General features: G+C 70.1%; 53 protein-coding genes and 1 pseudogene (1 of these 54 running past the window's edge). 23 read left to right on the top strand and 31 right to left on the bottom strand.

The window, feature by feature from the left end; translation table 11 throughout:
- Positions 1-332: 332 nt before the first annotated feature.
- Complete coding sequence (locus BM362_RS20465; protein WP_167545378.1) at positions 333-3050, top strand: P-loop NTPase fold protein; 2718 nt, start codon at positions 333-335, stop codon at positions 3048-3050.
- 427 nt (positions 3051-3477) lie between these two features.
- On the opposite strand, the gene BM362_RS20470 is transcribed toward BM362_RS20465, so the two are convergent.
- The 3 genes from BM362_RS20470 to BM362_RS20480 are packed head-to-tail and all read right to left on the bottom strand — an operon-like array spanning position 3478 to position 5897.
- Positions 3478-4323: an ABC transporter permease gene (locus tag BM362_RS20470; RefSeq protein WP_067578851.1), complete on the bottom strand. Its 846-nt coding sequence runs from the start codon at positions 4321-4323 to the stop codon at positions 3478-3480.
- Positions 4320-5303 carry an ATP-binding cassette domain-containing protein gene (locus BM362_RS20475; protein ID WP_067578853.1) on the bottom strand — a complete coding sequence of 328 codons (984 nt, stop codon included), beginning with the start codon at positions 5301-5303 and terminating at the stop codon, positions 4320-4322. The genes BM362_RS20470 and BM362_RS20475 overlap by 4 nt, the downstream gene beginning before the upstream one ends.
- Before the next feature lie 24 nt (positions 5304-5327).
- Entirely contained in the window at positions 5328-5897 is a 570-nt protein-coding gene (locus tag BM362_RS20480) for an NADPH-dependent FMN reductase (RefSeq protein ID WP_067578855.1), read from the bottom strand.
- A 218-nt stretch (positions 5898-6115) separates the two neighbouring features.
- On the opposite strand from BM362_RS20480, the gene BM362_RS20485 reads away from it, so the two are divergent.
- Complete coding sequence (locus BM362_RS20485; protein WP_067578857.1) at positions 6116-6355, top strand: hypothetical protein; 240 nt, start codon at positions 6116-6118, stop codon at positions 6353-6355.
- A gap of 62 nt (positions 6356-6417) precedes the next feature.
- Here the strand turns inward: BM362_RS20485 and BM362_RS20490 are convergent, their stop codons facing one another.
- Genes BM362_RS20490 through BM362_RS20500 form a run of 3 tightly spaced genes read right to left on the bottom strand, consistent with a single transcriptional unit; the run spans position 6418 to position 11599 of the window.
- Positions 6418-7305, bottom strand: coding sequence for an ROK family protein (locus BM362_RS20490; RefSeq protein WP_093574238.1), 888 nt, complete (start codon positions 7303-7305; stop codon positions 6418-6420).
- A complete protein-coding gene (locus BM362_RS20495; RefSeq protein ID WP_093574239.1) occupies positions 7302-10169 on the bottom strand; it encodes a glycoside hydrolase family 2 protein in 2868 nt (955 codons plus the stop codon). Before BM362_RS20495 ends, BM362_RS20490 begins: the two co-directional genes overlap by 4 nt.
- A complete protein-coding gene (locus BM362_RS20500; RefSeq protein WP_093574240.1) occupies positions 10166-11599 on the bottom strand; it encodes an APC family permease in 1434 nt (477 codons plus the stop codon). Before BM362_RS20500 ends, BM362_RS20495 begins: the two co-directional genes overlap by 4 nt.
- A gap of 1074 nt (positions 11600-12673) precedes the next feature.
- Here BM362_RS20500 and BM362_RS20510 point away from each other — a divergent pair.
- Both BM362_RS20510 and BM362_RS20515 read left to right on the top strand, forming a co-directional pair.
- Entirely contained in the window at positions 12674-13753 is a 1080-nt protein-coding gene (locus BM362_RS20510) for a J domain-containing protein (RefSeq protein WP_067578867.1), read from the top strand.
- Positions 13754-13792: 39 nt separating this feature from the next.
- On the top strand, positions 13793-14452 hold the full coding sequence (locus BM362_RS20515; RefSeq protein WP_093574241.1) for a DUF998 domain-containing protein: 660 nt from the start codon (positions 13793-13795) through the stop codon (positions 14450-14452).
- Here BM362_RS20515 and BM362_RS20520 read toward each other — a convergent pair.
- The 4 genes and pseudogenes from BM362_RS20520 to BM362_RS20530 form a co-directional block, all read right to left on the bottom strand.
- Positions 14385-15521: a glycosyltransferase 87 family protein gene (locus BM362_RS20520; RefSeq protein ID WP_093574242.1), complete on the bottom strand. Its 1137-nt coding sequence runs from the start codon at positions 15519-15521 to the stop codon at positions 14385-14387. The two genes, BM362_RS20515 and BM362_RS20520, sit on opposite strands and share 68 nt — an antisense overlap.
- 102 nt (positions 15522-15623) lie before the next feature.
- Complete coding sequence (locus BM362_RS20525) at positions 15624-16286, bottom strand: response regulator (RefSeq protein WP_093574243.1); 663 nt, start codon at positions 16284-16286, stop codon at positions 15624-15626.
- Positions 16277-16654 carry a sensor histidine kinase gene (locus BM362_RS50620; protein ID WP_425285724.1) on the bottom strand — a complete coding sequence of 126 codons (378 nt, stop codon included), beginning with the start codon at positions 16652-16654 and terminating at the stop codon, positions 16277-16279. The genes BM362_RS20525 and BM362_RS50620 overlap by 10 nt, the downstream gene beginning before the upstream one ends.
- A gap of 62 nt (positions 16655-16716) precedes the next feature.
- A pseudogene (locus BM362_RS20530) lies at positions 16717-17469 on the bottom strand (sensor histidine kinase); the annotation flags it as partial.
- A 108-nt stretch (positions 17470-17577) separates the two neighbouring features.
- Between BM362_RS20530 and fabG the strand changes: the two are divergent.
- The 7 genes from fabG (at position 17578) to BM362_RS20565 (ending at position 23962) form a co-directional block, all read left to right on the top strand.
- Entirely contained in the window at positions 17578-18333 is a 756-nt protein-coding gene (gene fabG, locus BM362_RS20535) for a 3-oxoacyl-ACP reductase FabG (RefSeq protein ID WP_067578875.1), read from the top strand.
- Between the two features lie 5 nt (positions 18334-18338).
- Positions 18339-18791: a MaoC family dehydratase gene (locus tag BM362_RS20540; protein ID WP_067578877.1), complete on the top strand. Its 453-nt coding sequence runs from the start codon at positions 18339-18341 to the stop codon at positions 18789-18791.
- A gap of 34 nt (positions 18792-18825) precedes the next feature.
- On the top strand, positions 18826-19851 hold the full coding sequence (locus BM362_RS20545) for a phosphotransferase family protein (RefSeq protein ID WP_067578879.1): 1026 nt from the start codon (positions 18826-18828) through the stop codon (positions 19849-19851).
- Positions 19851-21074, top strand: a complete 1224-nt coding sequence (locus tag BM362_RS20550) for an acyl-CoA dehydrogenase family protein (RefSeq protein WP_067578881.1) — start codon at positions 19851-19853, stop codon at positions 21072-21074. The genes BM362_RS20545 and BM362_RS20550 overlap by 1 nt, the downstream gene beginning before the upstream one ends.
- A complete protein-coding gene (locus BM362_RS20555) occupies positions 21071-22249 on the top strand; it encodes an acyl-CoA dehydrogenase family protein (RefSeq protein ID WP_067578883.1) in 1179 nt (392 codons plus the stop codon). The genes BM362_RS20550 and BM362_RS20555 overlap by 4 nt, the downstream gene beginning before the upstream one ends.
- Positions 22246-23340 carry an acyl-CoA dehydrogenase family protein gene (locus BM362_RS20560; RefSeq protein WP_093574244.1) on the top strand — a complete coding sequence of 365 codons (1095 nt, stop codon included), beginning with the start codon at positions 22246-22248 and terminating at the stop codon, positions 23338-23340. Before BM362_RS20555 ends, BM362_RS20560 begins: the two co-directional genes overlap by 4 nt.
- A gap of 70 nt (positions 23341-23410) precedes the next feature.
- Positions 23411-23962, top strand: coding sequence for a GrpB family protein (locus BM362_RS20565; protein ID WP_067578887.1), 552 nt, complete (start codon positions 23411-23413; stop codon positions 23960-23962).
- A 790-nt stretch (positions 23963-24752) separates the two neighbouring features.
- Here the strand turns inward: BM362_RS20565 and BM362_RS20570 are convergent.
- The 6 genes from BM362_RS20570 to BM362_RS20585 form a co-directional block, all read right to left on the bottom strand.
- Positions 24753-25733, bottom strand: a complete 981-nt coding sequence (locus BM362_RS20570; protein WP_208865276.1) for a chitinase — start codon at positions 25731-25733, stop codon at positions 24753-24755.
- A 51-nt stretch (positions 25734-25784) separates the two neighbouring features.
- Positions 25785-26111, bottom strand: coding sequence for a hypothetical protein (locus tag BM362_RS49120; RefSeq protein WP_232791563.1), 327 nt, complete (start codon positions 26109-26111; stop codon positions 25785-25787).
- Positions 26112-26231: 120 nt separating this feature from the next.
- On the bottom strand, positions 26232-26657 hold the full coding sequence (locus tag BM362_RS49125) for an MFS transporter (RefSeq protein WP_244287224.1): 426 nt from the start codon (positions 26655-26657) through the stop codon (positions 26232-26234).
- Positions 26658-26690: 33 nt separating this feature from the next.
- Positions 26691-27026, bottom strand: coding sequence for an MFS transporter (locus BM362_RS49130; RefSeq protein ID WP_244287225.1), 336 nt, complete (start codon positions 27024-27026; stop codon positions 26691-26693).
- A gap of 219 nt (positions 27027-27245) precedes the next feature.
- Positions 27246-28019, bottom strand: coding sequence for an SDR family oxidoreductase (locus tag BM362_RS20580; RefSeq protein ID WP_093574245.1), 774 nt, complete (start codon positions 28017-28019; stop codon positions 27246-27248).
- Positions 28016-28768, bottom strand: coding sequence for an SDR family oxidoreductase (locus BM362_RS20585; protein WP_093574477.1), 753 nt, complete (start codon positions 28766-28768; stop codon positions 28016-28018). Before BM362_RS20585 ends, BM362_RS20580 begins: the two co-directional genes overlap by 4 nt.
- A gap of 354 nt (positions 28769-29122) precedes the next feature.
- Here BM362_RS20585 and BM362_RS20590 point away from each other — a divergent pair, with 354 nt between their 5' ends.
- The 3 genes from BM362_RS20590 to BM362_RS47540 all read left to right on the top strand — a co-directional run bounded on the left by BM362_RS20590 (position 29123) and on the right by BM362_RS47540 (position 33126).
- Complete coding sequence (locus BM362_RS20590; protein ID WP_067578893.1) at positions 29123-30130, top strand: pentapeptide repeat-containing protein; 1008 nt, start codon at positions 29123-29125, stop codon at positions 30128-30130.
- Positions 30127-31434 (top strand): glycosyltransferase family 4 protein, encoded by a 1308-nt coding sequence (locus BM362_RS20595; RefSeq protein WP_093574246.1) that lies wholly within the window; start codon positions 30127-30129, stop codon positions 31432-31434. Before BM362_RS20590 ends, BM362_RS20595 begins: the two co-directional genes overlap by 4 nt.
- Before the next feature lie 432 nt (positions 31435-31866).
- A complete protein-coding gene (locus BM362_RS47540) occupies positions 31867-33126 on the top strand; it encodes a hypothetical protein (protein WP_093574247.1) in 1260 nt (419 codons plus the stop codon).
- Here the strand turns inward: BM362_RS47540 and BM362_RS20605 are convergent.
- The 4 genes from BM362_RS20605 to BM362_RS20620 all read right to left on the bottom strand — a co-directional run bounded on the left by BM362_RS20605 (position 33079) and on the right by BM362_RS20620 (position 37680).
- Complete coding sequence (locus tag BM362_RS20605; protein ID WP_093574248.1) at positions 33079-35097, bottom strand: NB-ARC domain-containing protein; 2019 nt, start codon at positions 35095-35097, stop codon at positions 33079-33081. The two genes, BM362_RS47540 and BM362_RS20605, sit on opposite strands and share 48 nt — an antisense overlap.
- Positions 35098-35352: 255 nt before the next feature.
- Positions 35353-36027 (bottom strand): FadR/GntR family transcriptional regulator, encoded by a 675-nt coding sequence (locus tag BM362_RS20610; RefSeq protein ID WP_067578900.1) that lies wholly within the window; start codon positions 36025-36027, stop codon positions 35353-35355.
- Between the two features lie 43 nt (positions 36028-36070).
- The gene (locus tag BM362_RS20615) at positions 36071-37255 is read right to left on the bottom strand and encodes an MFS transporter (RefSeq protein WP_093574249.1); all 1185 of its coding nucleotides are present in this window, start codon (positions 37253-37255) and stop codon (positions 36071-36073) included.
- Positions 37252-37680 (bottom strand): hypothetical protein, encoded by a 429-nt coding sequence (locus BM362_RS20620; RefSeq protein ID WP_093574250.1) that lies wholly within the window; start codon positions 37678-37680, stop codon positions 37252-37254. Before BM362_RS20620 ends, BM362_RS20615 begins: the two co-directional genes overlap by 4 nt.
- Before the next feature lie 327 nt (positions 37681-38007).
- Between BM362_RS20620 and BM362_RS20625 the strand changes: the two genes are divergently transcribed.
- Positions 38008-40977 carry a PDZ domain-containing protein gene (locus tag BM362_RS20625; protein ID WP_093574251.1) on the top strand — a complete coding sequence of 990 codons (2970 nt, stop codon included), beginning with the start codon at positions 38008-38010 and terminating at the stop codon, positions 40975-40977.
- Between the two features lie 20 nt (positions 40978-40997).
- On the opposite strand, the gene BM362_RS20630 is transcribed toward BM362_RS20625, so the two are convergent.
- The 5 genes from BM362_RS20630 to BM362_RS20650 all read right to left on the bottom strand — a co-directional run bounded on the left by BM362_RS20630 (position 40998) and on the right by BM362_RS20650 (position 45197).
- On the bottom strand, positions 40998-41369 hold the full coding sequence (locus BM362_RS20630; protein WP_093574252.1) for a VOC family protein: 372 nt from the start codon (positions 41367-41369) through the stop codon (positions 40998-41000).
- A gap of 48 nt (positions 41370-41417) precedes the next feature.
- Positions 41418-42014: a GNAT family N-acetyltransferase gene (locus BM362_RS20635; protein ID WP_093574478.1), complete on the bottom strand. Its 597-nt coding sequence runs from the start codon at positions 42012-42014 to the stop codon at positions 41418-41420.
- Between the two features lie 927 nt (positions 42015-42941).
- The gene (locus BM362_RS20640; RefSeq protein ID WP_093574253.1) at positions 42942-43319 is read right to left on the bottom strand and encodes a hypothetical protein; all 378 of its coding nucleotides are present in this window, start codon (positions 43317-43319) and stop codon (positions 42942-42944) included.
- An 88-nt stretch (positions 43320-43407) separates the two neighbouring features.
- The gene (locus BM362_RS20645) at positions 43408-44025 is read right to left on the bottom strand and encodes a response regulator (RefSeq protein WP_093574254.1); all 618 of its coding nucleotides are present in this window, start codon (positions 44023-44025) and stop codon (positions 43408-43410) included.
- Entirely contained in the window at positions 44022-45197 is a 1176-nt protein-coding gene (locus tag BM362_RS20650; protein WP_093574255.1) for a sensor histidine kinase, read from the bottom strand. Before BM362_RS20650 ends, BM362_RS20645 begins: the two co-directional genes overlap by 4 nt.
- Before the next feature lie 171 nt (positions 45198-45368).
- On the opposite strand from BM362_RS20650, the gene BM362_RS20655 reads away from it, so the two are divergent.
- The 7 genes from BM362_RS20655 (at position 45369) to BM362_RS20685 (ending at position 53720) form a co-directional block, all read left to right on the top strand.
- Positions 45369-46385, top strand: coding sequence for an ABC transporter permease (locus BM362_RS20655; RefSeq protein ID WP_093574256.1), 1017 nt, complete (start codon positions 45369-45371; stop codon positions 46383-46385).
- On the top strand, positions 46385-47083 hold the full coding sequence (locus BM362_RS20660; protein WP_067578918.1) for an ABC transporter ATP-binding protein: 699 nt from the start codon (positions 46385-46387) through the stop codon (positions 47081-47083). The genes BM362_RS20655 and BM362_RS20660 overlap by 1 nt, the downstream gene beginning before the upstream one ends.
- Positions 47080-47412, top strand: coding sequence for a DUF2871 family protein (locus BM362_RS20665; protein WP_093574257.1), 333 nt, complete (start codon positions 47080-47082; stop codon positions 47410-47412). Before BM362_RS20660 ends, BM362_RS20665 begins: the two co-directional genes overlap by 4 nt.
- A 345-nt stretch (positions 47413-47757) precedes the next feature.
- Positions 47758-49182, top strand: coding sequence for a xanthine dehydrogenase small subunit (locus BM362_RS20670; RefSeq protein ID WP_093574258.1), 1425 nt, complete (start codon positions 47758-47760; stop codon positions 49180-49182).
- Positions 49183-49264: 82 nt separating this feature from the next.
- Positions 49265-51634, top strand: coding sequence for a xanthine dehydrogenase molybdopterin binding subunit (gene xdhB / locus BM362_RS20675; protein ID WP_093574259.1), 2370 nt, complete (start codon positions 49265-49267; stop codon positions 51632-51634).
- Complete coding sequence (xdhC, locus tag BM362_RS20680) at positions 51631-52455, top strand: xanthine dehydrogenase accessory protein XdhC (RefSeq protein ID WP_093574260.1); 825 nt, start codon at positions 51631-51633, stop codon at positions 52453-52455. Before xdhB ends, xdhC begins: the two co-directional genes overlap by 4 nt.
- A gap of 71 nt (positions 52456-52526) precedes the next feature.
- Positions 52527-53720, top strand: coding sequence for a GNAT family N-acetyltransferase (locus BM362_RS20685; protein WP_093574261.1), 1194 nt, complete (start codon positions 52527-52529; stop codon positions 53718-53720).
- Here BM362_RS20685 and BM362_RS20690 read toward each other — a convergent pair.
- The 3 genes from BM362_RS20690 to BM362_RS20700 are packed head-to-tail and all read right to left on the bottom strand — an operon-like array spanning position 53717 to position 55774.
- Positions 53717-54271, bottom strand: coding sequence for a TetR/AcrR family transcriptional regulator (locus BM362_RS20690; protein ID WP_093574262.1), 555 nt, complete (start codon positions 54269-54271; stop codon positions 53717-53719). The two genes, BM362_RS20685 and BM362_RS20690, sit on opposite strands and share 4 nt — an antisense overlap.
- Positions 54268-55584, bottom strand: a complete 1317-nt coding sequence (locus tag BM362_RS20695) for an amidase (protein ID WP_093574263.1) — start codon at positions 55582-55584, stop codon at positions 54268-54270. The genes BM362_RS20690 and BM362_RS20695 overlap by 4 nt, the downstream gene beginning before the upstream one ends.
- Positions 55571-55774: a hypothetical protein gene (locus BM362_RS20700; RefSeq protein WP_067578931.1), complete on the bottom strand. Its 204-nt coding sequence runs from the start codon at positions 55772-55774 to the stop codon at positions 55571-55573. Before BM362_RS20700 ends, BM362_RS20695 begins: the two co-directional genes overlap by 14 nt.
- Before the next feature lie 87 nt (positions 55775-55861).
- Here BM362_RS20700 and BM362_RS20705 point away from each other — a divergent pair, with 87 nt between their 5' ends.
- Positions 55862-56674: an MBL fold metallo-hydrolase gene (locus BM362_RS20705; RefSeq protein ID WP_093574264.1), complete on the top strand. Its 813-nt coding sequence runs from the start codon at positions 55862-55864 to the stop codon at positions 56672-56674.
- 44 nt (positions 56675-56718) lie between these two features.
- On the opposite strand, the gene BM362_RS20710 is transcribed toward BM362_RS20705, so the two are convergent.
- The 3 genes in view from BM362_RS20710 to BM362_RS20720 are tightly spaced (at most 12 nt apart) and all read right to left on the bottom strand, a layout consistent with a single transcriptional unit that may run on beyond the window.
- Complete coding sequence (locus tag BM362_RS20710) at positions 56719-57108, bottom strand: SRPBCC family protein (RefSeq protein ID WP_208865277.1); 390 nt, start codon at positions 57106-57108, stop codon at positions 56719-56721.
- The gene (locus BM362_RS20715; protein ID WP_067578937.1) at positions 57108-57293 is read right to left on the bottom strand and encodes a tautomerase family protein; all 186 of its coding nucleotides are present in this window, start codon (positions 57291-57293) and stop codon (positions 57108-57110) included. Before BM362_RS20715 ends, BM362_RS20710 begins: the two co-directional genes overlap by 1 nt.
- Positions 57294-57305: 12 nt before the next feature.
- Positions 57306-57671 carry the end of a 5-oxoprolinase subunit C family protein gene (locus tag BM362_RS20720; RefSeq protein ID WP_093574266.1) on the bottom strand. Its footprint extends 600 nt past the window's final position, so the window shows 366 of its 966 coding nt (coding positions 601-966); its start codon lies off the right edge, out of view; it ends in the stop codon at positions 57306-57308.

Below are 57671 nucleotides of genomic sequence, written 5' to 3' on the forward strand. Positions count from 1 at the left end.
CCACCGCACCACCGCACCACCGCACCACCGCACCACCGCACCACCGCACCACCGCACCACCGCACCACCGCACCGAGTGAGGGCGGCCAGGCGGGTCAGGTCGCGCAAGCGGGCTCGTGCAGCCAGGCCGCCCGGGGAAGGGGCTGCCGATGCCGCGGCTCGCGCAAGGCCGAGCCCGGCAGGTCGGCGAGGCTCACGGGCGCGGCAGTGCTTCACCCGGTGCACCGGAACCACACGCCGGCCGAAAGGGCGGAGTCCGAGCGCGGCAGCGGTGCTGGTGGCTAGGCTGGCCGTCCGCGTCGACGTCGAGGTCGTGGAGGCCGCAGGCAGATATGGCAGGCACACCCGCACACAACGACTCCGGTTATCTCGGTTCAGCAGGCGGGACCTCGTGCCATGTGGTGCGCACGAACCGTCCGTGGGAATCCGGGATCGATGCCATCGGAGTCTCCGTCGGTGACATCCTCGGCAGCCTCGGCCGCGCCGTCCGCGAACAGTCGCTGGACTCGGGCTGGGATTCGATCGACTACGAGGCGATTGTCCCCGAAAGGCCGTACGTGCTGAGCATCCGCGGCACCGACCGGGGCTCGCTGCGGTTCGCGGTGCTCATGACTCCGCACGAAGGCGGCGGCTCCAGCCCGCCGACGTTGCCGGCGATCGCCACGGCCGCTGAAGCCGGCATTCGTTTCGCAGCGAGGGCGAACTCGAGCGCGTTCGGGTTGCCGCTGCTGGGCACCGGCGATCTCGGATTCAACGAGGAGGAAGTCGCCGCGGTAGTGATTCCAGCGGCGGTCCGGGCGCTTCAGGACACTAGCGGCCTGCGCAGTCTTGTCTTCGTCTGCAACTCCGAGCCTGCGGAAGACGCCATCCGCGCGGCCTGGCACCAGGCGGGCGTCATGCGATTCTCCGCGGTCGAACTGGCCGGCGGCGTCTCGAACGACCTGGTCGATCCGACGCGCGGCATCCCTCTCGAACGCGACCGGCTCGGCGTCGCACCCTACGTGTCGATGCTGGCGACGGTGATCGCCGACCGGAGCACTCTGCCGCCGCTGTCGGTCGGGGTGTTCGGCGAGTGGGGGTCCGGCAAGAGCTACTTCATGGGGCTGATGCGGGCCGAGGTGGGCAGGCTCGCGGGGTCGGGCAATCCGGCTTACTGCCGCGAGATCGTCCAGATCGGGTTCAACGCCTGGCATTACGCGGACCGCAATCTGTGGGCCAGCCTCGGCGACGAGATCTTCCGGCAGCTCGCCGGTCCGGGCCCGAATGCGCAGCAGCGGCGTGACCAGCTGCGCGAGGAGCTGGCCACACGGCTCGATCAGGTCACCGAACTCGAGGACGCGAAGCGGCAGGCGCAGGCGACTGCGGCGAAACTCCAAGCGGATGTCGACAAAGCCGCGCTGAATCGGAAGGACGCCGCGAGAGTCCTGATCCGGGCGTTGGGCGGCAGCCGGGAAGTGTGGCAGCGCCTCGGGATTCAGGACGAGGCCGAGCAAGGGGCGCTGCTCGTCGAGCAACTGCGCGGCACGTTGTCCGAAGCCGAGGCATTGCGCAGGTCGCCGAAGGGGCGTTGGGGCAAGGCGGCGCTGGTCGCGTCCGCGGTCATCCTGCTCGCCGGGTTCTTCGTCGCCGCGATCGTGCCGGTGGCGCGGGAATGGCTGGCCGGGGTCGGCGTCGGGTTCGCCGCGGTGGCGGGCACGGGGGTCGCGTTGCTGAGCCGGGCCCGGTCGGGATTTCGGGAGTTGCGCGAACTCAGCGAGGATCTCCGCCGCGGCATCGACCGGCGCGCGAGCCGGATGGTCTCGCCCGAGGTCGCCCGGATGCTCGAGGAGATTCGGCGGGCGGAGACCGATCAGCGGGTCGCCGAGGCGCAACTGGAAGAAGTGGTGGCGAGGGTCGGCGAACTCGGCCGGGAGCTGACCGAGCTGACGCCGGGCCGCAATCTTTACGCTTTTCTGGCCGACCGCGCGCACGGCGATTCCTATCGGCGCGACCTCGGGCTGATCTCGACCATCCGGAAGGATTTCGAGCAACTGGTCGAGCTCATGGACGATTGGCGCGCGCACCCCGATTCGGCCGGCACCCCGATCGACCGGATCGTGCTGTACATCGACGATCTCGACCGGTGCGGCGCGCGCCAGGTGGTCGAGGTGCTGGAGGCGGTGCATCTGCTGCTCGCCCTGGAGTTGTTCGTGGTGGTGGTCGGCGTCGATCCGCGGTGGCTGACCCGGTCGTTGCACAGCCGCTACGACGGGATGCTCGACGATTCCCCGGACGCAGGCAGGCTCGCTTCGCCGGAGGACTACCTCGGGAAGATCATCAATCTGCCGTTCGTGCTGCCGACGATGTCCGAGGGGAGCCTGCGCCGCCTGCTGCGGTCGCTGACCGACGACCGCCTGCTGGAGCCGGCGGGCGAGGAACGGACGCAGCGGAATCCGCCCCCGGCAACGACACTCCCGGACCTGGTTCCCGAGATCGAGGAAGGGTCCGAAGTAGACAGTCAGAGCCGTCCGGAGCGGGCCGCGGATCCGCCGCGTCCGCTCACGCCCGCGGAGATCGACCTGCTGTCCGAGCTGGACGCGCTGATCAGCACGCCGCGCGAGGCGAAACGGCTCTTCAACCTGTACCGGATGCTCCGCGCGACCCGGGACCTGTCCGCGGCGTCGCATTTCCTCGGCGACGACACCGAACCTGGTGACTACCAAGCAGTCGTGGCGCTGCTCGGTCTGCTCACCGCGCCGGGACTCGTGCTCGAAAAGGCACTGGACACGCTGCCGGACCCGGAACGATCGATCACCGGCGGCCTCGTCCACCGTCCGCCGGATGCCGCCTGGGCCGCGTTCGTGGCCGATTGCGCACCGCGGCGCCACGGCGAGGTCTGGCGGAACCCGGTCGCCGGGACGCTCTGCGACAGCGAACTGCGGGACTGGCGTCAGCTGCATCGCGGCCTTGCCCACGTTTCGGCCACGCTCCGCATCGACGCGCTTTCCCGGTTCCAGCACTGGATTCCGGCCGTCCGCCGATTCTCCTACGTGCTCTTCCCCACGACCTGACTTCCCGGGAGACCATCCGGTCCGCGACCCGGACGGTCTCCGCGGAGCAGGGGTTGTACAGCGGCGCGACCGGCACCAGCCACACCGCGACCTCGCCCACGTATCGACCACACCGCATCAACACGCTCTCCCAGCCCCAGCACTGGATCCCAGCCGTCCACCACGCACCACCCCACGACCTGACTACCCAGAAGACCAACCAGCCCGCGCCCCAGACGCACCCGCCGGAGCAGAGTCACTTTCGGCTGCACAGCGGCGCGACCGGCACCAGCCACACCGCGACCTCGCCCACGTATCGACCACACCGCATCAACACGCTCTCCCAGCCCCAGCACTGGATCCCAGCCGTCCGCCACGCACCACCCCACGACCTGACTACCCAGATGACCATCCGGTCCGCAACCCAGACGGGACCCGCAGAGCAGGGTCACTTTCGGTTGTACAGCCGCATCGTCAGCGTCCCGAACACTGCGGTCAGCGCGACCGACGCGATCAGCGTCCAGGTGATGGCGCCGCCGTCCCAGGCTCCGGACATCATCGAGCGCACCGCGGTCACCAGGTGGCTGATCGGGTTGGCCGAGACGCCGGCCTGGAGCCAGCCGGGCATGGTGGACGGGTCGACGTAGATGTTGCTGAGGAACGTCAGCGGCATGATCACCATCATGCTGACGCCCATCACCGACTTCTCGGACCTCAGCAGCAGCCCGAACATCGTCCACACCCAGGACAGCCCGAACGAGAACACCAGCAGCAGCAGGACTCCCGCGGCCACGCCGCCGACGCCGCCGTCCGGGCGGAAGCCCAGGATCAGGCCTACCACCATGATCACCACGGACGCGATCAGGTACCGCAGCACGTCGCCGAGGAGGTAGCCGACCATCGGGGCGGGACGCCAGATCGGGAGCGTGCGGAAGCGGTCGAACACGCCCTTCTCGATGTCGGTGTTCACCGCGACGCCGGTGTACATCGTGATCATCACGACGCTCGACGCGAGGATGCCCGGCAGGAAGAACTGCAGGTACTGCGTCGGCGAACCGGCCAGCGCGCCGCCGAACAAGTACGTGAACATCAACGTCATCATGATCGGGAACGCGGTGACGTCGAACAGTTGCTCCGGCACGTGCTTGATCTTCAGCACCGCCCGCCAGCCGAAGGAGAACGACGCGGACAGCGCGCTCGGCCGCGGCGGCCGTTCGGTGGCGAGCAGGACCGCGGCCAGCTCGTCCGGTTTCGGGGTCGCGAGGTCGAGATCGGGTTCCTTGACGGTGGTCACGCCGCCTCCTCGGTGGCTGTGCGGTCGGTCAGAGCCAGGAAAACCTCGTCGAGGCTGGGCTGGCCGAGCGAGAACGTGTCGACGATGACGCCGGCCTTCGCAAGTTCCGCGAGAGCCCGCGACGCGCGGTCGGCGGCGGCTTCGTGCGCGTCCGACGACAGCCGTGCGGTGATCGCGACCGGGTCGGGATCCAGTTGCACGGTGGCGGACAGCGCGCGTTCCAGCATTTCGGCGGCGGTCGCGCGCTGGTCGGCGTCCCGCAGTCGCACGTGGACGGCTCCGACTCCGACCGAGGCCTTCAGCTCGCCCTTCGTGCCCTCGGCGATGACCCGGCCGTGGTCGATGACCGCGATCCGCGACGCCAGCTGGTCGGCCTCGTCGAGGTACTGCGTGGTGAGCAGGACGGTGGTGCCCTGCGCGACGATCGCGCGGACGATGTCCCACACCTGGTTGCGGCTGCGCGGGTCGAGGCCGGTGGTCGGTTCGTCGAGGAACAGCACATCCGGCGTGTTGAGGATGCTCGCGGCGATGTCGAGCCGGCGGCGCATGCCGCCGGAGTAGTTCTTCACCTGCCGGCGCGCGGCGTCGGTGAGCCCGAACGCGGCGAGCAGCTGGGCCGCCCGATCGCGCGCGGCGGCGGTGCGGTGCCCCAGCAGTTTGCCGAGCAGCACCAGATTCTCTTGCCCGGTCAGGTCTTCGTCGACCGAGGCGTACTGGCCGGTGAGGCTCACCCGGCTGCGCACGGCGTCCGCCTCGCGCACCACGTCGTGGCCGAACACCCGTGCTTCGCCGCCGTCCGGGCGGGACAGCGTGGCGAGCATCCGGACGGTGGTGGTTTTGCCCGCGCCGTTGGGCCCGAGGACGCCGTACACGGTTCCGGCGGGCACCACGAGGTCGACCCCGTCGACCGCACGGGTCTCGCCGAACACTTTGACGAGCCCGGAAGTCTCGATCGCCGGTTCCCCGGCAGCGTTGCTCATGTCTTTTTCCTTCCCCTCAGTTCTTCATCCGCGATACGGCCGCGCGCGCCGGCCGTCGCGCAGCGCGAGTCCCCACCAGATCAGTTCGTCCAGTAGAGCAGAGGCCGCGTGGCCTGCGGATTCGCCGTGCGGACCCGCGCCGGGGTCGTCGCATTCGTGCTCAAGCAGGTCGAGACACACCGAATCCCGCACCGTCGCCGTGTGCAGTTCGGTGAAGACATCCCGAAGATGCTCCACCGCGTAGCGGCCTCCCGCGCGGTAGCCGTAGGAGACGAAGCCGACCGGTTTGGCCCGCCATTCCTCGTACGCGCAGTCGATCGCCTGCTTCAGCGACGCCGGGAAGCTGCGGTTGTACTCGGGCGTGACCACCACATACGCCTCGGCCGCCGCGATCCGCTTCGCGAACCCGGCCATGACGGCCGTCGGCTCGGCAGGCAGCCGGGCCGGGATCGCGAACGTCGCGAGGTCGAGCACGTCGAGCACCGCCCCGCCGTGCCCGGCGGCCCGCTCGACGAACCATCGTCCGATCTCACCGCCGGCCCGGCCTTCCCGGGTGCTGGCGACGAGCACGGCTACCCGCAGCTCCTCGTCCACATTTCTTGGGCGCCAGATTGGTGCGCGATGCTGCCAGATTGGATCTAGCAGGGCGTTTGTGCTGCTCAGCGAGCCAGGGAAGAGTGCCCGCGAGTCCGCTGGACGGCAGCGGGGAGAGACGCAAGAACGGATCTGGCGCGTTCTCTTCGCGGCGGCAGTCAGCGGCTCACCGCCGCGGCGCCAGCCCCGAAACCGCCATCGCGGGCAGGATGACCCGCATGGACACGGATCTGCCCACAGTCAGTGTGCGTTTGCGGCGCGCCGATGCCGTGGTGCTGTTCGACTGGTTGATGACCGTCGACCTGGACACGGTGCCCATCACACATCCAGCGCAGAAGCAGGCGCTAGCCGATCTGCTCTCCGGCTTGGAATACCTGACCGACAGCGACGTCGCTCAATCCACGGCTGAGGAAATCGAGGCCGCGCAGGCGGAGGTCGCCAAGGACATGGGCTGGTAGCCGCTAAGACTTGGTACCCGTGACCGGCGAGGCGCGGAAACAACCCCGCCGGTCACGGAGACTCACTCCCGCAACGCCAACGCCACCGCGCCCAGCAGCGAAGCGTCCTGGTCGAACCGCGCGGGCACCAGTTCCGGCGGGAATGGCACCGCCGCGGTCAACCGCTCCCGCAAAGCGGGCAGCAGCACGTCAGCCGACCGGACCAGCCCGCCGCCGACCGCGATCCGGGCGGGGTCGAAGGCGATCGCCAGGTTGGCCACGTGCATGGAAAGCTCGTCCAACGCCGAAGCGACCAGCTCCTTGGCCTCCGTGTTTTCCCGTGCCAAGGCAAACAACTCCCCCGCCGTGACCGGGCGGCCGAGCAGCGCGGTTGCCCGCGTGCCCAGCCACCGGCCTCCGACGGCTTCTTCCAGCGGCGCCGCTCCGCTGGCGAAACCGTCGGCGTCGTGCGGGGTGCGCAGGTTGTACCCGATCTCCCCGGCCGCCCCGTTCGCGCCGGTCAGCAGGCGGCCGCCGACCAGGACCGCGGCGGCGATTCCGGTGCCGAGGGACAGGAAGACCGCGGGGTCGGCTCCCTTCAGCGTGCCCCAGGTCCATTCCGCCAGTGCCGCGGCTTTGGCGTCGGTGCCCACCGCGACCGGAACGGCGGGGAAGGCTGCCGACACCAGTTCGGCCAGGCGGAGTTCTTCCCAGCCGGGCACGTTCGGGGCCAGCAGGATCCGGTCCGGCAGCACGATTCCCGGGCTGACCACGCCGATCGCGGCCAGCGGGGTACCGGAAACCAGCTCGGCGGCGGCGGCCAAAGCCCGCGTGACCACCTGTTCGGCGCCCGCTTCGGCGTCGGTTTCCAGGCGGCGGGCCGCCAGCAGGACGCCGGTCCGGTCGGACAGACCCAGCGCCACTTTCGTGCCGCCGAAGTCGATGCCCAGGATCAGGTCTTCCGATGTCACTCGCGGGTCCCCTCGATGACCGGCGGGACAGCGCCCTGGCTGTCCCGGTGCGGACCGGCGGGCACCACGACCCGGCCGGTGTTGAACCCGTCGACGCTGACGGTCGGGGCCGCGCCGCGGAGGTCGGCGGCCCGGTAGCGGACGGTCAGCGTTTGCGACTGGCCCGGCCACAACGTGATGTCGTTGTCGTCCCAGGTCGCGGCTGGCAGCTGCGACCCGTCGGCAGAGCGGCGCAAGTCCGCGCGCAGGAAGAAACTGACCGCGGAGGTCTTCGACGTGTTGGTGACCGTGACCGCGGTCGCGGTGTCCGTGCCGTCGGGGCCACGCGACGGGCGGGTCGACGCGGCCACGTCGACCCGCGACTTCGGCAGATCGCGCAGGGCAGTCAGATCGCTGTACTGGCTCATCGTCGCCTGCGGGTTCTGCAGCGTCTTCGCCCAGTCGACGACGTCCTTCCGCGTCGACATCCAGTAGACGTTCCGGTCCACGACCTTCCCGCCCTGGCGCACCTGCAGCTCGACGAAGTACACCTGCGCCTTCGCGGGGGCCTTCGTCTCCGCCGGGACCTTCGGCTTCAGCAACTCGGTCGCGACGCCCTGGCTGTCCAGCGAAACCGCCGGAGCGGTCTGGTCGTCGAGGACCTTGCCCGCGGTGTCGTACACCTTGGCACGCACCGAAATCCCGTTCTGCCGCGCGGCGCCCAGATTGGACAGCGCGACCGTGCCGGTGTCATAGGCGTAGAGCGCGTGCAGCGGCTTGTTCGCCTTCTGCGCACCGAAATACGCGCCTGGCTGGTCGCCGTCGTTGTTGTACAGCGACCACAGCAGCGTCGGCCAGCCCTTGTTCAACTGCCAGTACACCACGCCGGTCGACGGGTTCTTCTTGTCGTTGGCGTGCGCGAGGAACGCCTCGAACTGGGAACGGGTGTTCTCGTAGTTCGCGATCTGCGCGGACTCCACATAGGACTTCAGTGAATCCCATTTCCCGTACCGACGGGCGATCGACTCGTCCAGAGTGTACAGCGTGCCGAACTTGTAGCCGCCGTGCCCGGATTCGTCATTCGCGTGGTACTGGTTGTAGGCCGGGTCCTGCCACAGCTTCGCCTGCTCCTGCGGAGACAGGAACCGCCGGAGCGAATCCAGTGTCGGCACGGTGTGCCCGGCACTCTGTTCGCTCGCGAAACCCCAGGCGCCGCCCGCGTTCGTGCGGCTCGGGTCGGTCTTGTCGAAGGTCGACGAGTCGTACCAATAGGCTGGCGGGACCCAGTCGTAGGGGCCTTCCTTCTCCCCCGACGGGCCGAGCGTCTTCGTGCTCTTGTACTCCGCCGACGCGATGACCGGCACGTCCCAATCGGCGGCCTTGAACGCGCTCAGCGTCTCGGTTTCCTGTCGCGGGATCGGCTCGTTGTCGCTCCAGCCGTAGGTGATCACGCTGGGGTGGCCGCGTTCGCGCTGCGCGATCGAGTACGCGGAATCGTGCATGATCCGGTAGTCGCGATCGGTCAGTTTCTCCGGATGCTCCGGCTGCCAGGCGTCGCAGCAGAGGAATCCGCCGAGCACCAGCAGTCCGGCGCGGTCGGCCTGGTCGTAGAAGTCCGCGGGCATGTCGTGGCCTTCGAGCCGGACTCCGGACAGGCCCATGTTCTTGATCAGCGCGATCTGGTGCGCGATGTCGGACTTGTCGTAGCGCAGGAACAGGTCCGGTGCGAAACCGCCGCCGCGGAACACGAAATCGCGGCCGTTGACCGCGAACTTCCGCGCGCCGTCCGGCAGCGCCGGGGACTTGCCGATCAGCTTCGACGTCACCGTCCGGATCCCGAACGTCTCCGACGACGAGGTCGACACCACGCCGCCCTGCGAAACTGTCGTGCCCAAGGTGTACAACGGCTGTGCACCCATCGAGTACGGCCACCACACCTGAGGCTTGACGATCTTCAACTGCGGGAACTTCGCCGGCGTGAACGTCACGGTTTGCTTGGCGTGCGCGGGAACCGTGACATTCTGCCGCACCACGACCGGCCAGCCGCCGCCCGGCGGTGTGACGGTCGCGGCGACCTCGCCGGTCTGCGGCGCGGGCGCGTCGTTGGTGACGTCGACCTTCGCGGTCAGCGAAGACGTCGACAGATCCGCCGCGTTGTCCTGCACGACGTGCGCGTTGGCGCCGCTCAGCGCGTCCGACAGCTGCAGCGTCGGCGGGAACTGCAGGCCGGTGTTGTTGTCCGGCACGATCTGCGCCCAGTCGGCCTGGTCGAGCGTGTACATCGAATTCGGGTCGTTCGGGTACATCTTGACCGCGAGCGTGTTCCGGCCCGGCCGCAGGAGTTTCGTGACGTCGAAGGTGTGCCCCGCGTACGCGCCGCTCACCACGTCCTTGCCGGCGACGAGCGTGCCGTTCAGCCACACGTCGCCCTCGCCGACGACGCCCGGGATGGTCAGCTTCGCGTTCTTGCCGGGCCGGAAGCCGGGGTTGAAATCGGTGCGGAACCACCACGGATCCTTGAACTGCTTCGTGGTGACCGGCCCGCGCTTCGTCTGGTAGCCGAAGCACTTGCGCATGTTGTCCGAGTAATACACGTTCGCGCACTTGCCGTTTTGCACCAGCGCGGTGATCTCGGTGCCCGGCGCGCCCGCGTCGTCCGGCTTCACCTTCAGCCAGCCGCGCGTCGGGTAGCCGGGCTTCGACACCGCCGTGCCGCCGTCCTTGACCTGCGCGGTCGTCAGCACCTGCCAGCCGCCGAGGCCGATTGCCGGCGGACCCTGCGGACGGGACGCCACCGGTTCCGGTTGCTGCGCGGAAGCGGTGGCCGTGACTACGCCGGGGAGGAGGACCAGCGCGGCGATCCCGGCGATCAGCGGTTTCCTCACGACTCCGCCCCCGCGGGCTGGGACGCGAACGCCTCGCGGATTTCCTTGGGACCGAACGGCCACACCTTTTCCTTCGAGGCATAGACCAGGAAGGCGACGAGCCCGAGGGCGATCCAGGCGATCGAGAGCCAGATCGAAAGCCAGCTGGCCGACACGTACACGTAAACCCACCCGATGAGCGCGATGATCGTCGGCACCGGATACAGCACCTGCCGGTAAGGCCGCTTGAGGTGCGGCTGACGGCGGCGCAGCACGATGATCGCCGCGACCTGCGCCAGAGACTGGATGATCACCAGCACGGTGACCGCCGCGTTGATCACGTCAGTCAAGGTGAACAGCGAACCGACCGCGGTGATCGCGCCCATCGCGAGCACGCCCGCGGTCGGGAGGTTCAGCCTCGGGTGCAGTTTGCCGAACACCGGCAGGAACACCTTGTCGCGCGCGGCTTCGAAGGGCACCCGCGACCCGCCGAGCAGGCCGGCGAACACCGAACCGACCGCGGCGATCACGATGAAGACGGTGACGATCTTCGCGGTCGCCGAACCCCACGCCTGCTCCAGCACCGACGATGCCACGGATGTCGCGTTCTTGAGTTCCTCCAGCGGGGTCGAGCCGAGAACGCCGACCTGCAGCAGGAAGTAGAGCGTCATGATGCCGAGGATGGAGAAGAGGATCGAACGCGGGAGCGTGCGGCCCGGATCGCGGACCTCGCCGCCGAGGTAGGCGCTCGTGTTGTAGCCGAGGTAGTCGTAGACGGCGATGACCAGTCCCGCGCCGAGACCGGACCAGAACGCGCCGCCCGAGCCGAAGGCTCCCGGGGTGAAGTCGAACGCCTGGTGCGCGTCGAAGTGCGAGAAGGCCGCGATGATCACCGCGAAGACGGCGAAGAGCATGATCAGGAACAGCGCGGTGGTGAGCTTGCCGATCTGGCCGATCCGGCGGAACAGCGCGAGCACGATCAGCACGACGAGGCCGATGCCGACGACCTTGCCCAGCGGGGTGACGCCGCCCGCGCCGGTCACGCCCGGCACCAGGTAGCCCAGGTACTGGACCAGCCCGATGATGCCGGTGGACATGATGAGCGGGATGAACAGCACCGCGCTCCAGGCGAAGAGGAACGGCATCAGCCGCCCGGAGCGGTACTGGAACGCTTCGCGCAGGTAGATGTAGGTGCCGCCGGCCCCGGGCAGCGCCGCGCCCAGTTCGGCCCACACCAGCCCGTCGGCGAGCGCGATGATCGCGCCGATGATCCAGCCGAACATCGCCTGCGGGCCGCCCATGGTCGCGACCATCGCGGGGATGGTGACGAACGGGCCGATCCCGCACATCTGCGTCATGTTGATCGCGGTCGCCTGCAGCGGCCCGATCCGGCGTTCGAGACCGTCCCCCGGAAGGGTCGCGGAGTCCCCCGGGCGGGTGGGTGAGCTCACGTCGTGCCTCCATCCAATAGTTAGTAAAGCTTCTTAACATACACTGAACGGGGTGCGGAAGAGCTGCGTCCGGAAAGTTGCCGAAACCGGTGCGGGAGCGGAAGAAGGGAACGGCGGGGCGCGGGTCCGGCGGACGGGGGCGTCTCCCCGTGCGAGGGCGGGTCCGGTTGAGGGGGCGTCTTCCCGTGCGGGGCGCGGGTCCGGCGGACGGGGCCGCCTCCCCGTGCGGGGCGGGTCCGGCGGACGGGGCGCCTTCCCGTGCGGGGCGGGTCCGGTTGACGGGGCGCCTTCCCGTGCGGGGCGGGTCCGGCGGAGGGGGCCATCTCCCCGTGCGGGCGTGCCATCCGGCCGGATGGCACCGCTGACCGGCAGCTTCGGCAGCGAGCCTCGCGCGAACCGGCTGCCGGGCGGAGCGCGCGGCTGCCAGGCCGCTTCCCGCCGTCCGCCGATCCGGGAGCGTTCGCCTGATGTCCCAACCCGTTGTGCGCCCCGGACGCCTCCGGCTGGTCCCGTTGTCCACCGGACATCTCAAGCACCTGGCCGAACTCTCCGCCGCCCCGGAAGCGATGCGCTATCTGGCCGGTGTGCAGACCAAGGAGGGGGCGCGGGAGCTGCTCCGGCACAGGTTCCGCGACATCGGGCTCGACCGCAGCTACGCCAGGACGGCAGCGGACGGCCAAGCCTCCCCGGCGACGATGGCGTCGATCGGGCTCCGGCGCGTCCGGGACTTCGTCGCCGACCCCGAGTACTTCGCCCCGGGTGACGACCGGCACGCGGTCGAGTACCCCGTCGGCCGCGAAGAGCGGCTGGCGTGTTCGCCTGATGTTCCGACCGGTCTCGCGCACCGAGCGCATCCGGCTGGTCCCGTTCGCCGGTTACTGGGCCTTGCGGCCCGGCGAGACTCCGCGAGAGGCGCGACTTCGTCTCCGCCGGCCCCGGCTGCTTCGCGACGAGTGGCTGGCCCGGAACTAGCGGAAACACGTTCACCCCGGCGTGCCGCGGAGGCGGATGGCACGCCGGCCCGGCGACCCCATATCGTTGCGCGGGCAGCCGTCCGGAGGTGGAACCCGAACCGTGCCCGACTACTACGCGGTACTCGGCGTGGGGAAATCCGCGTCCCCCACGGAGATCAAGGCGGCCTACCGTCGGCTGGCCAAGACGTTGCACCCGGACGCGGGCGGCACGGTCGGCACCTTCCAGCTGTTGCGCGAGGCCTACGACACCCTCGCCGACCCCGATGAACGCGCGCGCTACGACGCCGGCGTTCCGGCCGCCTCGGTGCCCAGACCGCGGCCGCGGCGGCGGTTCGGCGAACAGCCCGGCTACCGGCTGGAAGCGCCGGACATCGATCCGGAAACCCTGGAGTGGTGGTCGTTCGCCGCGGCCGATCCGCGGATGCGGCACGGGCGGCGGCGCGGGCCGGGGCACACGCCGGTCGTCGCGGCGGTCGCCGGCACGGTGCTGGTGCTGGCGCCGCTGCTCGCCGGGATCGACTTCACGCCGCCGGTGCTGATCGTCTGGCTCGCGCTCACCGCGGGCACCGCGCTGCTCGTGCACCGGCTCGCCCGCGGTTTCCTGTCCGCGCGCCGCGCCCGGCACGAGTTCGCGGAGGAGTTCGGCGGCAACGCGGTGTTCGGCTCCCCCGGCGCCGAGGCCGACGAGCTGGCCGAACGGCTCACCGCCGACCTGCTGGAGCGCTATCTGACCCGGTTGCCCGGCGCGCGCATCTTCCACGGTCTCGCGTGGCCCGGTTCGGTGTTCGCCGACGTCGACCACGCGGTGCTGTGCGGGAAACGCCTGGTGCTGGTCGAATCGAAGCTCTGGCTGCCCGGACACTACGAAACCGCGGAGGACGGACGGCTGCTGCGCAACGGGCGGCTGTTCCGCGGCGGCGGCAGCCAGCTGGAAGAAAGCCTGGAGCGCTACCGCGAACTGCTGCCCGGCGTCGCGCTGCGCGGCGCGATGATCGTGTACCCGAGCCGCGACGGGGAGGTCACCACCGCCGAACCGGACGGCGAACCCGGTCCGCCGATGACGCCGGAGCAGTTCCTGCACGAGATCGGCGGCTGGCTGTCCGCCGAACCGTCCACTGTGGACCACAACGCGCTGCGCACGGTGCGCGCGCAGGTCACCGGGTCCGGCCGGGCGGCCTGACTCACCGGGGACATATCCGGCACGTGTCACGCTGAGTGCATGACCACCGTGTCCGCCGGCCGCCGTCCCGTCCTGCTCGCGCTGGCCGGGATCGCCGCGCTGGCTCTCGGCGCCGTGCTGGTGCTGCTGTTGCAGGTGGTGCCGCCCACCGACGAGATCAGCGCGACCCGGCGGACCATCAGCGAATACGGGCTGTCGGACCGCAAGTGGGTGTTCGACCTGGCGGTCGTGCTGGTCGCGGCCGGTTCGGCGGTCGCGTTCGCCGTGCTGCGGCTGCAAGGGCGGCTGCCGGGCCTCGCGGCCGTGCTCGGAGCGTTCTGGACGGCCGGGTTGCTGGTGATCGTCGCGTTCCCGAAGACCGACTGGACCCAAGCGGCGGCGACCGGCGCGGGCGGCACCCTGCACCGGGTCGCCAGCGTCGTCGCCTTCGTCTGCCTTCCGCTCGCGGTGCTCGTCTCGGCGCGCAGGGCCTTTCCGAACTCGCCACGCCGCCGGTTCCTCGCCCGCGCACTCGCGGTCGCGTCGCTCGCCTGGTTCGCGGTGATCCTCGGCGCGGTCGCCGTCGCCGCGATGACCGACCAGCACTGGTGGCTGCTCATTCCGCTCGGCCTCGTCGAACGCGGGATGGCGCTCACCGAACTCGTCGCGCTGGCCGCGCTGGCCGCCCCGGGAAGCGCCGCGTCAGCATCCGGACGCTGAGGACCGCGCCGGCAGCCAACGCGCTCAGCACGGAGGCGTTGCCGAGCACCATCTCGCCCGGATTCCAGGACAGCTCCCGGTGCCCGCCCTCGGGAACCACGGCCAGCGCGATCCCGCTGAAAACCGCTCCGGCACAGATCAGCGCGCGCCTGCCGGACAGAAAACCGGCCAGCGGCACCGCCCAAATCCAGTGGTGTGTCCACGAAAGCGGGCTCACCAGCAGCCCGCACCCCGCCGTCACGAGCAACGCGGCTCGCGGGTCGCCGCGCCGGTGGAACTCGCGGACCAGCAGCGCGCCCGCCAGCAGGCACAGTGCGGCCGACGCCGCGTACCAGCCGAGCGAGGTCGCGCCGAACCTCGCGAGCATCCCGTGCAGAGATTGGTCGAGGACCCAGTCGACGGTTCCGGCGTTGCGGTTGTCCAGCACGGCCGAGGTCCAGTACCGGATCGAGTCTCCCGGCAAGATCAGCGCCCCGGCCGCACTCGTCCCGAGGAAGGTCACCGGCGCGTGCCACGCGCCGGAGCGGCGGCCGGTCAGGAACAGGTACGGGACGAAGATCAGCGGGGTCAGTTTCACCGCCGCCGCGAGTCCGATCAGCATCCCGCCGGATCTGCGGCCGCGGACCGGCAGTGCGTCCAGCACCACCATGGCCATCAGGACGCCGTTGATCTGGCCCAGCGAGATCATCCGCCACACGGGTTCCAGCACCGGCAGGAGACAGAACGTCAGCAGCGGCCGTTCCCGGGCGAACCGGCGCGTCGCCGACCACAGCGCGAGCACCGAGCCGGCCGCGAGCAGCAACCACGCGAAGTGCGCCGGAAGCGCGGCCAGCGGCAGGAACAGCAACGCCGCGCTCGGCGGGTACGTGAACGGCAGTTCCAGCGCGGACTTCGGGTCGAGCGCGAGCAAGGGCTCGTAAAGCGGCTGCCCGCGCAGCACGGCCAGCGCACCGGCGCGGTACACCGCGCTGTCCACGCCGAGCGGTGCGCCGCCGAGCCAGCGAACGACGGCGATCCCGGCCAAGACGGCGGCTGCCAGCCCGAAGACGATCTTTTTCTCTTGGCGCACAAGGGAAAGCTAGGGAGACCAGCGCCCCGGAATCGTCGCTCCGCGGAGCGGTCTTCGGCTGCTTCCCCGGTAGCGTCCCGCGCGGCGGGTGCTACCGGCGCATCACTGGCCCGGCACCACGAACTTCGCCTCGTAGGCCAGCACCACCGCCTGTGCGCGGTCGCGGACCCCGAGCTTGCCCAGCACCCGGCTGACGTGCGTCTTGGCGGTCTGCTCCGCGATCACCAGCTGCCCGGCGATGTCGGCGTTGGACAGTCCGCGCGCGATCAGCCGCAGCACCTCGAGTTCGCGCGCGGTCAGCTCGGACAGCCTGCCGACGTTCTGGGCCGGCGGCCGCGTCCCGGCGAACCCCTCGATCACGCGGCGGGTCACCGCGGGCGCGAACAGCGCGTTGCCCGCGGCCACCATCCGGACCGCGACGACCAGATCGTCCAGCGGGGAGTCTTTCAGCAGGAACCCGCTGGCACCGGCGCTGAGCGCACCGTAGACGTACTCGTCCGCGTCGAACGTGGTCAGCACGAGCACCCGCGGACCGGCTTCCCGGCCGTCGCCGAGGATGAGCCGGGTCGCGGCCAGCCCGTCGAGGTCCGGCATCCGGATGTCCATCAGCACCAGGTCCGGGCGCAGCGCGCGGCACGCGGCCACCGCCTCGGTGCCGGTGGCCGCCTCGCCGGTCACCTCGATGTCCGGCTGCGCGTCCAGCACCGCGCGAAAGCTCTGCCGGACCATGGTCTGGTCGTCGGCGATCACCACCGTCACCGCCATGGCTGTCCCCCCTGGTCCAGCGGAACGGTCACGGCGACGGCGAACCCGCCGCTGTCCAGGCGTCCCGCGGAAAACGTACCGCCGAGCGCCGCGCGTTCTCGCATCCCGAGCAGCCCGTGCTTCTCCCGGCCCGCCGTGTCCTCCGGAGCGCTCGCGACGGCACCGGTGTCCTGCACGAGGAGCCGCAGCTGTCCCGGACCGACCTGCACCAGCACCTCGACCGGTGCGCCGGGTGCGTGCCGGACCGCGTTGCTGAGCCCTTCCCGGACGATCCGGTACGCCGACAACCCGACGCCCTCAGGCAGCCCGCGACAATCGCCGCACAGCTCGAACCGCACGTCGGTGCCTGCCGCGCGGACGCGTTCCACCAACTGCCCGATCTGCTCGGCTCCGGGCTGGGGCTCGGTCTCCTGGCCAGCATTTCGGTCATCCCGTTGCGGGCGGTGTCCTGGATCGACTGGAACTCCTCGCGCAGGCCTTCGTCGAGGCCGGGGAACCGGTAGCGCGCCGAGTCCGCGCGCATGGCCAGCACCGACATGTGGTGCGCGACCACGTCGTGCAGCTCGCGGGCGATCCGGGCGCGTTCCTCCAGCACCGCCCGGCGGGTGGACTCCGCTTCCAGGTCGCGTTCCGCGCCGCGCAGCCGGGAAACCAGCCAGCCGAACGCCAGCGGCACCGCGAGCAGCACGGAGATCGCGACCAGTTCGCCCCGCACGTTCGCCAGCAGGGCGCCGACCCCGGTGGAGATCAGCCAGACCCACGCCAGCACGCCCGGCCGGTGGGTGCGGCCGACCGCGACGAGCACGGGGATCGCCGCCACCGCGAACCCCTCGGTCCACGGCCAGCCGAACCGGGCGTGGATCCCGTAGAGCTGGTCCGCGCAGCCCACGACGACGATCAGCACCCGCCAGGCCCACAGCGGGCGCACCAGGGCGAGCCCGACCGCGAACATGGTCAGCGCGGCCGCCAGCACCCGCGGACCCTCGTTCGCGCGGTCGGCGGGAAAGAACGCGAGCACTCCGGCGACGACCGCCGCGAGCCCGGTCAGCGCCTGGTGCGTCCGGCCGGGCGCGACAGCCGGACCGCCGCCCCCGGCGACCGCCTCCCCAGCGCGCGTCCCGCCGCGGCGAGGGGCGCGCTCGTGCTCTTCACCGGCGGCGACCCTACTAGCCGGGACCGGCATTCCGGCCGCACGGGGCGAACCGCACTTCCGAGGTCTCGCGAAATTCTCGTACTAAGCGTACGCTTAGCGCCGCTGCCGAACCGCTTTCTCGACGATGAGGAGATCCCCGTGACCGCTTCCCGTGTGGCCATTGTGACCGGCGCCGGCCGTGGCATCGGCGCCGCCGTCGCCCGCCGCCTCGCCTCCGACGGGTTCGCCGTCGGACTGCTGGACCTCGACGAGGCCGGAGTCAAGCAGGGCGCCGAGGCGATCGCCGCCGACGGCGGCCGCGCGGTCGGCGTCGCGCTGGACGTCAGCGACGCCGGGCAAGTCGAAGCCGCGGTGACCCGCGTGGCCGAGGAACTCGGCGCGCCGACCGTGCTGATCAACAACGCCGGCATCACCCGCGACAACCTGCTGTTCAAGATGACCGAACAGGACTGGGACTCGGTGCTCAACGTGCACCTGCGCGGTTCGTTCCTGATGACCCGCGCCGTGCAGCAGTACCAGACGCAGGAGAAGTGGGGCCGGATCGTCAACCTGTCCAGCACCTCGGCGCTGGGCAACCGCGGGCAGGTCAACTACTCCGCGGCCAAGGCGGGCATGCAGGGCTTCACCAAGACGCTGGCGATCGAACTGGGCAAGTTCGGCGTCACCGCCAACGCGATCGCGCCCGGGTTCATCGCCACCGACATGACCGCGGCGACCGCCGAGCGCGTCGGCATGAGCTTCGAGGACTTCAAGGCCGCGGCCGCCTCGCAGATCCCGGTGCAGCGCGTCGGCACGCCCGAGGACATCGCGAACGTCGCGTCGTTCCTGGTCAGCGAGGGCGCGGGATTCGTGTCCGGCCAGGTCATCTACGTCGCCGGCGGACCGAAGGACTGATCTCGATGCGCGTGTTCTCCGATGTCGCCGAACTCGCCGAAGCAGTGGGCGGGCCCCTGGGCACGAGCGAATGGCACACCGTCTCCCAGGAGCAGGTGCAGCTGTTCGCCGACGCCACCGGCGACCACCAGTGGATCCACCTCGACGCGGAAAAGGCCGCTGCCGGCCCGTTCGGCACCACGATCGCGCACGGGTTCCTCACGTTGTCGCTGATCCCGGCGTTCCTGCCGGAGATCTACCGGGTCGAGGGCCTGAAGATGGGCATCAACTACGGCCTCAACAAGGTGCGGTTCCCGCAGCCGGTCAAGGTGGGCTCGCGGGTGCGCGGGACCGCGGAGCTGGCCGAGCTGACCGACGTGCCCGGCGGCAAGCAGGCCGTGGTGCGCTGGACCGTCGAAATCGAGGGCGAGGACAAACCCGCCTGCGTCGCCGAGATGGTCTCCCGGCTCATCCTCTGAACCCCGTGACCTCGCACGAACTGGAGTCCTTCCGATGACCGAAACCGACCCGCCCGGCCTCGATCTGGCGAGGCTGCGCGCCCATCTCGACCGCGAGCGGCCCGGGCTCGTCTCCGGAGCCCTCACCGCGGAGGTGGTGCAGGGCGGGCGGTCCAACCTCACCTATCTCGTCTCCGACGGCACGCGGCGCTGGGTCGTCCGCCGTCCGCCGCTCGGGCACGTGCTGCCGACCGCGCACGACATGCGCCGCGAGTTCCGCGTAATGAGCGGGCTGGCCGGAACTCCGGTTCCGGTGCCGGAAACTGTTCTGCTGTGCGAGGACGCGGACGTGCTCGGCGCGCGGTTCTACGTGATGCAGTTCGTCGAGGGCACGCCGTACCGCACCGCCGAGGAGCTGGAGCAGCTCGGCCCGCAGCGGACGCGGGCGATCGCCGATTCGCTCGTGGACACACTCGTCGACCTGCACGCGGTCGATCCGGAAGCGGTCGGGCTCGGCGATTTCGGCCGTCCGGACGGCTTTCTGGAACGCCAGCTGCGCCGGTGGAAGAAGCAGCTCGACGGTTCGCGCAGCCGCGACCTGCCGGGTGCCGACCGGCTGCACGACCAGCTCGCCGCGGCGATTCCGGTGTCCGGCCCGCCCGCCATCGTGCACGGCGACTACCGGCTGGACAACGTGCTCGTCGACGGCGACGACCGGATCACCGCGGTGCTGGACTGGGAGATGTCCACGCTCGGCGACCCGCTCACCGACCTCGGCCTGATGGTCACCTACGCGCGGCGGGACCAGCTCTCGCTGCCGATGGTGTCGAACGCCAGCAGCGCGCCGGGATATCCGGACACCGGCGAGACGATCGCCCGCTACGCACAGCGCTCCGGCCGCGATCTGTCGGCGCTGGACTGGTACGTGAGCTTCGCGTTCTTCAAGCTCGCGGTGATCCTCGAAGGCATCTACTTCCGTTTCCAGCAAGGCAAAACCGTCGGCGAGGGCTTCGACCAGATCGGCGCCGCCGTCGCCCCCCTGATCGAGCAGGGCAGCAAGACGCTCACCAAGGAGAACTGATGGACTTCGCGTTCGACGCCCGTACCGAGGACCTGCGCGGGCAGCTGCTCGAATTCATGGATTCGCACGTCTACCCCGCCGAGGCTGTTTTCCACGAGCAGCTGGCCGCGCGCACCGACCCGTGGTCGCCGCCGCCGGTCGTCGGCGAGCTGAAGGCCGAGGCGCGCAACCGCGGGCTGTGGAACTTCTTCCTGCCCGGCGACCACGGCGCGGGACTCACCAACCTCCAGTACGCGCCGCTGGCCGAGATCACCGGCCGCAGCCCGCATCTCGCGCCTGCCGCGGTGAACTGCGCCGCGCCGGACACCGGGAACATGGAAGTGCTGACCATGTTCGGCAGCGAGCAGCAGAAGAAGCAGTGGCTGGAACCGTTGCTGGCCGGGGAGATCCGCTCCGCGTTCGCGATGACCGAACCCGACGTGGCCTCTTCGGACGCGCGCAACATCGCGACCAGCATCCGCCGCGAGGGCGACGAGTACGTGATCAACGGGCGCAAGTGGTACATCACCGGCGCGATGAACCCGAACTGCCAGATCTTCATCGTGATGGGCAAGACCGATCCGGACGCGCCCGCGCACAAGCAGCAGAGCATGATCCTGGTCCCGCGCGACACCCCGGGGCTGACCGTCGTGCGCGGCATGCAGGTGTTCGGCTACACCGACGGCGACCACGGCGGGCACGCCGAGGTGCTGTTCGAGGACGTGCGGGTGCCCGCGGAAAACCTGATCGCCGACGAGGGTTCCGGGTTCGCCGTCGCGCAGGCCCGCCTCGGGCCGGGCCGCATCCACCACTGCATGCGCGCGATCGGCATGGCGGAGCGCGCGCTGGAGGCGATGTGCCGCCGCACGCTGTCGCGCGAGACGTTCGGGCGTCCGATCGCCGATTCCGGCGTCGTGCAGGACTGGATCGCCGAGGCGCGCGTGCGCATCGAACAGCAGCGGCTGCTGGTGCTCAAGACCGCGTGGCTGATGGACACCGTCGGGAACCAGGGCGCGCACACCGAGATCCAGGCGATCAAGATCTCCACCCCGCTGGCGGTCGAATGGATCCTGGACAAGGCGATCCAGGCGCACGGCGCGGGCGGCGTCTCGCAGGACTTCCCGCTGGCGGAGATCTGGGCCGGGGTGCGCACGCTGCGGCTCGCCGACGGTCCGGACGAGGTGCACAAGCGTTCGCTGGCGCGGCGCGAGCTGAAGAAGTACCGGACGGAGGCGGGCAAGTGACCGTCGAGGAGCTGCGGGCGCAGGTCGCTTCGTTCCTCGCGGCGCACGATCCGGCCGAGTTGCCCGCTTTGGACTTCCTGCGGGCTCGGTTCGACGCCGGGCTCGCCTGGGTGCACTTCCCCGAGGGACTCGGCGGCCAGGGCGCTCCGCGGGCGCTGCAGGGCGAGGTCGAAGCAGCTTTCGCCGCCGCTGGCGCACCGGACAACAACCCGCGCCGGATCCTGATCGGTCTCGGCATGGCCGCGCCGACCATCCTCGCGTTCGGCACCGAAGAACAGAAGAAGCGCTACCTCCGTCCGCTGTGGACCGGCGAGGAGGTGTGGTGCCAGCTGTTCAGCGAACCAGGCGCGGGCTCCGACCTCGCCGCGCTGGCGACCCGCGCGGTCCGCGACGGCGACGACTGGGTCGTGACCGGGCAGAAGGTGTGGACGTCCAGCGCGCATCTCGCGCAGTGGGCCATCCTCGTCACCCGCACCGACCCGGACGTGCCGAAACACCAGGGCATGACGTACTTCCTGTGCGATATGACCGCGCCCGGCGTCGAGGTCCGGCCGTTGCGGCAGATCACCGGCGAGGCCGAGTTCAACGAGGTTTTCCTTACCGAGGTGCGGATTCCGGACGCGCAGCGGATCGGCGCGGTCGGCGAGGGCTGGAAGGTCGCGCAGACCACGCTGATGAACGAACGCGTCGCGATCGGCGGCACCGCGATGCCGCGCGAGGGCGGCATGATCGGGCTGGTCGCGAAGACCTGGCGGGAGCGTCCGGAGCTGCGCACGCCGGAACTGCGCGACCGGCTCGTGCAGCACTGGGCCGAAGCCGAATCGCTGCGGCTGGCCGGAGAACGGCAGCGGCAGCAGCTCGCGGCGGGCGCGCCCGGTCCGGAGGGTTCGGCGATGAAGGTGGCCTTCGCCGAGCTGAACCAGCAGCTGTCCGGCCTGGAACTGGAACTGCTCGGCGAAGAGGGCCTGCGCTACGAGGACTGGACGATGCGCCGTCCGGAACAGGTCGACTTCTTCGGCCGCGACGCGGGGTACCGGTACCTGCGCGCCAAGGGAAACTCGATCGAGGGCGGTACCTCGGAGGTGCTGCGGAACATCATCTCCGAACGCGTGCTGGGGCTGCCGTCCGAGCCGCGGGTGGACAAGGACGTCGCCTGGAAGGACCTGCCGCGATGAGCACGCCGGACCTGCTGTACTCGGATGTGGAAGAGGATCTGCGGTCTTCGGTGCGTGCGCTGCTGACCGACCGCGCCGGTCCGGCCGCGCTGCTGGCCCGGGTCGAAACGGGCACGCCGTACGACCTGGCTCTGTGGAAGACGCTGGCCGCCGACCTCGGCACGGCCGGGCTGATGGTGCCGGAATCCCTTGGCGGACACGGGGCTTCGCCGCGCGAGGTCGCGGTCGTCATGGAGGAACTGGGCCGGAGTGTCGCGCCGGTGCCTTACCTGGGCAGCGCGGTGCTCGCTACTGCCGCACTGCTGGCCGCGGGTTCGGACCTGCTTCCCCAGCTCGCTTCCGGCTCGGTGATCGGCGCGCTGGCAGTGCCTTTGTCGACCGCTCCTGGTGCCGCGTTCCCTGCCGCTGTCGAGTTTCTTGACGGAACCCTGACCGGCCGAGTGTCCACAGTGGTCGATGCTTCGGTCGCCGGTCTGCTGGTCGTTCCGGCGGTGGGTCCTGACGGTCCTGGCCTTTACGCCGTGGACGCTTCGGCCGCGACCGTGACCGAGGCCGTGTCGCTGGACCTGACGCGCCGGGTCGCCGACGTGACTCTGCATTCTGTTGCCGCGCAGGTGATTTGCACCGGTGCCGCTGCTGCCGACGCGTTGGACAGCGCCTTGACCACTGCGGCTGGGTTGCTGGCTTCGGAGCAGACCGGGATCACCGAGTGGGCGCTGGCAGAGACTGTCACGTACCTGAAGGGGCGGTACCAATTCGGCCGTCCGGTCGGGGGTTTTCAGTCGCTGAAGCACCGGTTGGCGAATCTGTACACGGAACTGGTCAACGCGCGCGCCGCGGCTCGGTACGCGGCGGATGCGCTGGCGACGGGGAACGACGTGCCGATCGCGGTGGCTGTCGCGCAGGCGCGGGTGTCGCCGATCGCGGTGCACGCGGCGGAGGAAGCGATTCAGCTGCACGGCGGGATCGGGATGACATGGGAACATCCGGCGCATCTCTATCTCAAGCGGGCCAAGAGCGACCAGATCGCTTTCGGCACGCCGGGGCGGCATCGGGCCCGGTTGGCTGACCTGGTGGATCTGCCCGCCTGACGGTTTTTGCCGGTGGCCGGGGTTAACGTGGTCGGCATGGACGAGACCCCGGCTTCCCTTCCGGCCCGGCATGGATGACCTGTCCGATGCTCCGGCCTGGGCCGATGAACGGCCTGAAATCCATCCCGCGGATCCGGCCTGGGCTTCGCGGGGTTCGGCGTTGTGCGCTGAGGTCGCACGGCTGCTCGCGCCGTGGCTTGCTCCTGGGCGGGTGGAGCACGTCGGCTCGACAGCGGTGCCCGGTTTGGCGGCCAAACCGGTGCTCGACGTGATGGCCCCGCCGCGGGACCTGTCCGCGGCGACGGTCTCGGCGGTGGTGCCGGTGCTTTCCGCTGAGGGCTGGTGTTTCGTGCCGCCGGAACTGGACGTCGCGGCACCTTGGCGGCGGTTTTTTGTGCTGCCGGACGCGGAGGGGCGACGCCGGGTGGCGCATCTGCATCTGCTGCCGGAGGGACATCCGAGGTGGCAGGCACAGCTTCGATTCCGGGACGCGCTGCGGGCGGATCCCGGGCTGGCCGACGAGTACGCCGAGGTGAAGCGGCGGCTGGCCGGGGAGGTGAGGGATCGGGAGGAGTACACGGCGGGGAAGACGGAGTTCGTCCGGCGGGTTCTGGGCGGCTGAGAGCGACCATCCGGCATGGGCGGTCGAAGGGGGACGTCCACCACGACCAACGCCGGGTCTCTCCGCCCGAGCCGCGTCGAAACTTCGGCGTGGTCGCTCCCCCGCCATGCGGCCCGGTCTCTCCGCGCGGAGCACCCGGTCCGTTCCGGCGGGTGCCGCGATCACCCTGCCGGAACGGGGAATCCCCGGCGACCGCTGCGCGACGCCGCGACCAGACCGCTCCAGTCCGGTCCCAGGACCGACCGCGCCCGAAACCGCAGCGCCCCGACCCGAACAGGACCCCCGGCGACACCGCGACCAGACCGCTCCAGTCCGGTCCCAGAACCGACCGCGCCCGAAACCGCAGCGCCCCGACCCCACCCGACCCGAACAGGACCCCCGGCGACACCGCGACCAGACCGCTCCAGCCCAACCCCAGGACCGACCGCGCCCGAAACCGCAGCACCCCGACCCGGCCGGTCACGGCCCGGCCGCACCGCACTGCCCCACCCCGAGCCCACCAGACCGCGGCCCGCGTCGACCGCGGCCTCAACCAGGCCGTCGCCTCCCCTGCACCGGAACCCGGCCCAGCCGTTCTTGCCGCGAGACCGTCGGCGGCGACGCGTAGCGGGTGCGGCGTTGCCAGGTGCGCGGGGCTCTCCCTGCCTGGCAGGCGATGCGAAGGTCCGTGAGGGGAACCCTGAGGGAATCTGATTCCTTCAGGGTTCCCCTCACCGGCAGCGCAGTCGCGATGGCGGCGACGAGGCCGCACCCCTCGGAAACGGCGGCCTCGTCGCGGCCTGGACCAGGGTCAGCCGTGATACCCGGCCACGATCTTCGTGAACGCGTACTTCGGCTGCGAGATTCCGCTGCACTCCCCGCCGCCCGAGCAGTCCCGGTTGGCCGCCCAGAAAGTGAACCGGCCGAGGTGGTGGCTGGCCGCGTAATCGCGGATCGCGGTGAAGTCCGGCACCGACACGACCTCGCCGGCGTTGTCCGTCTTGCCGTTCATCGACGACAGGCCCGCGTGCCGGTACGCGGTGGCGCTGTCCCAGCCGAACGTCGACTTCAGCTGGGACACCAGGCCGTCCACCGCGGACTTCGTCTTGCCTGCCATGTCGCCGCCGCTGGAGAAGTCGAACGGCATCACCGACCACACGTCCACCGGCGCGCCGATCGCCTTCGCCTGCTTGATCAGCCGCTTGCCCCAGTCGTTCGGGCCGGACGTTTCGGTTCCGATCGTGATCACGACGCGCACGCCGGGGTTCTTCTGCTTGGTGATCTTGACCGCGTTCAGGATCCGGTCCTGCACTGTCGCGTTCTCGAACTCGTCGGTGTTCTCGATGTCGAGGTCGATCGCCTTCAGGCCGTACGCGTCGATCACCTTCTGGTACGCCCCCGCCAAAGCCGTGGCCGAGGAGCACTTCGCGCCGAGTTTCGTGCCGGACCAGCCGCCGAAGGACGGGATGACGTCGCCGCCCGCGTCGCGGATGCTCTTGATCAGCGTTTTGTCCGAACCGGTCAGCGAACGGTCGCCGTCCCACTTCGGGTTGCACGAGCCGTCCGACAGCATGAACGCGAGCGTGAACGTCTTGATCCCGGTCGCGGACATCGCCGCCGACGCGCTGGTCTGCCCGGCCCATTGGTACAGGTACGGCGAAGCGAGCACCGGGTCCGGAGCGGCCGCCAACTGCGGAGCGGACGCGGGCGCGGCCGTGGCCACCCCGGCCGCGGTCGCGAGAGCCGCCCCTGCCGCCGCCGCGAGCGCGGCCAGCCGACGCACTGATTTCATCGTGTTCCTCCCACGAGCACCACGGAACACCTCCGGTTTGAGGCGGCGGGATCAACCCGGGAGGAGTGCACCCGGAAGGGTGCCGTCACACACTGGACTAGACCAAATCAGCGTGTCAAGGGCCGCAGCCCGAACGGCGCAGAAGGCCGGAAACAACGCGCCCGGCCGGTTTTCCCCCGGCTGGGTGGGGCCGAAAGTCAGGGGCGGCCAGCGGCGGTACCCTCCCCCGAGCACCTCGGAGAAGTCGTGGTCGCGGGTCTCCGGCAGGGCCAGCACGCACAAAAAGCTAAGCACCCCGAGCGCGACCGGCACCAGGGAAACCGGCACCGTCGAACCGGTCGATGCCCACAGATCGGTCGAGATCAACGGCACGATCACGCTCGCGACGCTGTAGGCGATCGAAGCACCGGTACCGCGCGCGGAACAGCTCCGGCGGGAACGCGCCCATCGGCCCGTACAGCATCGCGAAACACGCCAGGCCGCCGACGAACCCGAGCGTCAGCAGCACCGGATTTCTCTTCTGCGCCAAGGCGAACAGCGGAAACGCCCACACCACAACGGAAACCGCGGCCGCCGACGGCCCCATCGGTCGGACTTCATCGCCAACACCAGCGTCGCCACGCCCATCACGGTGGCCGCGATGAGCAGGCTGATCAGGACAGCCGTGCGCGGGATGCCGAGCGTGGTCGTCGCCATCGAAAGACGGAACGTCGTGACGGTGCAGAAAAGCGCGAGCACGAACGACAACGTCGACAGCACCAAGACCCGCGGCTGTTTCCGCAGCAGTTCGAACAGCGGGACTTTCGCCTGTTCGGCTTTGTCCAAAGCAGCCTGGAAAACCGGCGTCTCGGCGATCTTGATCCGGATGCAGAACCCGACCGCCGGCCGCACCTCGGAGAACAGGAACAGCAGATTGTCCAGCACGAATCCGATGGCCAGGCCGAGCTGCGGGAAAGCCTAACACAGGCCGCGTTTGCCCGGTGGCGCGTACTCCGTCGACAGCAGCACCGCGCCGCCGAGGCCGATGCCCCGCACGAACGGCAGCACCACCGGCAGGACCGGCGACCAGATGCCGAGCGTGCCGTGATCCGGCGCCAGCCCGAAGGCCACTGTGGACAGTCCCATCACCGGCAAGGAGGTGACCAGCAGGGACTTGCGGCTGATCCGGTCGCCCCAGTGTCCGAACAGGATCGCCCCGACCGGGCGCGCGACGAACCCCACCGCGAAGGTGCCGAGCGAGGCCAGCACCCCGGCGGTCGAGGAGAACGTCGGGAAAAATACTTTCCCGAACACCAGCGCCGCCGCGGTCCCGTAAAGGTAGAAATCGATAGCGGTGCCAATACTGTGCCGATCGTTGCCAATCCGACCACAGCCACGGCCTAATGGCTTCGCAGCAACGGTTACGTGCCGGGCTGGGTCGGCCTGCTTTTGGTCGGATTAGCAAATAGCGGCGGTGGCGACGCGCGACAAGCCGACTCGGGCGGGTACGGTCATTCCGGCTCCCTGGTAGGGTCACGCGTCGCCGGGCAGCTCCTCCATTTTCCGCTGCAGCTTGTTCATCCCGCCGAGCCAGCGGTCGGTTTCGGTGGCGCGCAAGGCATAGAAGTCCGCGACCTCGGCGTGCGGCAGCACGAGGAACCGGTTCTCGGCCATCGCGGCGAACAGCGCGTCGGCCACCTGCGGCGGGTCGATCGCGCTGGCGCCCATCAGCAGTTTGCCGCGTTCGCCGGTCTCCTCCAGCATCGCGGTGCGCACGCCCTGCGGGCAGATCGCCTGTACGGCGATGCCGCGGTGCCGGTAAGTCGCCGACAACCATTCCGCGAACGCCAGCGCGCCGTGCTTGGTCACCGAATACGGAGCCGACCCAAGGCTGCTGAGCACGCCCGCCGCGGACACCGTCGCGACAAACCGGCCCTCGCCGCGCTCCAGCCACGCCGGCAGCAGCAACCGGGCCGCACGGACGTGCGCCATCACGTTGACGTCCCACGCCAGCGACCACGCGTCCTCGTCCGCATTGGCGTCGCCGAACGGCGCGACCCCAGCGTTGGCACAGAAGACGTCGATCTCACCGAGCGTTTCGCGGGCAGCGGTGATCAGGTCGGCCACCCCGGATTCGCTTGCCACGTCACCCGCGAACGACCTACCGCCCACCTCCGCCGCGACCTCGGCGGCTCGGTCCCCGTCGAGGTCCGCGACCACGACGCGAGCCCCGTCCGCCGCGAACCGCCGCGCCAGTGCCGCCCCGATCCCGCCACCACCGCCGGTGATGACGACTCCGGCGCTCACAGACCGCCGCCGAGCGTCACGCCGCCGTCGAGAACGACCGTCTGCCCGGTCATCCAGCCCGCCTCGCCGGAGAGCAGGAACGCCACCGCGCCCGCGATGTCCTCCGGCACACCGAGCCGCTTCATCGGGTACGCCGCAGCGACTTCTTCCTCGCGCCCCTCGTAAAGCGCGGTCGCGAACTGCGTCTTGACCACCGCCGGAGCCACCGCGTTGACCCGGATCCCCGGGCCGAGTTCCGCGCCGAGTTCCTGGGTGAGCCGGATCAGCGCGGCCTTGCTGACGCCGTACATGCCGATGCCCGGCGAGGTGCGGATGCCCGCGATCGAGGCGACGTTGACCACCGACCCGCCGTGCTCGCCCATCCACGCCTCCCGCGCGGCGCGGATCCACGACAGCGGCGCGACCACGTTCACCGCGAAGATCTTGCTCGCGGCGGCCGGGTCGACGTCCAGCGTCGGACCGTAAACCGGGTTGATGCCGGTGTTGTTGACCAGCATGTCGAGACTGCCGAACTTCTCGACCGCGGCGGCGACCGCCTCCTGCTGGTGCGCGGCGTCGTCGGCCTTGCCGGGCACCGCGATCGCGACGTCCGGACCGCCGAGCCGCTCCACGGCCTCCGCGAGCGGCTCCGGCTTGCGCGCGGTGATGCACACCTTCGCCCCGCGCTCGACGAGCCCCTGCGCGATGGCCAGCCCGATCCCCCGGCTGGCCCCGGTGACCAGGGCAACGCGATCCTTGAACGACTCCACCACACCGTCTCCTTGTCCGTCGCTGGACAGCCACCGCTAAGCGGCCGCTTAGCGCAGGATAACGGTGCTGCGGCCCCTCGCAACCTCCAACCGCCGCCTCAGCCGTCACACCACAAAGAGCTACCACCGGTCAAACCCTGCGTATCCGCCCTGGACCGTCGCCTGCGCGGGACGGCCTGAGGCGTGCGGTCGCCCCGCCGTTCTGGTTTGGCTGGGTTTCGGCCAAGGGCCAGGATGCGTACGGCCGCGGGACGCGCGCATCACGCTCGCCGCCAACGGCGTGCGGCGCCGCGGAGCAGCCTCGACTCCGTAGCTGTTTTCACGGCGTTTCTGCCGCTGTAGTGAAATGGTCCCATGCAGGTGCGGAAATGGCGTGCGGCGGGCATCGCGACAGCAACGGCCGTCGCGTTGGGCGCGGTCATCTGGTTCTTCGGCGTTCCGGTGCCGGAGTGGGCAGTCGGCCCGCAGGAAGGAGTCTCCCGGGCAGAGTGGCTGTCGGCCGTCAACAACGCACGCTCGGGATTCCTCACCAGTTTGAGTGTCGTGGCCGCACTCGCGACCGTCGGTCTCGGCATCCGCAAGTACTTCCAGGATCGCGACAAACAACGGCTGGACGAGGACAAGCACCTGATCAGCCAGTTCGACACGGCATGGGGCCGGATGGCCTCGGACGACCCGCTCGTCCGGGCGAACGCGGTGCGCACGCTGGCCCGGTTGATGTCCGATTCTCCCCGGGATCGAGCGTCGATCCTGCGGTCGATCTGCGATCTCCTGCGCAAGCAGACGGAGGATCGCCCCGGCGAAGACCGGGCCGAAGCGGATGTCGTCGCGGCGGTCGACCTCCTGCGCGAACGGTCGCCGCGGGCCGAGACGGATCCGCTCGATCTGGCGAACGTTCGCCTCCCCCGGGCTGACCTGCGCGGCGCGGCGCTTCGCGGAGTCCTGCTCCGCAACGCCGTCCTCTCCAACGCCGACTTGGCCAACGCCGATCTCCGCGAGTCCGCGATGTCCCAAGCAGTGCTACGCGATGCCACCCTCTCCTCCGGGCGGCTCGACGGCGCTGAGCTGGAGCAAGCCGATCTGAGCGGCGCGAAGTTGCACGACGTGTCGGCCGAGGGCGCCTCGCTTGCCGAAGCCGACTTCCGCGGTGCCGATCTGTCCGGAGCTGTCCTGCGCGGGGCCGTTCTGCGGCGCGCACGACTGTCCGAGGCGAAGCTCGACCGAGTCGACTTCACCGGTGCCGACCTGGCCGGCGCGGATCTCTCCGGATCCGACCTCGGCACTGCCGTCGGGCTCACCGGCGAGCAGCTGGCCCGCGCGGTCGGCAAAGCCACTACGCTGCCCCCGTACCTGCGGAAATGACGGTATCCCCGACAGTCGCCGTAGCGGTGCACGACGGGTTCTACGGCTGCGGCACCGGCGCGGGCTACGCCAATTTCGGCACCCTCGGCGCTCTTGCCGATCTCCTGCCCGCCGACGTCCAGCTCGCTGTCCTGCCCCTTCGGCTGGACCGCAGCAGCGCGGAACACCACCCGCAGTGGCACGCCCGGGCTCGGCACCGCCTGCGCAACGCGACGATTCTGCCGGTCGACAACGGAACGGACGGTCAGGACCGCTGGGGCAGCCTCGAAAACTTCCGGCGCTTGGTCCGCTCGACCGCCGATCGGCTGCGTGCCCTGCCGGCGGAGCCCCTCCTGATCATCGCGTTCGACGCCCCGTTCCTGGGACTCGGCTCGGCACTGTCCCCCGCGTTGCTGCCACACCTCGTGCTCGCGCCGCGTTCCAGCGCCGCGATCCACGCACCGCACGACCTCGAACGCCGTGCCTGGGAACGAAACGGAATGCTCTCGGCCGTCGCCGGGGGCGCACGGATCGCGACCATCTCCCCGTTCATGGCCGGCCATCTGCACCGCGAATACGGCATTCCGCGACAGGCGATGACGGCGCTGCCGGACGGCCTGACCGGCGACGACTGGAACGGCTACGGCGACTCGGCCGACCCGGATCTTCCGCCATTCGTCTTCTCGATGGGACGAGCGGAGCCGTACAAAGGATTCGAGGACCTGCTCGCCGCGTGGGACCTCCTCGCTCGCGAAGGCACCGCGCTCCCTCTCTTGCTCATCGCGGCGACGAGCGAAGGTTCCGAGCCCACGCCGTACCAGAACGTCCTGCGCGCCCGGGCCGAGCGACTCGCCGCACCGGTTCGGATGCTGACCCGGTTCACCCCCGACGTCCCGCGGTTGCTCCGGCACCCCGGCTTGCGAGCAGTCGTCGTGCCCTCGCACGCCGAACCTTTCGGCCGGATCCCGATGGAGGCGTTCGCGGCCGGGGCCGCGCCCGTGATCACCACCACGAGCCAAGGTCTCGGCGGCCAGATACGCGACGGCGTCACGGGCTTCCGGTGCGAGCCGAAGTCGCCCCGATCGTTGGCGCTCGCCGTGCGCCGCGCCCTCGAAATGAGCCCGGACCAGCGATCGCGCATGAGAGACCAGGCTCGCCGAGCGGCCCTGCGCGACTACGATCACCCGGCCGCCCTCCGCACCTTCCTGACCAGGGCGGCACCGTGGCTGCGGCTCCGCGGCCCAGACCATCGGATACGGTTGCCGAGCACAGCCCCGCCCGCCGCCGACCCCGAGGAGGTTCGTGTTCACCGCGCCTCCGGTTAAGGTGCCGATCGGGCTCCAAGCACCGCACTGGACCACCGTGCAGGCCGAGCGCCGCGTCCTGGTCGTAGTCCACCACGTCACGTCGCTGCTGCGGCTCCTCGACGTCATCCCGGTCTTCGATTCCGACACTCGCGTGCAACTCGTCTTCACCTGGAACGGATCCGATCCGTTCCGGCACGGGCTGCAGCGTTTCCTCGACGACCTCGGCGTCATCGTCCTCCCGTGGGACCAGGCGATCAACACCGAATTCGACCTCGTGCTCGCCGCCAACCACGGCGGACTCACCGAAATCACCGCGCCCCTGGTCATTCTTCCGCACGGCGTGGGGTATACTAAAATGTCTCCCGGAAACCGGAAACCGGAAACCGGAAACCGGAAACCGGAAACCGGAAACCGGAAACCGGAAACCGGAAACCGGAAACCGTCTACGGCTTGTCGCCTGAATGGCTGTTGTACAGCGGCAGGCCCATCGCGTCGTCTCTGGTGCTCGCCCACCAGGCCGAGTTCGATCGGCTGGCCGCGCTCACCCCCGCCGCCCGCGACACCGCCTTCGTCGCGGGAGATCCTTCCTACGACCGGATGCGCCGCAGCAGGCACCTCCGCGCCCAGTATCGCGAAGCGCTCGGCGTGGCCCCGCACCAGAAACTGGTCACCATCACCAGCACGTGGTGGCGGAATTCCCTGCTGGGCAGCCAGCCTTCGCTCTTCCGCGAGGTCGTCGGCGCTCTCGACCGCGACCGGTACCGGGTCGCGGGCTTGGTCCACCCGAACATCTGGCACGGCCACGGCCCTTGGCAGATCCGCACGTGGCTGGCGGACTGCCAGCGCGCGGGACTGCTCCTGCCGCCGCCCGCCGAGGGCTGGCAGGCCGTGCTCCTGGCTTCCGATCTCGTCGTCGGAGACCACGGCGCCACCACCGCGTACGGCGCCTGCCTCGACATTCCCCTGCTCCTGGCGGCGTTCCCGGAAAGCGACGTGGCACCGGAATCCGTCGGCGAACTGCTGGGCGCGACCGCACCCAGGCTGAACTCCCGCGAACCGCTGGACGTCCAGATCGAACGAGCGGTGCGGACCTACCGCCCGGGCAGCTTCGACGACGTCGCCGCCCTCGTCACGTCCCGTCCCGGCGAAGCCGCGGCCCGGCTGCGCCGGCTGTTCTACGAGCACCTCCGCCTGACCGAACCGGCCTCCGGCCCGATCGTGCCGCTCATTCCCGTCTCCGCCGCGACCGGGCACGCAGCACCTGCCGCCCCGGCGAATTTCATCGTGTGCGAGTCGCGCGAGGACCGTTTCCATCTCACCCGTTACCCCGCCGACGTGGACATCGACCGCTCCGGTTCGGCGAAATTCTCGAACGCCGCTCTCACCGCGCGCGAGGACCACCCCGACGAATCGCTCCGCCGACGCGCCGCGATCGTGTTTTCCGCCAGCGCGACCGGCGACGCCGCGCTCGCCGATCTCCTGCGCCGTCACCCCCATGCGACCGTCGCCGCGTCGAGCGACGGCCGCGTAGCCACCAGGTCGGGGCAGGTGATCGAAACAACGTTCACGGATCCGGAAGTCGCTGCGGCACTGGTTTTCGAGTCCGTCCTCCGCGGTCTCCGTTTACCGCGCGAAGCGACCGTGAGCCGCGGAGACGAGGTCCTACTCGGTGCCTTCGCCCCATCGCGGGTCTTCGATCTCGGCTCGTAGCGCCGCCGCCCGTTGGTCGGCCAGCCGCTCGTACACCGCGGCCGCGTGCTCGATCAGCCGAGCGCCTTCTTCCGGCGGGAGCAGCCTGCCGAGAATCGCAGCGGTATGCGCCTCGAAATCGACCAGCTTCAATTCCTGTTCCAGCACCAGCGCGGCCCGCAGCACCTCCTCGGCGCGAGAATCCTCGGCCGCGGCCAGGACCTCTCCCAGGTTCGCCAGCGACTTGGCGTAGTTGTGCCGGTCCGCGTCGGAGGCGAAGTGGGCCGCCGCGCGCTCGGCCGCCGCCAGCGCCTCCGGCAGCCGCCCCAGCTTCGCCAGGATCGGCGCGCCGTTCATGTCGAGCAACCGCTGCTCGCGAGAACGCAGGCGGCCGGGAAAACCCGGATTCGCCACCAGCTCGGCCGACCGGGCGAAATACTCGATCGCGGCTTCGTACTCCCCCATCCGGTTGTGCACCAAGCCCTGCCATACGAAGGTCTTGGCCAGCATCGTCAGCGCGTCCGGCTCCTCGCCGAGCTCGGCGATGCGCTCCGCCGCGGCGGCGAACTGCCCGGCCGCCTTGTCGTGCGTGTAAGCCGCGAAGTACGCCTTGCCCAGCTCCGTGTGCAGGACGATCAACGGCCGCGCGTCGCCCGTTTCCTCGTGCATCTCCCGCGCGGCCGACAGGCCGAGGGTCTGCACCGCGATCGCGTCCGCGTACCGGCTGCGCTGGAAGAAGAAATTCGTGAGCGCCTCGGCCAGCTGCCACGTGAGGTCCGCGAATCCCGCGGCCGAGGCCATCTCGACCACCTGGCGCAGATTCGCCGCCTCTGCTTCGAGATCGGCGACCGCGCGCCGGTGGCCGTCGCCGTCCGCCTCGTAGGCGGGGGCCACCCGGCCGTCGAACCGGGGACCGAACTGGCGGCGGCCGGACAGCACCAGCGCGCGGGCGACCGCGTAGTCCAAATACGCTTCGGCCAGCCGGCGGCGGATCTCCGCCACGTCGGCGGGATGCTCGTGTCCGTTCGCCAGCCCCCGCGCATGCAGGTGGATGAGCGAATGCATCTCGTGCTGCTCGTCCGACTCGACCACCAGCGTCCAGCGGTGCAGCGCGAACAGCGTGTCGGCGGCGAAGGGCCGATCGGATTCCTCCAGCAGCACGGGCACGACCCAGGACGAGAAGCGCAGACCCGGGTGCAGTCCCAGCCGCCGGTAGAGTTGCTGTTCAAGCGGAGCCAGCGCGTCGTAGGTAGCTTGGTAGACGAACTCCAGCTTGCGATCGCCGTCGACGGTGAAGTGCGCGAACAGGTCGCGCTCGGATTCCAGCCTGCGCAGCAAGGCGGCAGGCCGTTCGTGGCGGCGGATCCGAAGATGCGCACCGGCGATCGTCAAGGCGAGCGGCAAATACCCGGACAGCCGCGCGATCCCGGCCAGCGCGCGCTCCTCCTCCGCGACGACCGACTCGTCCAGTCCGCGGCTCAGCAGCTCCACCCCGTGGCGTTCGGACAGCACTTTCAGCCGCACAGTGGCGAACCCGTGCACCTCGAACGCTTCCGCGCGCAGCCGGCTCGTCGCCAGCACCGCGCTTCCCGGGGATTCCGGCAGCAGATCCAGGATCGACTCCGCCGAGTCGACGTCGTCCAGCACCACCAGCACCTTCCGCCGCGACGTCTCCCTCCGGTAGACCGCGAGCTTGCCGTCCAGCGTCGGCGGGATCAGGTTCGCTTCGAGCTGGAACAGGAAGACGTCGAGGACCTGCTCGACCGTTTTCGCCTGCGCCGAGGCGCTCATCGAGGCGTCCAGCACGCAGTCGAACGAGGGCCGCAGCTCTTGCGCGCACCTGAGCATGACCGCGGTCTTCCCGACGCCGCCGATCCCCTGCAGCACGAACACCCCTTGCCGGGCGGCGGCCTGCTCGGCACGCGCCTGCTCGACCAGGTTCCGGCACTCGTCGGCACGATCGACGAAGTGCCGCGGCGCGAACCTCAGCACAGCGGACTCCGGCGACCAGTCATGACCCCACCCCTCGATCGGCTACCGGCCACCCTACCCAGAACTGGCCGCCGCCGTCACAGCTTGTCAACGATCGGTCACCGCGGATCCAAGACGGATTCGGCGCACTCGCGCATCGCGCCGAGCAGGCGCGGGCCGCACCGCACGCCAGTCACGTTCACGAGCGTGACCTCCCCTGACGGCGATCTCCGGGCACCACCGCCGAAACGGGACGCACGCCCAGAGCGACCGCCCCTAGCGCAACCGCGTCAGGGTGTGCCCGACGTTGCGGCGGGTCGCCCGCGCGGCGGCGTCCGGGTCCCCGGCGTCGATCGCGGCGACGAGATCGTGGTGGGACCGGTGAAGATCGTCGGTGTCCGTTCCGGCGGCGTCCAGCGTCGTGATGCTGCCGGCCACGGCGCGCATCGCGTCCAGGAAGGAGTCGAACACGTCGATCAGCACCGGGTTGTGCGCGGCCAGGACGACCGCCCGGTGGAAGGCGAGATCCGCGTCGAGCAGTTCGGGCAGCGATCCGGCCCGGTCGCGCGCCGCCAGCGCCGCGCGGAGCGCTTCGAGGTCGGCGGCGGTGCGGCGGGTCGCGGCCAGGATGCCCGCTTCGACCTCCAGCGCGACGCGGACCTCGTAGACGTCGATCGCCTGGGCCGTGCGCAGCTTGCGGTCCAAATCGGACAGTGCGGTCTCGGACGCGACGTAGGTGCCCGAGCCTTGCTGGGAGTACAGCTGGCCGGCGGAGATCAGGGCACGCACGGCCTCCCTCGCGGTGGACCGCCCGACTCCGAGCAGCTTGCTCAGTTCGACCTCGTTGGGCAGCTTGGCCCCGACCGGCCATTCGCCTTCGCCGATCAGCCGGCGCAGTTCGGCCGTCGCCGCGTCGACCAGCGAAGTTCGCCGCACCGACCGGACCGTCATGTCCTGCTCCCCTCCGCGGCGAACGCGCCCGGAAGGCAATGTATCAGGTCACCAGCTCCTCAGATGAGTTCGCGGACGACTGAGCGGGCGGGACGCGGTCCCGCAGCCGGGTGCCGAACACCACGGCGACGCCGTACACCGCGAGCACCGCACCGAGGGTGAACCGCAGCCCCCGTGCGTCGGCCAGCCAGCCGAACAGCGGCGAGGCCAGCCCGCCGGCCGACATGGCCAGGCCGAGGGACAGCCCGCTGGCGGTGCCGGGCCGCGCGGGCAGGTAGTCCTGGGCCAGGGTCACCTGGTTGGCGAACGGCAGGAACATGGTCAGCCCCAGCAGCACAGTGCTGAGTTCCAGCACGGGGTAGGCGGGGCTGAACACCACCCCCGCCAGCGCCGGAACGCCCAGGAGGTATCCGGCCCGGATCGGGGTCAAGCGGCCGAACCGATCACCCAGCCAACCGCCGAGCACGGTACCCGCGGCGCCGGCCAGTGTGAACGAGGTCAGCGTGACCGCCGCGGCCGCCGTCGAGGCGTGCAGTTCGCGGATCGCGTACAACGACAGCAGCGAAGTGACTGTCACGTAAGGGATTGACCACCCGACGGTCGCCGCGACCAGCCTGCCGAAGGACCGCCAGTCGTCTTTCATGTCCACAGTGGACACTTTGGCGGCGCTTCCGCCCAGTGGCGGCACGGGGCCTGCTCGGCGATTGAGCAGCCACAGCAACGCCATCACCACCGCCGGGACCGCCAGCAAACAGGTCCCCGAAAGACCGAGCGAGCCGACAACCGCGGTGACGAGGGCGGGGGCGAGCGAACTGCCCAGCGTGCCGCCGACGGAGAACAGGCTCATCGCCCGCTGGGATTTGCCACCCACCGCACGGGCTTGATTGGTGGCGGGCGGATGGTAGGCGGCCACTCCGATTCCCGCGACGGCAACGCAGATCCACGTGAGCGGATAGCTGTCCGCGAAACCGGCGGCGGCGATCCCGGCGGCGGCCACGAGGAATCCCAGCGGCGCCAGCCAGTCGCGCCCGGACCGGTCCGCGATCATGCCGAACACCGGCTGCACGACGCTGGACAAGCCTGTTGCGGCCAAAGCGATTCCGGACACCGCTGCGTAACTGTAGTGCCGTTCGCTCATCAGGAACGGCAACAACGCGGGCACTGCTCCCTGGTACAGGTCGTTGACGACATGGGTCCCGGTCAGGAAGCCCAGTTGAGCCTTTCTCATCGCTTCGCCCGCTCCAGTCGCGGAGGGACGGCTGACGGCTGACCAGCGATACTGGCCAGCGGCAGCAGGCCCTGCTCCCGCTCGGCGGGAACCGCGCAGGCGACAACGAACTCCGCGCGACAGCCGACCGGACCGGCCTCCGCCACGTCGTGGCCCGGATCCGCGAACTGCGCGGCAGTGCCGCCTCGGACCCGGCGACGCCACGGGTCGTTGCTCGCGGGTCTCCCGCGCAGGCCGCTCCGCAGTCTGCCGGGGTCGTGCTCGGCGCTGCCCGGGGGCACCTGGCGGGCGCCGCGGGGAGGCGCGGTGCTCAGCACGTCCAGCCGCAGTGCGGCAGCCCCCCACGACGCGGGCGGGTCTCGCCTGCCGGACCGGACCGCCGCCGCTGCCTCGCCTGCCCGCACTGCCGGTGCCGGATCGCTCATCTCGACTCCTCATGTCATCTGAGGACTTTGACCGTAACCGAGGCTGCGGCATCAGGCAACCCTGGTCAGGGTCCCGCTCCGACCCGCGGCACCGACAGGCGAAAGATCAGATGTAAAGTCCGCCCGTTCACCAACCGAGATCTCGGCCGAACCGCGTGCAGCTTGGGCTGATCCACCCAGATAACGGTGATTATCAGCCAGTTTCCCACTTCCGGGCACCACCCGGAGGGCTCCTTGACGGCCGACGCACCCTCCTGCATAGTCTGCTAGACATCGGATGTCATGGCGCGCAGGACATCTGCCGATGCCTGGTCAAGGAGGACCTGAATGGCCAACCGCCGGCTTCTGAGCATCGTCCTGTCCGCCGTCGCCGGGGTGGCCGGAACGCTCGCCCTCGGCCAGCCGGCCGCCGCGAGCGGGCCGCCGCCGGTGACGGTGTATGCCGCTCCGCGCGCTGACGCGCCGCCCGGAAATCCCTGCACCCGGCCGCGCCCGTGTTCGCTTTCCCAGGCGCAGCAACGGGTTCGGCACCTTCTCCGCACCGGGGCCGGCGCCCGCCGCGACATCGTGCTCAAGCTCGCCGGCGGCTCCTACTACCTCTCCGCTCCCCTGGCGTTCGGCCCGCAGGACTCCGGCCGCAACGGCCACACCGTGACCTGGCAGCAGGCGACCGACGCCGCCGTGACGATCAGCGGCGGCCGGCCGTTGCGCCCGGCCTGGCAGCCCGCGGCTCCCGGCAGCAAGATCATGGCGGCGACCGTCCCGGCCGGGCTGGATTTCGACGGCCTGTTCGTCAACGGGCAGCGCCAGATCCTGGCCCGCTATCCGAACTACGATCCGGACGCGGCCCGGCTGCAGGGGTCGGTCTCGCTGGCCGATCTGGGGCGGGAGTCGGCGAAGTGGTCGAACCCGTCGACCGCGCTGGTGCGCGCGATGCACTGCGGCGACTGGGGTTCGGTCTCGTTCACCGTCAGCGGCCGCACCGGCGACGGGCTCGCTCTGCACTATGTCGGCGACAACAACCGGCCGCGGGACTGCGGGCTGACGAAGGGGAACGGGCCCGGCCGGATCGGACCGGCGATGGCCGAGAACGTCAAGGAGGAACTCGACGCCCCCGGCGAGTGGTTCTACGAGCGGACGAGCGGCCGGCTGCTCTACTATCCGCCGGAGGGAACCGATCTTTCCGCCGCGACGGTCGAAACCGCTGAGCAGGACCAGCTGATCACCCTCGCCGGGACCTCCCCGGCCAACCCCGTCCACGACATCACGCTGCGCGGACTGCACTTCGCCGCCACTCACCGCACGCTTTTCGACAGCACCTTCGAAGCCGACGCCAAGGGCGACTGGGCAGTGGTCCGCAAGGGCGCGGTGCATCTGAAGAACGCCGCGGACATCGCAGTCACCGGATCATTTTTCGACCAGCTCGGCGGCAACGGCGTATTCCTGGACGGCTACACCAAGCACAACACGGTCAGCGACAACAAGTTCGAGTCCGACGGAGCCACGGACGTCCAGATCGTCGGCTCGCCGAGCGCGGTACGCGACTACTCCGGCAACTATGACGACACCGTGTCCGTCTCCGACACCGCGCCCGGGCCGAAGACCGACGACTATCCCCGCGACATCGTCGTGCGGAACAACCGCATGCGGAGCATGGGCCGGTTCGAGAAGCAGTCCTCCGGGGTCAACATCTCCATGAGCGCGAATGTCACCGTCGACGGCAACACTATCTCCGACAGCCCGCGCGCGTGCCTCAACATCGAGGACGGCACCTGGGGCGGGCACGACATCAAGAACAACGACCTCTTCGACTGCGTCAAGGAAACCGGCGACAACGGCTCGGTCAACGTGTGGGGACGCGGCCGGTTCTGGGCCAGTTCCGGCAACAACACTCTCGCGCCGGGCACGAGCTTCGAAGGCTCCACCGGCACCGCGCTGACCGACGCCCAGGCCCGGCACCTGATGAAGCGCGACGTCGTCCGGCCCATCACCGTCCAGCACAACCGGTTCTGGCACGCCGGCGACTGGGCCATCGACCTCGACGACGGATCGTCGGACTTCCGGTTGCTGGACAACCTCATCCTCAAGGGCGGCATCAAACTGCGCGACGGGTACGAGCGCACGGTGCGGAACAACCTGCTCGTGGACGGCTCGATCTACGAACAGGTCAGCCACTCCGGCTGCGGCGACGTCATCGAGCACAACATCACCCTCGGGCCGCAGGCGTACAGCAACGTGCTGAACAACCCGTCCACGGCCCAGTACGGCGTCGACCGCAATCTCTTCTGGAACGACCATTACCCGGTTTACGTCAATCCCGACGGCAGCGGCAACGAGGCGCTTTCCGCGGACGGCGCCACGATCAACCCCCAGTCGGCCTGGGTTCGCGCCGGAATGGACCCGCACTCGCTCGTCGCGGACCCGGAATTCACGGCGGCCGACCCGACAGCGAGCTACGACTTCACCGTCGCCTCCGGCTCGCCCGCGGTCAGCCTCGGATACGCCAACTTCCCGATGACCGGTTTCGGGGCCGCCGGCGGACCGCTTCCGCCCAAGGCGGCCTTCGCTTACGGCCCAGGCTCGGGCGGGCCAGCCAACGGGCTGATCGTCCAGCCTGAAATGCTGATGGGAGCCGCCGCGACCAATATCCCGTCGCTCGCCGTCCAGTCGTCGCTCGGCTTGACCAAGCCTTACGGCCTTTACCTGACCTCGGTGCCAGAAGGCAGCTATGCGGCTCAGCACGGGCTGCGGACCGGTGACGACATCACGGCCGTCAACGGCACCTCAGTGACCGACGATCGCAACACTTTCTGGCTCAGCTACAACAAACTCGCCCCGGGTGCGCCGATCACGCTGACCGTGCGGCGCGGGCAGGCCGACGTCACTGTCCGTCTTGGCAAGACGCTCGGATCCGAATTGCTCAACAACACCTCCGGCGTCGTCTACACCACCGCCGGATCCCCGTCGACGGGATGGATCTGGCGCGGTAAAACGGCCGGAGGCGCGAATTCCTACCTCGACGACATCTGGGCGACGCAGAATGCCGGGGACTCGTGGAGTTTGACGTTCTCCGGAACGGGGATCGACATCATCTCCGAAACCAACACCGACGAGGGCGACGTCGACCTGACCTTGGACGGCGCCCCCGATCGGACGGTCAGTTTCGTCACGCCGGCCCGGGAGTATCAGTCGACAGTCGCGACCATCTCGGGCCTGCGGCCGGGCGTGCATACCGTTACGGGCACGATGAAGAACGGCAGTTACCTGATCGTGGATGCTTTCCGGACTCATCCGTAGCTGACGCTCAACGCGATCTTCTACTCGGTACGCGAACCGCCCGTCAGGTGGGCGAGCACATTGACGACATTCCCGCCCGGATCCTCCACAAAAAACCGCCGCACGCCCCACGACTCGTCGGTCAACGGATAAACCACCCGCAGCCCACGCCGCACCGCCTCCGCATGAGCCGCATCGACCGCCTCCGGGCCGCCGAGGTCGATACCCCAGCGAGGAACGGGATCACCGCTTCCAGGCGGAAGCACAAGCACCTGAGCAACCGGATTGTCCCCGCTACGCAAGCCAAGAGCAGGAGAATCCATAGCGACCTCGAACCCCAGAACCTGAACATAGAAATCACGGGTCGCGACGTCGTCGGAACCTTCGGAGTAGGCAATGATGCGTTTGATCACCCGGAGAGCGTCCCAGACCAGGCGGACCGAGTCTTGGAGAAAGAGGAGCTAACCGCCAGCGGAGTAAACGATGCGGCGGTGCCGTCCGGGACGCTGGACCCGCCAGTGCCGCCCGCGCGACGACGACCGGCCCGCGCCGCGCGCCGCGAGCGCGAGGTGACGCTCAGCGAACTGTTCGGCGGTGATGCTCATCAGAACGGGGTACTTGACCTCCCCGCGCAGCAACTCGGCGTCGCGGAGCCGGCCCTCTTCCCGAAAGCCCAGCTCGCCGTGCAGCGACAGCGAGGCGAAGTTGCTGCCATTGACGCTCACCTCGCACGCCCGGTACCGGCACCGCTCGAACATGAACGCCAGCAGCAGCGCGACCGCGTCGGCGGCGTAACCGCAGCGGCGGTGCTGCGGGCCGATCCCGACGCCGTAGCTGAACCGGCCGGAGAACGGATCCGTTTCGACCCACACGGAGCCGACCAGCGTCCGGTTGTGCAGGGTTTCGATCGCGAAGTGGAAGCCGTCCGGGGAGGAGTGCCCGCGGTGCGTCGCCCAGTGCCGGTAGCCGCCGACCTGCGGGTCGCGCGCCCGGACGGAGTCCCGGTCGAATCCGGCGAGGGTGCGCTGGTCGCCGGGGCGGACCTCGCGCAGCCGCACCTTCCGTCCGACCTCGTCGACCCGCCACGGGGCGACAGCGCCGGACCCGGCCCGCCGAGACGCATTCGTGATCATCGGGAGTGATGGTACCGGGCCGCGTCCGGGCGGGTTTCAGGAGAATCCCCCATCGGCACCGGACCCCGTCACTCCGTGCGGTTTCCCTTCACCGGAGCGGGTTTTTCCGGATCGAACCGCCCCGGTTCGGGAGTCAGCGAGGGCCCGGCGAAATCCGGGCAGGCGAACGCGGGGGCGAGCAGGTGCTTCTGGGCAGCATCGCACGAGACGCCGGTGAAGTACCCGCTGGTCGTGCCCGTTCACAGGCCGCCGGGCACGATGCAGTCGGGGTCGCTCCGCACGAACGGCCCCAGGCCCCCGGCTGCCGGGATCGAAGGCGCAGGCCACCAGGTACGAGACGGGCGGGTACACCCCACGGTCCTCTTCGGCTGCACGGCAGGCCAGGCGGACGACGCAGTCCTGGAGATCCGCCCTGGCGTCCGGAGCGAAGAGGCTGGAATACGCACCGGCGTGATGCCGCTCGACCTTCGGCTGAACGGGGATCTTCAGCCCGGCGATGCCCTCGGACCAGTTCTGCGCCGGGGTGTCGACAAACGGCCGGGCCAGGTCGACGCGCCCGTAGCCGGGGAGGCTGGTCGGCGCGAGTGCGGTGGCGGGGGTGCGCACGGCGGACTGCTCCCCGCGGTCCCCTGCTTCCACCGGCAGAAACCCGCCTCCCCGACGGCCGCCACCCTGCGCCGACGCGCCCGGCGCCGCAGACCGGTCCAAGCTTCCTTTTCGGCGTACCGCTGCCAATCCGGGTCCATCAGGTCCGGGTGGCTCTCGATGTCGATCTCGCAGCGAAAGATCGACAACCGCGAGCAGGCGTTACGAGCGGCCGGGCTTGGCGATCATTTCGAAATCCAGGCGGGGTCACATCAATTTGCACGGAATGTCGGCATTTTCGTCGAGATGATACGAAGCGCACACGCGGTGGTAACCGTCCGCGATGACCAGGTCGTCGACCGTCTCGAATCCGGGATGGCCGTGCCCGCGCACGAGCAGGACCGGCGAGAGCGCCTTGCCGCCCTTGACCTTCTCCAGGTCCTTCGCGACGTGCGCGTTGTCCTCGGGGAGCAGCTTCAGCCTGCTGGCCCGGAGGATGTCCTTCGCTTTGCGGTGCGTCAGTTTCGCGTCTTTCAGCTGATCGACCAGACCGGCCGCGGTGTCCTCGGGCGCGACCAGGGTGAGATAGTCGAATGCTGCCGGATAATCGTGCTCGTCCGGTTCGTCTTTCCAGTGCTCTTTCACAACGCCTCCCTCGATTCGACGGGAGTCATTGTCGTCCGGTCCGAGGCGGGCGGGCCAGGTCCGTCGCCCGTCTGCGAAGCGGAACGCGTCAACGGCGGATCAGCCCCTGTGCCTTCCCCGCCGCCACCGCCGCGGTCCGGGAATCCACTCCGAGCTTCGGGTAAATGTGCGCCAAATGCGATTTCACCGTCGCCTCGCTCAAAAACAGCCGTTTGCTGATCTCCAGGTTCGACAACCCGTCCGCGACCAGCCCCAGCACCTCGATCTCCCGGGGCGACAACGCGGCCGCCGGGGCGCGCATGCGGTTCATCAGCCGGTGGGCGACCGCGGGGGCCAGGACGGTCTGCCCGGTGGCGGCGTTGCGCACCGCGGCGGCGAGGTCTTCCGGCGGGGCGTCCTTCAGGAGATACCCGGTCGCGCCTGCTTCGATCGCGGCCAGGATGTCGCCGTCGGTGTCGTATGTCGTCAGGACCAGGACTTTCGGCGCGCCGGCCGCCGCGGTGATCTCCGCGGTTGCTTCCGAGCCGTGCGTTCCGGAGCCGAACTGGAGGTCCATCAGCACGACGTCCACGCCCGCCGCCAGCCGCACGGCCTCCTCCGCGGAGGACGCTTCGGCGACGACTTCCAGGTCCGGTTCGGTTTCCAGGACGGCGCGCAATCCGGCGCGGACGACGGGGTGGTCGTCGGCGAGCAGGAGGCGGATCATCGCGGGTCCACCGGGAAGCTCACGGCCAGCGCGGCGCCGTTGCCGGGCGACGATTCCACGGTCCACGAGCCGCCGAGGGAGCGGGCGCGGGCGCGCATCGCGGGCAGGCCGAAGCCGCTGCCGCCGCGTACTTCCCGCGGTTCGAAGCCGATGCCGTCGTCCACGGCGTCCAGGGTGATGCTCGTGTCCATGTAACTCAAGGTCAGCTCGGCCCGGCCGGCTGCGGCGTGCCGGACGGTGTTGGCCAGCGCAGACTGGGCGATCCGCAGCAAGGCGACCTCGTACGCGGTCGGCACGTCGAACGGGGCGCCGCTGAGGTGAAAGTGGACAGTCAGACCGGAACGCTGCTGCGTGGTCGCGCACAGACGTTCCAACGCCGCGGGCAAGGAAGCTCCTTCCAGTTCCACCGGGGCCAGTGCGTAGACGAGGCGGCGGGCTTCGGTGAGGTTGTCTTGCGCGGCTTGCCGGGCCTGCGTGACGTGCGGGACCGCGGCGTCGGGACGGTCCGGCAGCGCGCGTTCGGCGGCGCGGAGCAGCAGGTGGATGCTCGACAGGCCCTGTGCGAGGGTGTCGTGGATTTCCCGCGCGAGGCGTTCCCGTTCGGCCAGGACGCCGGCGGAGTGTTCCATCGCGGCGAGGTCGTCGCGGGTCTCGCGCAGCTCCTCGATGAGCTGCCGTCGTTGCTCGCTTTCGCGGTAGAGCACCTGGTAGCCGAGCACGGTGGCGATCGCGACCGCGGCCCCGAGCGCCGGGCCGATGATCACGCCGACGCTGAATCCGCCTTGGTGGCGCGTGAAACCGGCGATCGCCAGGACCGCGGTCAGCGCGACGACGGCCGGACCCCAGCGCGTCGGCAGCAGGTGCATGTGCAGGAAGTACAACGGGAAAGCCAGCCACACCCCGTCGGGCGTGAGCCACAGCAGCACGAGCCACGCGACGCCCAGTACGGCCAGCCATCCGGCCGTCGCGCCCGGCAGCCGGCCGACGCGAGGCAGCAGCGGGCCCGCGGTGTAGACGCCGCCCATCACCAGCGCGCCCGCCAGCACCGCGGGCGCGTGCGGCACTCCGTCGGCGAACGCGCGCGCGACGGCGAGCACCAGCAGTCCGGCCAGCAGGAGGTGCAGGCAGACGCGCAGGACGCGCAACGGCCGGTCGAGGGTGTGCGGGTTCACGAAAGCGGCTACCTCCCCCGTCGATTGTCCGTGTCCCGGGCGGATTTCGCATCAATCGAAAGGTTGAGCGGCGTGTGCACCCATCGATTCCCGGGAGACCGTCCGCGGCGCGATGTTCCCGCGCCCCGGCCGGACGAGGCTGGGAAGCACACCGAGAAGGAAGGGACGCACATGTTCGTCGCGTGGCGGGATCTGCGCTTCGCCAAGGGGCGGTTCGCGCTGATGGGGACCGTCGTCGTGCTGATGACACTGCTGGTCGGGCTGTTGTCCGGGCTGAGCGCGGGGCTGGCCGCGCAGAGCACGTCCGCGATCACCGGGTTGAAGGCCGACCACCTGGTCTTCGCCGAACCCGGCAGCGGATCGCTCTCGTTTGGACAGTCCACAGTGACCCGTGAGCAGGCCGAGCAGTACGCCCGGGTTCCGGGAGTGACCAGCGCGGAACCGATCGCGGTCAGCACGGCCAGCGCGACGGCCGGCGAGCGCACCGCGACGTTGGCGGCGTTCGGAGTCCGAAACCAGCGCCCGGGCACCGTGGTGTTGTCCACAGATGCGGCCGACGCGTTGACGGCCCGCGAAGGCGACCAGCTCACCTTGCAAGGCCAGAAAGTCACCGTTTCCGCCATCTCCGGGGACGATTCCTACAGCCATCTCCCGGTGGTGTGGACGCACCTCGCCGGTCCAAACGCGACAGTGCTCGCGGTGACCGCTGACCCGTCCACCGACATCGCCGCCGCGGACGCACGCCTCGGCACCCGTACCGTCACGAAGGACGACGCGTTGTCCGCGATCGGTTCCTACTCGGCGGAAAACGGCTCGCTCCAGCTCATGCGCGGCTTCCTGTTCGTGATCTCCGCGCTGGTGATCGGCGCGTTCTTCACCGTGTGGACGATCCAGCGCAGCCGCGACATCGCGGTGCTGAAAGCGCTCGGCGCGACCACGAAGTACCTGCTGCGGGACGCGCTCGGCCAGGTCGTCGTGCTGCTGGCCGGCGGGACCGCGCTCGGGACCGGACTCGCCGCCGCGCTCGGAGCGGTCGCGTCGGGGACGGTGCCGTTCGTGCTCAGCGCGGGCACCTTGCTCGGCCCGGCCGCGGTGCTGGTGGTGCTCGGGGTGCTCGGCGCCGCCCTCGCGGTCCGCCGCATCACCTCCGTCGACCCGCTGACCGCCCTCACCTCCGGAGCGCGCTGATGAGCCTGCACCTGTCCGGCATCACCCTCACCTACCCCGACGGCGATTCCCGCCTCACCGCCCTCGACCAGGTCGATCTCCACGTGCCCGCCGGGAGCGTCGCCGCGGTGGCCGGACCGTCCGGATCCGGCAAATCGAGCCTGCTGGCCGTCGCCGCGACGCTCGTCCGGCCCGATCGCGGACGCGTGGCCGTCGGCGGCGTCGACACCACCGGCCTGGACCGCGCCGCGCTGGCGGAACTGCGGCGCACCAAGATCGGGATCGTGTTCCAGCAACCGAATCTGCTGGCGTCGCTCACCGCGCTCGAACAACTGGAAGTCATGGCGCACCTGAGCCGAACCCCACGCCGCGAGGCGAGGAAACGAGCCGCGGAGCTGCTCGACGCCGTCGGGCTGGCCGATCGCGCGACGCACCGGCCGGGACGGCTTTCCGGCGGACAGCAGCAACGGGTGACCATCGCGCGCGCCTTGATGAACGAGCCCGCCGTGCTGCTGGTCGACGAGCCGACGAGCGCCCTGGACCAGGACCGCGGAGCGGCAGTGGTCGATCTGCTCACTACGATCACGCACCAGCAGGCGACGGCAACCGTACTGGTCACCCACGACCGCTCCCACCTCGAAGGAGTCGACTCGGTGCACGAGGTCGTCGACGGACGGATCCACCAGCCGGCCCGGGCCTGCGCCGAGGAGAACCGATGACGAAGAAGATCTGCTGGGCCGCCGCGATCTACCCGATCCTCGGCCTGCTCGGCGGGCTGTACTACCGCGAACTGACCAAGGCGGAGCACTTCGCCGGCGACACCCAGCTGTCCATTGTGCACACTCGCTTGCTCGCGCTCGGGACGCTGGTGTTCCTGATCGTCCTGGTGCTGGACAAGGTGTTCACGCTGTCGGCGACGAGGTCGTTCGCGCCGTTCTTCTGGGTTTACCACGCCGGGATGCTCGTGCACGGCACGCTCACTGTGCTGGGCAGGGAATCCGGCGCGGCGATCGCCGGCATCCGTAAGCCCGCTGACGCGAAAGCGTGACGTGAGGGGGACGGCGGGCCTTGTCCTGAGCTGAGACCGGCGTTACGCTTCGTCAACGGCGGTGCGCCCGCACCGTCCGTTCCGCTCGCTCTTGAGGAGGTGCGCGTGCTTCTGACTTCCGGGCAGCTCGCCGACCTCCGTCGGCGCACGCGCCAGTCCGCCTGGAACAAGGGGCGCGTCGCGCACGGCTGGCCGACGCGGCACTGAGCGGTCTCCCCGTTCGGTACGCGCTCGCGCACGGGCCCGAGTCCCGCTGCCGCGAACTTCCCCACAGTCCCCTGACCTGCGTCGATACGGCGCGTCGGCGGCCGTGGACCCAGCCGAGAAAAGACGAGAGGAACTCCGATGGTCGACCCCGAGGTGACCGTCAACGGGAAACGCACCGCGATCGGCGCCGTCCCCGTGCACACCACGGCACTGGACTGGCTCCGCGGACAGGGCCTGACCGGCTGCAAGGAGGGCTGCGCCGAAGGCGAATGCGGCGCGTGCGCGATCCTGGTCGCGCGGCCCGGCGTCGAGTCCCCGACGGACCTGGTCGCGATCAACGCGTGCCTCGCCCCGGTCGGTTCGCTGGACGGGCAGGAAGTGTGGACGGCCGAGGGTCTCGGGTCCGCTGAGGACTTGCACCCGGTGCAGCACGAAATGGCCGTGCGCGGCGGATCCCAGTGCGGTTACTGCACTCCCGGGTTCGTCTGCAGCATGGCCGCCGAGTACTACCGCGGCGACCGGGACGCGACCGGCGACGACCACGCGCCGAACGGCTTCGACATCCACGCGCTGAGCGGAAACCTCTGCCGCTGCACCGGATACCGGCCGATCCGCGACGCCGCGCACGCGCTCGGCGCTCCCCCGGCCGAGGATCCGCTGGCGCGACGCCGAACGTGCCGCGCACCGGAACCCGTTGCGACGCAGCTGCACGGCGCTGGACAGGACTATCTCCGGCCGGCCAGCTGGACCGAAGCGCTGCGCCTGCGCCACGACCGTCCTAACGCGACCTTCGTGGCCGGGTCGACGGACTGGGGCGTCGAGGTGAACATCCGCGGCGTCCGGGCGGACTGCGTCGTCGCCATCGACCGCGTGCCGGAGCTGCAAGTGCTGAACATCGGCGCGGACACGATCGAAATCGGCGCGGGACTGAGCCTCACCGAAATGGACCGCCGCCTCGACGGCCGGGTACCGCTGCTGAGCCAGCTGATCCCGCAGTTCGCGTCCCGGCTGATCCGGAATGCCGCGACCCTCGGCGGAAACCTCGGCACCGGTTCGCCGATCGGCGATTCCGCGCCGGTGCTGCTCGCGCTCGGCGCAAGGGTTGTCTTGTCCGCCATGGACGGAGAGCGCGAGGTGCCGCTCGACGAGTACTTCACCGGATACCGGCAGAGCGTCCGGCGCGACGACGAACTGATCCGTTCGGTGCGGATTCCCTTGCCGCTGGCCGGAACCACCGCGTTCCACAAGGTCGCCAAGCGACGGTTCGACGATATCTCCAGCGTCGCCGTCGCATTCGCGCTCGACATCGAAGACGGTCTCGTGCGCACCGCGCAGATCGGCCTCGGCGGGGTCGCCGCCACGCCGATTCGCGCCAAAGACACCGAAGCCGCGCTCGTCGGACAGTCCTGGAACGAGGAAACCGTCCGCGCCGCGGCGGAAATCCTGCGCGGCGAGGGCACGCCGATGGACGACCACCGCGCGAGCGCCGCGTACCGCACCGCGACGCTGGGCCGCAGCCTGCTGAAACTGCACGCCGACTCTCTTGAGGGAGCACGAGCATGAGCGCAGCTCGCCAGCGAATCATCACTGTTCATGCCGTCGCCTCCCCAGCGACCAGCGTGAAACTCGGCAAGGAGGCGACGGCATGAGCGCACTTTCCGAACGCCCGGAAAGCCCGTCCATCGGGATCGCCCGGCCGCACGAGGCCGCTGCCGCGCACGTCCGGGGCACCGCGCTGTACACCGACGACCTCGTCGCCCGCACGAAAGACGTCCTGCACGCCTACCCCGTGCAGGTGGCTGAGGCACACGCGAAAGTGCTCGCGATCCGCACCGAAGCGGCGGAAGCCGTACCCGGCGTGGTTCGCGTCCTCACTGCGGCGGATGTCCCTGGCGTCAACGATTCCGGGGTGCACCACGACGAACCGCTGTTCCCGTCCGAGGTGATGTTCTTCGGCCACGCGGTGTGCTGGGTGCTCGGCGAGACGCTGGAAGCGGCGCGGCTGGGCGCGGCGGCCGTCGAGGTGGACACCGAAGCGCTGCCGTCGCTGGTGACCGTCGGCGACGCGATCGCCGCGGGCAGTTTCCAGGGTGAGCCGCGAGTGGTGGCGCGCGGCGACGTCGACCCGGCGATGGCCGGTTCGGCGCACGTTTTCCGCGGCGAGTTCGACTTCGCCGGCCAGGAGCACTTCTACCTGGAAACCCAGTGCGCGCTGGCGCACGTGGACGAGTCCGACCAGATTTTCGTGCAGAGCAGCACGCAGCATCCGTCGGAAACGCAGGACATCGTGGCGCACGTGCTGGGCAAGCACAGCCACGAGGTCACCGTGCAGAGCCTGCGGATGGGCGGCGGGTTCGGCGGCAAGGAATGGCAGCCGCACGGGTTCGCCGCGGTCGCCGCGCTCGGCGCGACACTCACCGGACGTCCGGTGCGGCTGCGGCTGACCCGCACCCAGGACATGACGATGACCGGCAAACGGCACGGTTTCCACGCCGAATGGAGCGTCGGCTTCGACGCCGAGGGCAAGCTTCAGGCGCTGGACGTCGTGCTGACCGCGGACGGCGGCTGGAGCCTCGACCTGTCCGAGCCGGTGCTCGCCCGCGCGCTGTGCCACGTCGACAACGCGTACTGGATCCCGCACGTCCGCGCACTGGGGCGGATCGCGAAGACCAACAAGACGTCGCAGACCGCGTTCCGCGGCTTCGGCGGGCCGCAGGGCATGCTGGTGATCGAGGACATCCTCGGCCGCTGCGCACCGCTGCTCGGCATCGACCCGACCGAACTGCGGCGGCGCAACTTCTACTCCGAAGGCCAGGACACGCCCTACGGGATGCCGGTGCGGCACCCGGAACGCATCCACCGGATCTGGCGGCAACTGCTGGATTTGGGCGACGCCGAGAAGCGGCAGGCCGAGATCGCGGCGTACAACGCGAAGCACGCGCATTCCAAGCGCGGCCTCGCGATCACGCCGGTGAAGTTCGGGATCTCGTTCAACCTCACCGCGTTCAACCAGGCCGGCGCACTGGTGCACGTCTACAAGGACGGCTCGGTGCTGATCAACCACGGCGGCACCGAAATGGGCCAGGGCCTGCACACGAAGATGCTGCAGGTGGCCGCGACCGCGCTGGGCGTGCCGCCGGAGAAGGTGCGGCTGGCCCCGACCCGCACCGACAAGGTGCCGAACACCTCGGCCACCGCGGCGAGTTCCGGCGCGGACCTCAACGGCGGCGCGGTCAAGAACGCCTGCGAGCAGATCCGCGATCGGCTGCTCACTGTCGCGGCGGGCAAGCTCGGCGTGCCGGAAGACGACGTCCGGATCGTCCGCGGGGCCGCGCGCACCCCGTCCGGCGAGGAGATCGGCTGGGACGAACTCGTGCACGCGGCTTACTTCGACCGGGTGCACCTGTCGGCGGCCGGGTACTACCGGACCGAGGGGCTGAGCTGGGATTCCGCGAGGATGAGCGGCACCCCGTTCAAGTACTTCGCCTATGGCGCGGCGCTGGCCGAGGTCGAGGTGGACGACTTCACCGGCGCGTACCGCACGCGGCGGGTCGACATCGTGCACGACGTCGGCGACAGCCTGTCCCCGCTGATCGACATCGGCCAGATCGAGGGCGGGTTCGTGCAGGGCATGGGCTGGCTGACCCTGGAAGACCTGCGCTGGGACGAGTCCGACCGGCCCTCCCGAGGGCGGCTCGCCACCCAGGCGGCGAGCACGTACAAGCTGCCGAGCCTGTCGGAGATGCCGGAGGTCTTCAACGTCACGCTGCTCGCCAACGCCGCGGAAGACGGCGCGGTCTACGGCTCGAAGGCGGTCGGCGAACCGCCGTTGATGCTGGCCTTCGCGGTGCGGGAAGCGTTGCGGCAGGCGGTCGCCGCGTTCGGCGAGCCCGGGCACAGCGTCGACCTCGCTTCCCCGGCGACGCCGGAGGCCGTGTTCTGGGCGATCGACCGCGCCGTCACCGCAGCTCCAGCGGTCGAGGCGCAGGTGCCGGATCTGGTGGGCCAGCCATGAACTGGCTCAGCGCGGTCCAGCGCTTGCGGGACGCGGGGCTGCCGGGCGTGCTTGTCACCGTGACGTCCTCGCGCGGGCACACCCCGCGCGAAGGCGGCGCGAAAATGGTGGTCGGCGCTTCGGAATGCCACGGCACGATCGGCGGTGGCAACGCCGAGGCGGTCGCGGTCGAGCGGGCCCAGGAGTTGTTGCGGGACAATGCGACCGCACCGGTGCTGCAAACGCTTTCGTTGTCCGACAAGGCTCCCTACCAGCACGGCGTGCAATGCTGCGGAGGAACGATGACGCTGTTGTTCGAGCCGCTTCCGGTGCGTCCGGCGGTGGCGGTCTTCGGGATCGGGCACGTCGGCCTTGAGCTGGCGCGGGTGCTCGCCCGGCACGAGGTTTCGCTGCACCTGATCGACAGCCGCCCGGCGCAGCTGACCGCAGAACGGCTGGCTGTGCTCGACGACGCCGTGGCCAGCGTGCACGTCCACCAGGTCCCGCTGCTGCCGGAGACGGTGCTGTCGGAGCTGCCCGCGGGCACGCACGTGCTGATCATGACGCACGACCACGCCGAGGACATCGCGCTGTGCGACGCGGCGCTGCGCAGCGGCAGGTGCGGGTCGATCGGGCTGATCGGATCCGCCGGGAAATGGTCGCGGTTCCGGAAGCGGCTGACCGGTCTCGGGCACGACGAGGCGGCGCTGTCCCGGATCACGACCCCGATCGGCCTTCCCGACCTGGACGGGAAGGAACCGGCGGTGATCGCGGTGAGCGTCGCGGCCGCGTTGCTGCGGAAATTCCAGACGCGCCTCCAGCCGGGAGCCCTTCAGGCGTAAATCGCTTGCCTGCCCCCGGGAGCACGACTGGGATACGGGGAGACACCGTCAGCTCCTGGGGGCCTCCTGCCATGGAAATCCGGCACAACAACGACTACGAACTCTTCTTCAGCACCGTCCAAGCCGCGTTCGGCCGGTACTGGCCCGATTCGGCGGGCAGCGGAGTCCTCGGGGCCTTCGAGAGCGAACGGAGCTTGATCGCCCACGCGCCGGACGGGAAACCGGTCGGCACCGCCGGCGCGTACTCCTTCGAACTCACGCTTCCGGGCGAGGTGCTCGCCTCCGCCGCCGGGGTCACGGCCGTCGGTGTGCTGCCGACGCACCGGCGCCAAGGCGTGCTCCGCGCGATGATGCGGGAACACCTCGCCGACGTCCGCGCCCGCGGGGAGTTCCTGTCCGTCCTGCTCTGCTCCGAAGCGGTGATCTACCGGCGATTCGGCTACGGACCGGCGACCTGCACGGAGCAGATGACCGTCGAACGGCACCGCTCCGCGTTCGGTGCCCCGCGCGGAGGTACGGCGGTCGCGACCGGTTCCGTCGAGCTGCACCGGCGCGTCGACTGCGGTGAGCTGCTGGAAGAGATCTACGACCGCTACCGCCGCACCCAGCCCGGCGCGTTGTCGCGGCCGCACCGCTGGTGGGCGCTGGGCGCGGGACACCCGCCGACCGGGCCGGAACCGCGGTACCTCGTCGTGCACCGGGACGCGGACGGCACCGCGGACGGGTACGCGAGCTACCTGGTCAACGACGCCGTCCTGACCGTCGACGAGGTCATCGCCGTCGACGACGCCGCTTTCACCTCGCTCACCCAGTACCTGCTGGGACACGATCTGGTGAAGAAGATCGACTTCAGGCACCTCCCGCCGGGGAACCCGCTGCGCTGGCAGCTGGCGGACCTGCGCGCGGCCGAGCCCACCACGACGGACTGGCTCTGGGTGCGGCTGCTGGACATCCCGCGCGCCCTGACCAGCCGAGGCTGGTTCACGGACGGTTCGCTGGTCCTCGACGTGACGGACCCGTTCCTGGCGGAGGACGGCCGGTACCGGCTGACGGTGCGGGGCGGGAAGGCGGAGTGCGTGCGGACGGATCGCACGCCGGACCTGTCGCTGGACGTGAGCGATCTGGGCTCGATCTATCTCGGCGGGACGTTGCCGAGCGTGCTGGTCCGGGCCGGACATGTCCAGGCGCACACCGGAGAAGCGGCGGGGCTGGCGGACGCGTTGTTCCGGCCGGATCGCGCGCCGCACTGCGTGCACTGGTTCTAAGCCAGCACCTCCGCCGCCAACCGGCGGGCATACGCGGCGTCGAGGCCGTCGGGACGGAACAGGATCCGGTACATGATCGGGGCCACCACCCGATCCATCACCGTCTCCGCCGCCGGCGCGGCCTCGCCCCGGGCGACCGCCCTGGCCAGCACGACTTCCACCTGGTCGGCGGCGTACGCCGAGCACTGGCCGGCGTTGCTCCCGTCCGGATCGCCGAGCAGCGCGTCGCGGAGGTAGGCCCGGCCCGCCGGCGAGGACATTTCGTCCAGGAACAGTTCGGTCCACGCCGCCAGGTCCGCGGCCAGCGAACCGCGGTCCTCCGGCGGCGCTTCCGGGCGCAGCCGCTCGACCGCGACGTCCGACAAGAGTTCTTGCAGATCGCCCCAGCGCCGGTAGACCGTCGACGGCGTGACGCCCGCGCGGGCGGCGACCTGCGGCACGGTCAGCGCGTCCCGGCCCGATTCGGCGATCAGGTCGCGGACGGCGGCGTGCACCGATTCCTGGACTCGCGCACTGCGCCCGCCCGGGCGCACCATCCGCTTCTGGCTCACCGTGCCACTTTAAGCCGCGCCCGTTCCAGTGCGTGTCCGGTCCGCAGCAGCACCGGCTCGCCGTGCGGCCGGGCGAGCAGTTGCAGGCCGATCGGCATTCCGTCGAGATCGTCGCCGATCGGGAGCGTCAAGGCGGGTACTCCGGTGACGTTCGCGGGGGCCGAGAGCCGTACGTACGCGTCCGAGACCGCTTCGACGCTCCCGTCGGACCAGGTGACCGTCTCCTGTCCGGCCGGGACGGCGGTCATCGGGACGGTCGGCGCGGCGAGGACGTCGATCTTGTCGAACAGGCGCGTCCACTCCTGGCGCATGAGGGTGCGGGCGCGTTGGGCGCGAAGGTAATCCCCCGCGCTCATCAGCTCGCCGGCTTCGAGCAGGACGCGGACGTCGGCGGCGTACTGATCGGGCACGGTTCGCAGGCTTCGCTCGTGATACGCCGTGGCCTCGGGGACCATCAAGCCCCAGTGCGTCGCCTGGAGGTAGCGGGCCAGCGGGATTTCGACGTCGACCAGCTCGGCGCCCAGGTCGGCGAGGTGGTCGACGGCTTCGCGGACGGAGGCTTCCACCGTCGGGTCGACGTGGTCGAAGTAGTAGTTGCCCGGGACTCCGACGCGGAGGCCGGTCAGGTCCCCGCCGACGGGGAATGACTGTCCGCTGAGGACGGACAGGACGAGCGCGGCGTCCTCGACGGTGCGGGTGATCGGTCCGACGTGGTCCAGCGACCAGGACAGCGAGGTCACGCCGTTGCGCGGGATGAGGCCGTAAGTCGGTTTGAGGCCGACGACTCCGTTCAGCGCGGCCGGGACCCGGATCGAGCCGCCGGTGTCGGTACCGAGGGCGAACGTCGCCGCGCCGGCGGCGACTGCCACTGCCGAACCTCCGCTGGATCCTCCGGCGACGCGGGACGGGTTGCGGGCGTTGTGCGTCTGCGGAGTCGTGAGGCCGTAAGCGAATTCGTGCGTGTGGGTTTTGCCGAGGAGGACCGCTCCGGCCGCCTTGAGCTGAGCGGCGACGGCGCTGTCCCGCTCGGCGCGATGTCCGGCGCGGACCTGGGAGCTGGCGGTGGTCGCGGTTCCGGCGACGTCGATCAGGTCCTTCAAACCCATGGGAATGCCGTGCAGCGGGCTACGGATCCGGCCCAGCGCCGCGGCTTCCGCACGGGCACGATCGGCCTCCACCGTGACGTACGCGTGCAGCCGGGGTTCTGCCTCGTCGATGCGCGCCAGGACGTCTTCGACCAGCTCTGTCGGCGACACCTGCTGCTCCCGGATCGCGGCGGAGGCTTCGGCGAGGGTGAGGTCAGCCAGCGACATGACAGCCGCCCTCCTCCGCGCGGTAGAGGGAGGCCGGTGGGGTGTCGCCGAAATCCAGGTCGCGCAGGACGGTGACCACGGAGTGGATGTGGTTGGCGACGGCGGCCACGTCGGGATGCCTGGCGGCATCCAGCGGCAATCCGGCTCGGGCGGCCAGGCTCGCCGCCTCGCCGGGGGTCAACTCGGACATCAGGGCTCCTAAAAGCTAAGCGTTTGCTTTAAGCGACGGTAGCGGCTACTGTCGCTTAAAGCAAACATGTTGCGTTAAGGAGGGCCTGTGACCTGGACCATCGGCGAAGTCGACGTGCACCGCATCGACGAGATCGAGCTGCCCGCCGCCACCGGATCGTGGCTGCTTCCCGGCGCGACAGGCGAAATTCGGCTGCACAGCCACAGTTTCGCGTTCGAGAAGGAGGGGACGAAGATCCTCGTCGACACCGGGATCGGCAACGGGAAGACCCGCGCCAACCCGGCGTGGCATGACCTGGACACGGGATATCTGGACGCGCTGGCCGCCGCCGGGTTCGCGCCGGACGAGGTGGACCTGGTGCTGCTCACCCACCTGCACGCCGACCACGTCGGCTGGAACACCCGGGAGCAGGACGGCGTGTGGGTGCCGACGTTCGCCTCCGCCCGGCACGTCACCGCCCGCGCCGAGCGCGAGTTCTGGACGGGCTACGACATGGACGGCCCGCGACGGCAGATGTTCCAGGATTCCGTGCTGCCGGTGGAACGCGCGGGCCTGCTGGACCTGGTCGACGTCCCCGCGGACGGGGCGGAAATCGTGCCCGGCGTGCGATTGCTGCCGACGCCCGGCCACACCCCGGGGCACGTCTCGGTCGAAGTGTCCAGCCGCGGCGAGACCGCGCTGATCACCGGGGACGCGGTGCACCATCCCGTGCAGCTCGCGCACCCGGAGATCGGCGCGTCGGTGGACATCGACCCGGCCGAAGCCGAGAAGACCCGCCGCCGTCTCCTCGCCGGACTCGCTGATTCGGGCACGCTCGTGCTGGGCACGCACTTCACCCCGCCCACCGGCGGCCGCCTAGTCTCCCAGGGCTCCGGCTACCGGCTCGCGGAAAGTCCGTGAGGGGGACCCTCACGGACTTTCCGCCAGGGTTCCCCTCACGGACTTCAGGACAGGTGAGCGGGCAGGGCTGCGACGGCCTCGCTGATGGCGGCGTCGAAGGCGCCGGCGAGCGAGTCCGGCGAGATTTCCGTGCTGTATACGACGATCGACCGGCCCGCGTCGATCTCCAGCACGTCCACGGTGCCGAGGTGGCCGGCGACGGGGAGGTCCCCGCCGGTCACCCGGTACTGCAGCCGTCGCCGGGCCGGGTCGTGCGTGACGACGGCTTCTTCCAGGACCGAGCCGTCCCCCAGGACCACGGTGCGGTGCCGCGTGTCGCCGGTGGAGGACTTCATCGACGGGAACCAGTCGGCGACCGCCGCGGGGTCGCCGATCACCTGCCATACCGCGTCGGCGGGCGCGTCGAGCAGGACGTGGGAGCGCAGGGCGGCCATCAGCTGTCCGAGAAAAGCTTGCCCGCCCGCGCCCAGTTCGCGGTGTCGACGTCGGTGAACACGATGCCGACCGACTCCGGGGCGCAGTCGCCGATCCGGCAGATCTCGCGGGTCAGCACCTCGGCCAGCTCGCGTTTCTGCTCGGTGGTGCGACCGGGGAACCAGTCGACCTGGACGTGGGGCATGAGAACTCCTTGTCAGCTCAGGGAATCAGCGGCTTGCTGAGTGCGGGCCCGGTAATCGCGGCGGATGGCGAGCGCTTCGTCCAGATCGACCGCCACGAAACGGGTTTTGGTGTTCGGCGCGGACTGCGCCACCAGGTCCAGGTCTCCGCTGAGGACAGTGCCGACCATCAGGTAACCGCCGCCGGACACCGCGTCACGGTGCAGGATGATCGGTTCGACACCACCGGGAACCTGGATCGAGCCGATCGGATAAGGCGCGTCCACGATGTTCGACGGATCCTGTCCGGCGCCGAACGGCGGAGTACGCGGCTTGGTCTCCAATTGTGCGCCCTGGTAACGGAAACCGACGCGGTCGGCGACCGGGGTGAGCGTCCAGTC

Origin of the sequence: Amycolatopsis rubida (genome assembly GCF_900115345.1) — a bacterium.
GTDB classification, from domain to species: Bacteria; Actinomycetota; Actinomycetes; order Mycobacteriales; family Pseudonocardiaceae; genus Amycolatopsis; species Amycolatopsis rubida.

Coding starts and splice junctions, on each gene's coding strand:
- BM362_RS20465 (WP_167545378.1), top strand. CDS start 333: ATGGCAGGCACACCCGCACACAACGACTCCGGTTATCTCGGTTCAGCA.
- BM362_RS20715 (WP_067578937.1), bottom strand. CDS start 57,293: ATGCCCCACGTCCAGGTCGACTGGTTCCCCGGTCGCACCACCGAGCAG.
- BM362_RS20685 (WP_093574261.1), top strand. CDS start 52,527: ATGGAAATCCGGCACAACAACGACTACGAACTCTTCTTCAGCACCGTC.
- BM362_RS20550 (WP_067578881.1), top strand. CDS start 19,851: ATGGACTTCGCGTTCGACGCCCGTACCGAGGACCTGCGCGGGCAGCTG.
- BM362_RS20665 (WP_093574257.1), top strand. CDS start 47,080: ATGACGAAGAAGATCTGCTGGGCCGCCGCGATCTACCCGATCCTCGGC.
- BM362_RS20610 (WP_067578900.1), bottom strand. CDS start 36,027: ATGACGGTCCGGTCGGTGCGGCGAACTTCGCTGGTCGACGCGGCGACG.
- BM362_RS20660 (WP_067578918.1), top strand. CDS start 46,385: ATGAGCCTGCACCTGTCCGGCATCACCCTCACCTACCCCGACGGCGAT.
- BM362_RS20475 (WP_067578853.1), bottom strand. CDS start 5,303: ATGAGCAACGCTGCCGGGGAACCGGCGATCGAGACTTCCGGGCTCGTC.
- BM362_RS20700 (WP_067578931.1), bottom strand. CDS start 55,774: ATGTCCGAGTTGACCCCCGGCGAGGCGGCGAGCCTGGCCGCCCGAGCC.
- BM362_RS20570 (WP_208865276.1), bottom strand. CDS start 25,733: ATGAAATCAGTGCGTCGGCTGGCCGCGCTCGCGGCGGCGGCAGGGGCG.
- BM362_RS20595 (WP_093574246.1), top strand. CDS start 30,127: ATGACGGTATCCCCGACAGTCGCCGTAGCGGTGCACGACGGGTTCTAC.
- BM362_RS20485 (WP_067578857.1), top strand. CDS start 6,116: ATGGACACGGATCTGCCCACAGTCAGTGTGCGTTTGCGGCGCGCCGAT.
- xdhB (WP_093574259.1), top strand. CDS start 49,265: ATGAGCGCACTTTCCGAACGCCCGGAAAGCCCGTCCATCGGGATCGCC.
- BM362_RS20540 (WP_067578877.1), top strand. CDS start 18,339: ATGCGCGTGTTCTCCGATGTCGCCGAACTCGCCGAAGCAGTGGGCGGG.
- BM362_RS20645 (WP_093574254.1), bottom strand. CDS start 44,025: ATGATCCGCCTCCTGCTCGCCGACGACCACCCCGTCGTCCGCGCCGGA.
- BM362_RS20655 (WP_093574256.1), top strand. CDS start 45,369: ATGTTCGTCGCGTGGCGGGATCTGCGCTTCGCCAAGGGGCGGTTCGCG.
- BM362_RS20525 (WP_093574243.1), bottom strand. CDS start 16,286: ATGGCGGTGACGGTGGTGATCGCCGACGACCAGACCATGGTCCGGCAG.
- BM362_RS20710 (WP_208865277.1), bottom strand. CDS start 57,108: ATGGCCGCCCTGCGCTCCCACGTCCTGCTCGACGCGCCCGCCGACGCG.
- BM362_RS20625 (WP_093574251.1), top strand. CDS start 38,008: ATGGCCAACCGCCGGCTTCTGAGCATCGTCCTGTCCGCCGTCGCCGGG.
- BM362_RS20695 (WP_093574263.1), bottom strand. CDS start 55,584: ATGTCGCTGGCTGACCTCACCCTCGCCGAAGCCTCCGCCGCGATCCGG.
- BM362_RS20560 (WP_093574244.1), top strand. CDS start 22,246: ATGAGCACGCCGGACCTGCTGTACTCGGATGTGGAAGAGGATCTGCGG.
- BM362_RS20615 (WP_093574249.1), bottom strand. CDS start 37,255: ATGAGAAAGGCTCAACTGGGCTTCCTGACCGGGACCCATGTCGTCAAC.
- xdhC (WP_093574260.1), top strand. CDS start 51,631: ATGAACTGGCTCAGCGCGGTCCAGCGCTTGCGGGACGCGGGGCTGCCG.
- BM362_RS20515 (WP_093574241.1), top strand. CDS start 13,793: ATGACCACCGTGTCCGCCGGCCGCCGTCCCGTCCTGCTCGCGCTGGCC.
- BM362_RS20565 (WP_067578887.1), top strand. CDS start 23,411: ATGGATGACCTGTCCGATGCTCCGGCCTGGGCCGATGAACGGCCTGAA.
- BM362_RS20670 (WP_093574258.1), top strand. CDS start 47,758: ATGGTCGACCCCGAGGTGACCGTCAACGGGAAACGCACCGCGATCGGC.
- BM362_RS20545 (WP_067578879.1), top strand. CDS start 18,826: ATGACCGAAACCGACCCGCCCGGCCTCGATCTGGCGAGGCTGCGCGCC.
- BM362_RS20620 (WP_093574250.1), bottom strand. CDS start 37,680: ATGAGCGATCCGGCACCGGCAGTGCGGGCAGGCGAGGCAGCGGCGGCG.
- BM362_RS20590 (WP_067578893.1), top strand. CDS start 29,123: ATGCAGGTGCGGAAATGGCGTGCGGCGGGCATCGCGACAGCAACGGCC.